This is a genomic window from Haloechinothrix aidingensis, assembly GCF_013450155.1.
GTDB classification, from domain to species: domain Bacteria; phylum Actinomycetota; class Actinomycetes; order Mycobacteriales; family Pseudonocardiaceae; genus Haloechinothrix; species Haloechinothrix aidingensis.
On the sequence record NZ_JACCKD010000001.1, the window covers coordinates 226921 to 282158 of the forward strand.

The following is a 55238-nucleotide window of genomic DNA, read 5'->3' on the forward strand; positions in this document are numbered from 1 at the left end:
TGCCTGGCGAGCAGGGGCAGGTCTTCCGCGTCGAACCATACGGCGAGCGCGATGTACTGGCGCTCCGCGTTGAACTCGTTGTGCACTTGCTCCTGTAGGAGCTCGTAGAACTTGGACCGCGGTTCACTGTCAGTGGTGTTCATATTTTCAATTCTACTTGCGAGCGGGGCCGATTCACCACGGAATGGCGCGGTAAGTGATTCGATTCAATTCCGGTTAGGATAGCCCAATCAAAATGTGGTTAGGTTTCCTTCAATCTCCCGGCAGTGATATCCCGGTCACGGTGTGCCGCTCACGTGCCGGGGTGCGGGGAAAGCGGGGCCGGGTTCACGGTAGCCACGAGAGGTGGTCACGCAGCATCGCGTAACCGACGAAAGCGACGACATCGAGCAACGTGTGCGCGATGACGAGGGGCCAGAGCCGGTTGGTCCGTTGCCAGATCCGCCCGAAAATCAACCCCATGACCAGGTTGCCGACGAATCCGCCGACTCCCTGATACAAGTGATATACCCCGCGCAGCACCGCCGATACGAGTAACGCGGAGTTCTCGCCGGAACCGAGTTGCCGGAGCCGGGTCAGCAGGTAGCCGACGACGAGGATCTCCTCCGCGGCGGCGTTGCCGAACGCGGACAGCGTCAACGTGATCGGGCGCCACCATGTCTCGTCCAGTGCCGAGGGTATGACCGCCACGTTGAGTCCGGCGGACCACGCGCCGAGGTACAGCGCCAGCCCCGGGATGCCGATCAGTGCGGTCAGGCCGAGGCCGAGCAGCAGGTCCCTGCCCCGCCTGCGCAGGTCGATGCCCACGGCCGATGCCGTAAAGCCCGCGCGCCACAGCAGGTAGAGCCCCAGGCAGGCCCAGCCGAGGAGCTGCACCGCGCCGAGCACCTGCTGCAGCATGTCCACCAGCGCGATGCTCGCCTGCGGCGAGTGCAGCGCGACCTCCTGCTCGGCGAGCGGTTCCGGGCGCAGCAGGGAATCGAGAAACGAGAGCAGGCTGCGCGCACCGGACAGTCCCAGGGTGATCGCGAACACGACGACGAGCTCGATGACGATCGCCCGGCGCTCGCGGCGGTCCGTGACGACCTGTGGCGACTGTGGGCGCGGTGACATACACCAACGACGAAGTGTCCGCAACACGTACTCACGTTAACCTGATCATCCGTGAGTTATTGGTGTGGCAGGCTCGACGCCTGTGGAGTACTTGAACCGGACTGGGGGTAACGCGCATACTCGATCAACTCCACTGCCCGTGATAGGGCTGTGAACTGGAAGTTTGTGAGCTGAACAACGACTCATGCCCCCGGGTCGCCTACCCGGCCTTGCGTCGATATCCGGATCAGTCGTTAGCGGATGGCGCTGCTGCGCTCAATCGGACTGTTATCCGGCTCGTATAACGTGCCAGCGGACGCATTGCGGGCTACCCGCTGTCACGAGGTTTCAGGGGGCACTCGTACGCGAACACGACGTTCGTACTTTCGCGAAGAAAGGAACCGTAAGGTGGCGACAACGTCAGATACGTCGCCGGATCCTGCGCAGAGCAGCGGTCCGGCCAATCAGGGTGCTTGGTATCACTCCGTCAAACCAGGGGTGTTCTGGCCGTCGGTGGTCATCATCGTCGCCTTCGCGCTCTGGGCGGTCTTCGCGCCCGAAACCGCCAACGAGTGGCTGGGTGAGGTGAGCGGCGGGATCACCCAGTACTTCAGCTGGTACTACAACTTCCTCGTCACCGCCTTCGTGGTCTTCGCCATCTGGGTCGGTGTCGGGCATTTCGGCGATATCAAGCTGTCCCCGCAGGACGAGGAACCCGAGTTCAGTGTCGGGTCCTGGCTGGCGATGCTGTTCGCGGCGGGCATGGGGATCGGCCTGGTCTTCTTCGGCGTCGCCGAGCCCCTCATGCATTTCAACAGCCCGAAGCCCGGGGTCGAGGGCTCGCCGAGCGAGCTGGCCGAGTTCTCGATGATCCAGACCTTCTTGCACTGGGGCCTGCATCCCTGGGCGATCTACGTGGTCGTCGGCCTGGCGATCGCGTACATGGTGCACCGCAAGGGCAAGCCGATCTCGATCCGGTGGGTGCTTCAGCCGCTGCTCGGCAACCGGGTCAAGGGAGTGGTCGGCGACGTCATCGACGTCGCGGCCGTGATCGGCACGGTGTTCGGTGTGGCCACCTCGCTCGGTCTCGGCGTCCTGCAGATCGCGGCGGGGCTGGAATGGATCAACATCGTCCAGGACCCGGGTGACCTCGTCTACGCGGTGCTCATCGGGATCATCACCCTGATCGCCATCGTCTCGGTGGTCACCGGGGTGAAGAGGGGCATCAAGTGGCTGTCGAACTTCAACATCAGCCTGGCCGCGCTGATCATGTTGTTCGTCCTCATCGCGGGGCCGACGATGTTCATTCTGCGCGAGTTCGTCCAGTCCATCGGTCTGTACCTGCAGAACCTGCTGCAGATGAGCTTCGACACCACCGCCATGCAGGGCGATGCCGGTATCGAGTGGCAGGGCTTCTGGCAGGCCTTCTACTGGGGCTGGTGGATCTCCTGGGCACCCTTCGTCGGCGTGTTCATCGCGCGCATCTCCAGGGGCCGTACGGTCCGTGAGTTCGTCGGTGGCGTGCTGCTGGTGCCCACGATCGTCACGTTCTTCTGGTTCAGCGTCCTCGGTGGCTCCGGCCTCTACCGGGAGATCTTCGGTGACGGTGGCATCATCGACGCGGAAGACGGCGTGACGCAGGAAGGTGCGCTGTTCGGTCTGCTGGAGACCCTTCCAGCCGGGACGATCCTCGTCGGGCTCGCGGTGCTGTTGATCGCGACGTTCTTCATCACCTCCTCCGACTCCGGGTCGCTCGTGGTGGACATGCTCTCCTCGGGCGGGCACACCGAACCTCCGAAGTGGAGCCGCATCTTCTGGGCGGCCGCCGAGGGGATCGTGGCGATCGCGCTGCTGCTTGCCGGAGGCCAGGCCGGTCTCGAAGGCTTGAGGTCCGCCGCGATCATCATCGCGTTGCCGTTCAGTGTGGTGATGATCCTGATGTGTATCTCCACGTGGCGGGCGTTCACGCTGGAGCGGCGGGCGTTCCTGCGCATGCAGCGACGGCAGCAACGCGAGGAGCTCACCGAGCACGTCTCGCAGAGCCTCATCGACGAGGGTCTCGTGGAGCCGAACGACGCGAATGGCAGTACCCCGGGTTCGGGATCCGGATCGGGTTCCGGGACCGAACGGACATAGCGTCGGCCGTTCGGCCGGAACGCGAGAAGGGGCTGTGTGCGACGTTCGCACACAGCCCCTTCGTCGTGCGGCTCCCGGCGAGCTCCGCCGGGGCCGGTCCGGAAGACCGTGGAGCGGTCCCTGTCACTGCGAGCGCCGGTACCAGCTCCTGTCGGGGTAGGGCAGGAGGATGCGGGCGATGATCGTGGTGACCAGCCAGCCGATGACGAGCCACAGTATGGCGGCGATCCCCTGGTTCAGGGCGATCTGTGCCTTCTCGTTGGGGGGAAGGAACAGGTTGCCCAGCCCGAGGGAGACCATCCGTGCCCAGTCGGACACGAACGCGGCGAACGGGTTGCCGAAGTTGGCCTCGAAGACGAACAGGAAGATGTGCACCGCGAGTACGGCAGCGAACAGTCCACATACGAGACTGATGATCCCGTTGATGCGCCGTATTACGGTGAATCGACTGGTCGACGGCTCGGAACGGTCCTCGTACGCTTCGCGACTTCGTGAGTGTTCGTATCCCTCACGGCCTCGCGAGTAGTCATATCCTTCGCGGCCTTGTGTGTAGTCGTATCCTTCACGACCCCACTGGCCTTCGTTCTCGTAGCGAGCCATTGCCGTAGTGTGCCACGCCACATGTCGGAATGGTGTGCTTCGTCCCTCACAAGGGTGTACTCCCGCGCGACCAGGTCCAGGCGTAACCGGGGTCCTCGCAGGCCTCCGCGGCCTCGCCGAGGTCGAGCGGGGCGAAGGTGTCGATCATGACGGCTGTCTCGTCGAAGTGTTCCGTGCCGATGGAGGCCTCCGCGGCGCCCGGCTGAGGCCCGTGCGTGAATCCGGACGGGTGTAGCGACATCGACCCGATCCCGATGCCGGATCCGGCGCGCGCCTCGTAGTTGCCCCGCACGTAGAACATCAGCTCGTCGGAATCCACATTGGCGTGGTTGTACGGGACAGGTATCGCGTCCGGGTGGTAGTCGACCTTACGCGGGCAGAACGAGCACACGACGAAGTTGGGGCCCTCGAAGGTCTGGTGCACCGGTGGCGGTTGGTGCACCCGCCCGGTGATGGGTTCGAAGTCGTCGATGTTGAACACCCACGGGTACAGGCAGCCGTCCCAGCCAACCACGTCGAACGGGTGGTGCGTGTAGGTGTAGCGGGTGAGGCCCGCCCGGTGCCGCACCAGGACATCGGTAGGGGCATCGCCTTCGGCGCCGTCGACGATCAGCGGCTCCACCGGTCCGCGGATGTCGCGTTCGCAGTACGGGGCATGCTCGAGGAACTGTCCCTTGGTGGAGAGGTAGCGCTTGGGCGGGGCGATGTGCCCGCGCGCCTCGACACACAGCGCGGTGAGCGGTTCGTGCGGCACGACCCGGTAGGTCGTCGACGTGGGTAGCACGACGTAGTCGCCGTCGCCGACCTCCAGCGCTCCGTACACCGTCTCCACCGTGCCCGCGCCGCCGTGGATGTAGAGCAGCTCGTCCCCGGTGGCGTTGCGGTAGAGGGGACTGGGCGCGTCCGCCACGGTGAAACCGATGGTGACGTCGTTGTTGCCGAACAGCCTGCGTCGCCCGGTGACGGCGTCGGTGCCGTCCGGGTACTTCAGCTCCGGGGTGCGGTAGGAGCGCGGCTTGAGCGGGTGGTTCGGGGCGATCGGTCCGCGGTCGTCGGACACGGCGACCGCGTCGGTGATGGCCGTGGGCAGGTTGCGGTGGTAGAGCAGCGCCGAGTCCGAGGAGAAGCCTTCCACGCCCATCAGCTCCTCGGCGTAGAGGCTCCCGCGGGACGAGCGGAACTGGGTGTGCCGCTTCGGCGGAACCTGCCCGACTTGGCGGTAGTACGGCATCGCTGACTCCCGAGATGTGTTCGATAGTCGAACCAGTTTGCGCGATTATAGTACGCTACTAGCGTGTCAGTCGTGTCAAGCGCAGTGGAACTCCCGCCGCCCAGCCCTGGTGGCATACCGCCCCTGTTCACCCGCCTCGTCGATGACTCGGCCCTCTTCCCGCCCGGTACGGCGAGCATGCCGGAGGCGTTGCGGGCATACCTCGACGCGCGTGCCGGGGACTACGCCGGACTGCTCGGCGTCTTCCTCTGCCCGGCGTCCCGGCTGCCAGAGATGATCACCGAGCTGGTCAAGATCCAGCCGAGCGAGCCGCTTCCGCTTTCGCTGATCATCGACACCGGCCTCGGCGGGGTGCCGAAGGCGATCTCGATCGTGGAGTCGCGTTCCGAGCTGCTCACCTTGCGCATGGTCGAGATGCCCGCGCCGTCGGACGTCGACGAGGTGTGGCTGGAGCGGGTCTCCGAGTTCGTACCGGAGGACGTGGTGCGTGTGGTCGAGCCGCGCCGCGGTGTCGGCTGGCTCGATGGCGTGCGCAAGGTCGTCGAGCACGGCAGCTGGCCCAAGGTCCGGTGTGGTGGCCAGTCCAGCGAGAACTTCCCGGGTGTCGACGAGCTCGCTGACTTCTTCTCGGTGGTCAGCACGGTCTCCGGGGCGTCGTTCAAGGCCACCAACAGCCTGCACCGGGCTGTCCGGCACACCGACGAGACCACCGGCTTTACCCACCACGGCTTCCTGAACCTGCTCGTGGCCTCGGCGCGCTGCCTGGCAGGCAAGGATGTGCACGAGGCGCTCGCCAGTACCGACGCCGAGGCTCTCGCGTCCGACGCGGCGGCACTGTCCGGGCCGGCGGCCAAGGCGGTGCGGCAGCTGTTCGCCTCGTACGGTTCGGCCACCTTCGACGACGCGGCACGGGAGCTGACCGAGCTCGGGCTGTTGTGAGCACGCGATGAGCAGTGAAGGGTCGCTGACCCTGGACAGGGGCCTCGCGCTGTTGCAGGCGGTCGCCGACGCGGAGGGCGAGGCCTGTACGGTCTCCGAGCTCGCCACCCGCATCGATGTCAGCCGCGCTGCGGTGTACCGGCTGCTCGGTCCGCTGACCGAGCGTGGCCTGGTCTGGCGGGACGGCTCGAAGGTGCGGCTGGGGATCGGGCTGCTGCGCCTGGCGGGGCGGGTCCTTCCCCAGCTGCGGGACGCCGCCGCACCCGTACTGCGGGACCTGGCCGAGGACACCGGCGCGACGGCACACCTGTCCCTCGCCGATGCCGACACCGTGCAGGCCGTCGCGGTGATCGAACCGTCGTGGACGAGCTTTCACGTGGCCTACCGGGTCGGTACGCGACATCCGGTCAGCCGTGGTGCGGCCGGTAAGGCGATCACGCTGCGGCAGGACGAGGGGGAGTGGGTTTCCACCGTGGGCGAGCTACAGCAGGGCGCGCAGGGTGTGGCCGCACCGGTGCGCGGCGTACCGGGCTTTCGCGCGAGCATCGGCGTGGTCTCCCTCGACACGCTGGACGCCGAGACCGTCGGGCCGCGCGTGGTGGCGGCCGCAGCGCACCTGGCGCGCATCCTGAGCTGACGTTCCCGGGACCGCGCCGGTGCGCTATGCGCCGAGCGCGCTTGCCAGGGCCAGCACGGCCAGGCAGGCGTAGGCCACTCCGGTGACGCGGTGCAGCAAGCGATGGTTGATGCGGGCCTGCAGCTTGCGTCCGAGCAGCGCCGCCACAGCGGCGACGAGCACCAGGGCGGCGAACGAGCCCAGGCCGACGGCCAGCGGAGCGCTGTAGCGGGCTGTGAGGCCCGCTGTGGCCAACTGTGATGCGTCGCCGAGCTCGGCGAGGAACAGGACCGCGCAGGACGTCAGCGCGGCCCGGGTGAAGGCCACCGGCCGCGGTCCCTGCATGCTCGCGTCCTGCGGCGCGGCGTCCTGTCGCCGGAGCCCTTCGCGCAGCAGCAGGAACGCGCCGGTACCGAAAACCGCGGCCACGGCCAGCGCCACGAGCTCGCTCGGCAGCAACGTCAGCGCGCTGCCGAAGGCCACGGCCAGCGCGGTGTGCACGGCGAACGCCACGGTGACGCCCGCCAGCACCGGTGCGGCCCTGTACCGCGTGGTGAGCACCAGCACCGCCGCCGACGTCTTGTCCGGCAGCTCGACGGCCAGCACGAGCGCGAGCGCGCTCGCGAACGCGACGGATCCGGCGGACATGAATACCCCATCCCCTTTTTCTCTCCGCACCGACGTTAATGGCGAAAACGGGGACTGTCGATATTCTTGGAATTGCGAATTACAATTTTCGGCTCGCCGCACGAATACTTTTCGTCGTGGCTGAATGACGATTTCAGTCCGCCATGCGGAGTGAAAGCGTCATTCAGCTTGCGGCCGAGGCGCGGGTCAGGTGGGTTTGACCATCGGGAACAGGATCGTCTCCCGGATGCCCTTTCCGGTGAAGCCCATGAGCAGCCGGTCGATGCCGATGCCCACGCCTGCCGACGGCGGCATCCCGTACTCGAGGGCGCGCAGGAAATCCTCGTCGAGCTGCATGGCCTCCGGGTCGCCACCGGCGGCAAGCAGGGACTGCTCGGTCAACCGGTTGCGCTGTTCCACCGGGTCGACCAGCTCCGAGTAGCCGGTGCCGAGCTCCATGCCGAAGCCGATCAGGTCCCACTTCTCGGTCAGCAGCGGGTCGTCGCGGTGCTGCCTGGTCAGCGGGCTGGTCTCCTTCGGGAAGTCGCGCACGAACGTCGGCTGGTGGAGGTCGCGTTCCACCAGCTCCTCGAAGAGTTGCTCGGTGAGCTTGCCCTGGCCCCACGCGGGATCCCACGAGATGTCCCGCGAGTCGGCGTGCTTGCGTAGCAGCTCCACCGGGCTGCGCGGGGTGATCTCCTCGCCGAGTGCCTCGGACACCGAGCCGTAGAGGGTTACCCAGGGCCACTCGCCACCGAGGTCCATCTCGCCGTGACTGGTGGGAACCACGGTGTCACCGAACACGGCCCGGGTGGCTTCCTGAATGAGCTCCCTGGTCAGCCTCGCACCGGTCGCGTAGTCCCCGTAGGCCTGGTAGAACTCCAGCATCGTGAACTCGGGGTTGTGCGTGGAGTCCGCCCCCTCGTTGCGGAAGTTCCGGTTGATCTCGAAGACCCGCTCGATCCCGCCGACCACGAGCCGCTTCAGGAACAGCTCCGGTGCGATGCGCAGGTACAGGTCCAGATCGTAGGCGTTGATGTGGGTGGTGAACGGCCGCGCGGCCGCGCCGCCGTGGATCTGCTGCAGCATCGGGGTCTCGACCTCCACGAACCCCCGCTGCACCAGCCCGTTCCGCAGTGCCTGCACCGCGTGGGAGCGGTGCGTGACCATCTGCCGTGCCTCGGGGTTGACGATCAGGTCGACATAGCGCTGCCGCACCCTGGCCTCGGGGTCGGTGAGCCCCTTGTGCTTCTCCGGCAGCGGCCGCAGGCACTTGGCGGTGAGCGTCCAGCTGTCGGCCAGCACCGACAGCTCGCCTCGCTTGGACGTGATGACCTCGCCCTCGACCCCCACGTGGTCGCCGAGATCGATGTCGGCCTTCCAGGACTCCAGTGACTCGGCACCGATCTTGTCCAGCGAGAGCATGATCTGGATGGACCCGGAAGCGTCCCGGATGGTGGCGAAGCAGAGCTTCCCGCTGGTGCGGTAGAGCATGATCCGCCCGGCTACGGCGACGCGCTGCCCGGTGCCCTTGTCGGGCTCGAGGTGCTCGTGGCCCTCGCGGACCTCGGCGATCGAGGTCGTGCGGTCGTAGCCCACCGGGTAGGGGTCGACACCCGCCTGGCGCAGCCGGTCCAGCTTCTCCCGCCGGATCCGCATCTGTTCGGGCAGGTCGTCGGCGAAGTCCTCATGCGCCTCAGTCACGTGCCGAGTGTATCGACCCGGCCCAGTACCGGATCCGGGTACCGCCTGCGACCAGCACCGAGCACGGTGCGTCCCCGGTGCCGGTCGCGGTGTCCGGCGTCCCGCCGGGGCAGGCCGTGTCGTCGCTGGTGCGCCTGCCCTCCCTGGTCAGCGGCGGTCCGGCAGGCTCGACCCGCGCGCGGCAGGCGGGGCGCTCAGTACCCCTCGCTCGCCAGCGTGTCGCTGATCCGTTCGGCGAGCGGGCGGAGCGCCTCGACCGCCTCGTCGATTCGGCCATCGGTGTGGGCGTCGTAGCCCAGCTCGAACACCACCGGGCCGAGGCGCACGATGAGATCGACACCACCCATCGCCGCGGACGACCTACCGGCGAACGCCTGGTCCCCGGGACCGTCCAGGGTGACGCTCTCCTGGTAGGTGCCGCCCGGGGCGGTGACCTCGCCGAAGAAGGCTTCGGCGCCGGCACCGGTCTCGAAGGTACGTGTGGACAGGTTGAACACGACCGAGTCGAAGATCGAGTCGATGTCGTCGGCGACGTCCTCCCCTGGCGGGACGACATCCGTGCGGCGGCAACCGTTGAACACGTAGTCGTGCCCTCCGGCGTCGGGACCCGATGCGGTCGTCGCCGAGGTGACCGGGATGGTCTCGGTGGCGAACGGGGCCGCGTCGTTGCCAGTGACCTCCCGGATGCCGGTGTTGTCCAGCAGCGGGCATGCCCGGACGACATCCCCGTCCCACGGGCCGTCCTGGTAGGTAGGCACGGCCGGGCCCTCCGGGTCGGCGAGCAGGTCGGCGAGGTTGGTGGACACGGTCTCTAGCACCGCGTCACGATCCGACTCCGTCAGGTCGAACGTGCGCAGCAGCACCATCGCCTTGTCGGTGACGAGTACATGGGTCAGGAAGTCGATGTCGTCGGATGCGTGTTCGTACAGGTCGGCCCCGTTGACCGGCCCGGCGGGCTCGTAACGGCGCTCGAGTTCTTCCTCGACCCTGTCCCGGCTCACGAGGAACGGTTGCAGCACCACGATGTCCAGCCCGGGAGACGTTCCTTCCCCCTCGGACGCGAAGCCGTACTCGCACGTGCCCGTGACCGAGCCCGCGGACGTCAGCCCGCGATCGGACTCGACGTCGGCCTCGCCCACGTAGTCGAACACGGTGCGACGGATGCCCTCCTCGCCTTCGCCGATCGTGTTCGCGTAGTCGTGCAACCGGTGCCCGATGGCGTGCACGTCGCCCGGTGGGAGTAAGCGGCATGCCGGGATGTGCGGTGTCCCGTCGGGTGCCTCGACGGCGTCCCGGTCCGGTTCCATGGACAGCGGGGCCAGGTGGCGCGTGCTCGCGTCGCCGGACCCGGCGACGTGCGGGGTCCCGGGTATCGATCCGCCACCCGGGGCGAGCACGAGCGTGACAGCGATGCCCGCCGCGAGCAGTACGCCGCCGATGGCGAGCGCTGCCGAGCGGCCACTCCCGGGTCGGGCGGGCTGGTGCGGTCCGTACGCCCCGGACATGGACGGTCCCCCTGTGTCGTGCGCGATGCCGTGTCCGGCGCGGTGTGGACGGCCGGACGAACGCATCCCAAAGTACCGCGCGGGCAGCCCACCCGGATCTCCCGGCGCGGCCCAGTACCCGTCACCGCGGGGCCGTGCAGCGCATCGGTGCGCAGGCCCTATTCGGCCGTCAGCCGGAGTCGCCTGTCCGGTTCCTCACCGGTCAGCGTCAACCGGTCGCCGTCGATCTCGTAGGAGGGCTCCCCGGAAAGCACATCCAGTACGGTGCGTTCGAACCGGTCGACGTGCTGCCCGCAGGACATGTTGGTCGTCACGACCTGCTCGATGTCCAGCCGCGAGCCGGTCGCGCTGTAGCGCGCGTCGAGGGAGTTGCAACCGGCGTTTCCCCGCACCTCGCCGCCTGCGGCGAAGGTCAGGTGTGCCTCGGCGTCGCGCGGTACCGAGGACGCGACGTCCCCGTCGAGCACCGTGTCCACGACCCATCGGGTCCCCTCGAGCGCGCGGTCCGGCTCGGCCGCGTCGCTGTCGGCGAGCACCATGGTGGTCTCGCCGCCGGTCAGGACGAGCGTCTCGTCGTCGAGCTCGACGGTGGGCCCGTCCGCGAGGAAGCCGGAGAGCCATTCGTCCTGTTCGGCCAGCTCCGGCGAACAGCCGATCTCGGTGCCGCCGAGCCTGTTCACGTCCAGCCGGCCGTCCTGCAGGCGGACGTTCCCGTGCAGGTGGTTGCAGCCTGCGTGCGCCCGGAGCTGGCCGTCGTCGAACGTCAACCGCACCCCGGTGTCGCCGGCCAGCGGGCGCGGCTCGCCTCCCTCGCTCACGGAGGTGGACACGAACGTCCGGTCCTCGGGCAGCTCGGCCGCCTGCTCGCCCGCGCCGTCCGTGCCGCAACCGGCGAGTGCCAGTATCGCCAGGGACGTGCCGATCGTTGCCGGTCTCATCATCCCTACCACGCGCGAGCCCCCGGTCATGGTTGCCCTGGCCACGGACCTCCCGGGACACGTCTCGGTCCGGCGGGCATGGGGAGAATCGGGTATGCACGCGGTGTCGTCCCGGACAAGCCCTGGCGCACTGCCGGACCGCCTGGCCGTCTACGGCACGCTCATGCGCGGCGCCGCCGCGTGGCACTTTCTCGCGCCGCTGGTCGCGGCGCATGAGGGCGAGTGCACGCTTCCCGGTGCGCTGTACGACACCGGGCGCGGCTATCCCGCCTATCGACCGGGCGACAGTCGGCCCGGCTGCGCGCCAGGCGTACCTGCCCAGTGCGTGCGGCTCCGTGACCCGGACTCGGCCTGGCCGGAGCTGGATCGTTACGAGGGGCCCGGCTACGAGCGCACCCGGACCACCCTGCACGGCGGCGTCGAGTGCTGGGTGTACGTCTGGATCCGCCCGGTCGACGGTATGCCTGCCCTGCCGCACGGCTGGCTCGCGCACGCGCACGGCTAGGGGGTCGCGGGTGGGATTGGGGGATCCTCCAAGATGCCCGGTTGCCCGTTCGGCCGTTCTTGTGGTCTCCACCGATGGATCCACCCCACGAATAGTGATCCAATTCACACCACGACACGTGCGGGCGCCGACCCGTGTGACTCGTTGAACCACTGGTCACCGACTTTTCCAGTGGGATCGACCGGCTGGCAAGCTAAATGATCAGCTGGTGCCACGCGCAAGGAGGCGAACGATGGCGACGGACAGGGCGGACACGACGGAGCAGCCGGACTCACCGGAGCAGGACGGGACGGAGCGAGGCCCCATAGACCGGTTCTTCCGGCTCACGAAGCTGGGCACGAACGTGCGGCGGGAGACGATCGCGGGGGTGACCACATTCCTGGCGATGGCGTACATCCTGTTCGTCAACCCCTCCGTGCTCGGCGAGACCGGGATGAACACCGACGCGGTATTCGTCGCGACAGCGCTCGCCGCCGCACTCGGTACGTTCATCATGGGGGTGTGGGCGCGTTACCCGATCGCGCTGGCACCGGGGATGGGGTTGAACGCGTTCTTCGCGTTCACCGTGGTGCTCGTGATGGGCATAGACTGGCAGGTCGCGCTCGTCGGGACGTTCGCGTCCGGTCTCCTGTTCTTCGTGCTCGCGATGACCGGGGTCCGCGAAGCGATCATCAACGCGATCCCGTTGCAGCTCAAGCTCGCGGTGGGAGCCGGGATCGGCATGTTCATCGCGTTCATCGGGCTGCAGAACGCCGAGATCGTGGTGCCGTCCGAGTCGACGTATGTGACCCTTGGAGACCTCACCCGGCCGCTTACGCTGCTGGCGATCTTCGGCATTGTCGTCACGGCGGCGCTCCTGCTGCGCGGGTTCAAGGGTGCGGTCTTTTACGGGATGATCCTCACCGGCGTTCTCGGGGTCGTCACCACCCTGATCGACCCGCCTGCCAGCGCGGTGTCCTCGGTGCCCAGCCTCGCGCCGACGTTCGGGGAGGCGCTCGTCAACCTGCCCGAGCTGCTGAGCTCGCAGATGATCATCGTGGTGTTCACGATGCTGTTCGTGGACTTCTTCGACACCTCGGGAACCCTGATCGCGATCGCCAGCCAGGCCGGGTTCCTGAAGGACGGCAAGCTTCCGAGGGCGAAGCGGGCACTGGGTGCCGACTCGATCGCGACGATGGGCGGCGCGATCCTGGGTACGTCGACGACCACCTCCTACATCGAGTCCTCGGCCGGTGTGGCCGCGGGCGGACGCACCGGGCTGGCGTCGGTGGTGACCTCGCTGCTCTTCCTGCTGTCCCTGTTCTTCTCGCCGCTGCTGGCCGTGGTGACTCCGGAGGTCACAGCGCCCGCCCTGATCATCGTCGGGGTGCTCATGGCCAAGGGCCTCGGCGACATCGAGTGGCACAAGCTGGAGTTCGCGATCCCGGCGTTCGTGACCGTGATCGCGATGCCGCTGACCTTCTCGATCGCCAACGGCATCGCGATGGGGCTGCTGCTCTTCCCGCTGCTGATGGTGGTCAAGGGCCGGTGGCGCGACGTGCACCCGATCGGCTACGTGCTGTTCGTGATCATCCTCGCCTACTTCATCTGGCTGGTCTAGCCCGGCGATTCACTCCGTCCAGGCGTCCACCTCGGCCAGCAGCGCGGACTTGCGCTCACGGTCCAGGAAGGATGCCTGGACGGAGTTCGCGGCGACCTGCCGGAGCTGTTCCCGCGTGAGGCCGAGGTGCTCGCGGACGGCGGAGAAGTTCTCCCCGGCGTAGCCACCGAAGTACGCGGGATCGTCGGAGTTGATCGTGACCATGAGCCCTTCGGCCATCAGCCGTGGCAGGGTGTGCTGGGAGAGGTGGCTGAACGAGCCGAGACGCACGTTGGACAACGGGCACACGGTGAGCGGGACCTGCTCGCGGCGCAGCCGGTCGACGAGCTCGGGGTCGTCCAGCGCCCGGATACCGTGGTCGACACGTTCCACGCGGAGCAGGTCGAGTGCCTCCCGCACGTACTCGGCGGGCCCCTCCTCGCCCGCGTGCGCGACCGCGCGCAGGCCCAGCTCGCGTGCCCGGTCGAAGACCTCGGTGAACTTCGACGGCGGGTGACCCACCTCCGCGGAGTCCAGGCCCACACCGATGATGCGGTCCAGGAACGGTTCGGCGAGGCGCAGGGTGTCCATGGCCGACTCGGCGCTCTGGTCACGCAGGAAACACAGGATGAGCTCGGCCGTGACGCCGCTGCCTGCCCCCTCCGTGATCCCCTCCGTGATCCCCTCCGAGAGCCCGTCCACGATGGCCGGCATCTCCACGCCCCGTGCGAGGTGCGCCTGCGGGTCGAAGAAGATCTCCGCGTGCCGTACGCCCTGCCGGGCGGACTCCCGCAGATACGCGGCGGTCAGCTCCCGGAAGTCCCGGCGCGTGCGCAGCACGGCCATGTTGGCGTAGTAGATGTCCAGGAAGGACTGGAGGTCGGAGAACTCGTACCGGGACCGGAGCTCGGCGACCGAGCTGTAGGGAAGCTCGACGTCGTTGCGGCGGGCCAGCTCGAAGACCATCTCGGGCTCCATGGTGCCCTCGATGTGTACGTGCAGTTCGGCTTTCGGGATGTCCAGCATGACCATCAGCCTGCCACCGGTAGCGGGGAGCAGGCCATGGGAGGGGCGATCGGGCGCACGTTGCCGGGCGTGCCGGAGCCGGTCACGTGCGCAGCAGCTCGTCAAGGCGGTCGAGGACGGCACGCTGGCCTTTGATGATCTTGTCGCGTGCTCGGTCGAGGTCGAACCACGCGACCCGGTCGAGCTCCGGGAACTCGCGGACCCGTCCGGAGCCGCGTGGCCATTCCAGTTCGAACATCCCGGGTACGACGGCGTTCGGGTCGATGTCGCCCTCGACGGCCCAGACCGTCACCACCTTGCCGCCGGACTGCCGCACGTCTCCCAGCGCCACCCGCGTGCCGTGGGGCGCGTCGAGACCGAGCTCCTCGCGGAACTCGCGCCGCGCCGCCGCCCAGGGATCCTCGTCCGGCCCGTACTCGCCTTTCGGCACGGTCCACGCACCCGCGTCGCGCCGGGCCCAGAACGGTCCCCCCATGTGCCCGAGCAGCACCTCCGTCCCGGCCGCGGCCCGCCGGAACAGGATGAGCCCCGCGCTGCGCTTGCCGGCCATGCCTGCCATGCCCGCCATTCTGCCGTCCAGGGAGGTTCCCGGAGCGGGCGCGTGTCCGCCAGCATGGAGGGATGGCGTCACCGGAGAGCCTGCGACGGGCCCGCGAGCTGGTCGATTCGGCCGACCGCGTCGTCGCGCTTACCGGAGCCGGGATCTCCACGGAGTCGGGAATCCCCGACTTCCGGGGCCCCAACGGGTTGTGGAGCACCGACCCCGGAACGCAGCGACTGTCGAACCTGCGGGCCTATGTCGACAGCGCGGAGGTGCGCGAGCGAAGCTGGCGGGCCCGCCTGCACCATCCGGCCTGGGATGCCCGGCCGAACGCGGCACACCGCGCGATCGTCGATCTGGAGCGCGCAGGCACCCTGGCCGCCGTCCTCACGCAGAACGTCGACGGGCTGCACCAGGAGGCGGGCAGCGCCGCGGAACTGGTGGTCGAGCTGCACGGCACGATGTTCGTCACCGTCTGCCTGAGCTGCTCCGACCGGCGCGACATGCGAGCTGTCCTCGACCGGGTGGTGGCAGGTGAGGCCGACCCGGGGTGCGAGGAGTGCGGCGGCATCCTCAAGTCGGCAACCATCTCGTTCGGGCAGAGCCTGGATCCGGGTGTGTTGCATCGGGCGCGGGTGGAGGCGCGGTCGTGCGACGTCATGCTGGCGGTCGGGAGCTCGCTGACCGTGCAGCCCGCAGCCGGGCTGGTCTCGACCGCTGCGCACGCCGGCGCCGCCGTGCTGGTGTGCAACGCTGCGGAAACCCCGTACGACGGCCTCGCCGACGTGGTCCTGCGTGGCGCGCTCAGCGAGGTGGTACCAGCCGTGGTGGGGAGCCGAAGGTGACATTCGGCTCCTTCTACTGCAACCGGCGCCACCTTCGGCTCGCCCTTCCGGGCTCCGGCCGCAGGGGTCAGGAGAAGTCCGACAGGGCGCGCGCGAGTTCGGCCGGTATCTCGGTGGGCACCACACCGTCGTCGGAGCGGCGCATGCAGGCGACCGTCTGCGTTCCCTGGGCGGTGAGCAGGGATGCGCGGTGGAAGTCGAAGTCCATCACGATCCGGTTCCCGCTCGCGGCTCGCAGGGCCATGGAGACCTCCACCTCGTCCAGCGCGAAACACTCCGCGTAGTAGTTCATCGAGCAGGACACGGTGACCATGACGAGCTCTCCAGCGCACAGGCTGCGCAGCACGCCCGGGGCGTGATCGGCGAGAAAGCGTTCCCTGCAGTGGCCCTGCCAGTGCAGGTAGTGCGCGAAGTAGACGTTGCCGACCATGTTGGTCTCGTCCAGGGTCACCACATGCCGGTACGCGTAGCGGCGCATGCTCACCCCCCGCTGGGAAGCGCGACGGCGATGACCGCGAGCGAGCCCGCCTCGCGCACCCGCACCTTCGCGGTCGCGACCTGCACGCCCCCTGCGCGAAGCACGGCGATTCCGTCCTCTGTGACCTGATCGACCCGCAACGCCTCGTCCTGCTCGACACCGAGCTTGCCGAGCGCCTCGCGGGCGGTCGACACCCTGGTCATCGTCAGTGCGGGCTCCTCGCCGAGCTTCTCGCACAATGCTTCGGCGGTGCGCAGGTCACCGGTATCGGGAAGCGGGGGACGGTTCGCGGGGAGCGTGTCCGCGAGCGCCTCCCAGCCCACACCGACCGGTCCCGGAGCCAGCGCGAGCAGCAGCCGCCCGGACGCGTGGCTCGTGCTGGCGTGGTACCCGGTCACGTGCAGCTCGCCTGTGGGGTCGTGGCATGCCCGCGCGCCGGTGATGCGTTCGGCCACGGTGGCTGCCGCGCCGTCCTGCGGCGTTCCGGGAACGGTCACGAGCTCGACCCCGTCCGCGATGTCGCACTCGATGAGCCTGCGGGTCAGCCACGGGCCGAGGAGTTGCCCGGGCAGCTCCTCCTGGTACTCCGGTGCCGTGACGGCACGCAGCCGCAGGCCCTGCCAGCGCGCGACCACGGCCCCGTCCGGATCGGCGAGGTCGGCGTCGAACACGTAGTCCGCTGCCGAGTGCGAGCGTTCGACGGCAGCCACCCGCAACGGCCCTTCCGGGACGCGCCAGATCGTGACCCGGTCCACGCCGACAGGGAGTGCGCGCCGGTGCGGGACGCACGCCAGCAACGCATGGAGCGTCGCGTCGTGCGTAGCGGGGTCACCGAGCAGTAGCTCGTTACCGTGGAACTCGGAGAACCACCGTTCCCGCTGCCCGGCACGGATCCACGCACTGACGCGGAACGCGGAGAGGGCGTCGTAGCGCAGCAACCGGCGGAACCTCCCGCCGTGGAACAAGACGCCCCCGTAGAGGTCGTGTTCCTGCCGTTCGGGGTCTTCCGGTGGGTCCGCCCGGGCGACGTGCGCGGGCTGGTCGGGGGCATCGGCCACCGAGCCGGTGAACCGGTCGGTGCCGAACCCGTCGGAGTCGTCCCGCACGGCCGTGTCGATTCCGTGCCGCTCGGCCAACGCGGCTACCTGGACGGCGCGACGGCCGGAGTCGTTCAGCGTGAGGGGGGAGTGGAACTCGAGACCGGTCATCGACCACGCCGTCCGGGGACCCGAGACGAGCACAGCGGTCTGTGCCATCGCTTCCATCGCGATGACCGCGGGCAGCACCGGAACGCCGTCGATGCGGTGGTCGTCGAGGTACGGGTCGGTGCCGGGGGAGAGCTCCGACTCGGTGATCGCCTCGATGCCGGGAACGTGGGCGCGCGCGTACTCCGCGAAACGCAGCGCGGGCGGGGCCGGACCTTCCACGCGCAGGGTCGCTGTGGCCGGGAACCGCGAGGTGACCAGCACCGTGGTCGGTGCGGCCCGGTCCGCGAGCAGGTCCAGCAGCACCCGCACTCCCTGCCGGGGTTCGATGGGCTCGACGCCCTGCCCGCGCAGGTTGTCCAGGACGCCCAGCCGCACACCCATCCCCATACCGGACCACACCGACCATTCCACGTGGTGCGCCCGGCAGCCGGGATGTGCTCGTGCCCAGTCCTCGATCTCGTTGCGCATCCAGTCGTTGGCGATGCAGTACTCGGCCTGCCCGGCGAGCCCTTGCCTGCCGATGATGGACCCGAAGCCGACAAGCAGCCGAAGCTCGTCGCCGAGGGCGTCGAGCAGTACCCGCAGTCCGTCGACCTTCGGCCGGAGCGTGCGCGCGAACGACTCCGGCGTGACGCCGCCGAGCGTGCGCGGCTCGTTGAGACCGGCGCCGTGTACGAGCCCGCGGATCGCCCCGTACTCGCGGGCCGCGGCCACCATCGCGGCGACCGAGGACTCGTCGGTCACGTCGCAGCTGATGTAGTGCGCGGGCACGCGCCCGCGGAGGTCGCGCAGGGCGTCGGTGACCTCGGGGTCGTCCTGCGGCGACCGGCCGAGGAACACCGGCGTGCAGCCGGTGTGCTCGGCGAGCCCCGCGGCGGCGTATGCGGTGATGCCCCGCACCCCTCCGGTCACCAGGCACACGCCGTCGAGCTCCACCGTGCTCGGCTCGACCTCGCCAACGGGCCGTGCCACGGCGGTGCGGCGCTCGATCGGCCCGTCGTCGCGCGCGCGCAGTTCCAGGTACCGGTCACCGTGGATCCCGGCGAGCTCGCCGGGCGGTATGCGGCGGGACAGGTCGGGCACGGCGAGGACGGTGACCCGGCACCGGTCCAGCTCGCTCGCGACACTACGCGCGAGTCCCGCTGCCGCGGGGTGCCCGTCATGCAGCACGAGCAGGTGCGCCGGATCGCGGCCGCTGATCTCGCCGAGCAGCTCGGCGATCTCCGTGCGCGTGGTCCGCGCAGGCAGGGCGACGGCGAACCCGTCGGCCTGCGCGTCGCCCTCGCCCGCGAGCTCGTGCGACCAGTGCCCGGCAGGTGCGTGCACGTGCCAGCGGACGGCGGGCGACTCCGTGCGCTCGTGCTGCGGCGCGGTGAACGGAACCCAGGGCGAGGCGAGCTGCCGGACCCACCCGCGTACGCCTGGCACGCCCGGCACGCCTTCCTCCCCGGCCGGGTGGGTCTCGGGCAGGTCGTCGATGACCGCGGCGGCCTCGGCGAGGGTGGCGTCGCTGAGCGACAGCGGTGCGCCCGGAGGTTGCTTGCCCTGCGCGCGCGCCACCGTGGCGACCGCTTCGACGACCTGGAGGGAGGTCATGTGCAGGTCCCTGAGCAACGAGCTCGACGGGGAGAGGGCGTGGGTGGGGAGCTCGAGCAGGGTCGCAAGGTGGCTGGTGAGCGCCGCGCGCGCGTCCTCGCCGGTAGCGGCGGGCTCCTCCTCCGTCAGCCGTTCCGTGGCCCGCGTGTCCGGCTCGGCTCCCCGTACCTCCCCTGCGTCGGCCCAGCCTTCCCTGTTCTCGCAGGGGCTGGCGACGAACTCGGGTACGGCGTCGACGTCCAGCGGGCGGTAGGGCCGGTCGGCGAACCACGGTTCGAGGTCGGCTCCCGCGCACGCCGCGAGCAGGGCTGTGACGAAGGCGTGCCGTCCGGTGGCGCCGCCGCAGTCCATGCTGACCGCGGGAACCGCGGTGTTCGACTCGGCCAACCCGGCGAGTGCGGTTCCGGGGCCGGCCTCGACGAGCAGGTCACAACGCCCGGCAAGGTTCGTGACCGCGTCCGCGAACAGTACGGGGCTGGTCAGCTGCGCGACGAGCCGCTCGCGGAGCTCGTCCGGCCACGCCTCGCACGGCCGGCCGGTGATCGTGGACACGACCGGCGCGCCGGGGCGGTGCAGCGGGACTTCGGCGAGCGCGTCCCGCATGGACCGTGTCACCGGGAGCATCGCCGCGCTGTGGAACCCGTGTGACACGGCGAGCTTGCTCGCCGGGACACCGGCGCCGGCTGCGCGCTCGACGATGCGGTCGATCTCGGTGACCGTGCCGGAGACGACGATCCGGTCCGGCGCGTTGTAGGCGGCGATCACCGCGCCGGTGTCCCGGATCAGCTCCTCGACGCGATCGGCCGTGGCGGCGACGCCGGCCATGGTCGTGTCGCCCGCGCCGAGCCTGGCCATCAGCCGCCCCCGTACGCGCGCCAGCTCGAGTGCCTGTGTGGCGGTGCACGACCCGGCCCAGTGCAGCGCGGTGATCTCGCCGAGGCTGTGCCCGGCGGCGGCTACTCCGGTGCATCCCAGCTCGCCGAGCCAGGCAAGGGCCGCGAGGGACTGGCGCAGGATGGCGGGCTGAGCGATCTCGGTGTCCGCCGATACCTGCCGTTCGACCAGGTCGGCGGGCGGATCCGGAACGTCGAGGTGGCGCGCCCACCACGGCAGCGCCCACCGGACCGGGGCAGCCTGCCCGGGAAAGAGCAGTCCGACCCGGGCGGGACCGGCCGAGCCGAGCGCGTAACCGACATTCCGGTCGAACCGGGGGCTGCCGTCCCATCCGTCGGTAGCGGCAGCTGCGGTGTGGGCCGCGGCCGCCAGCTCGTCCGGGGTGCGCGCCACCAGCGCCGCGCGCCACGGGCGGGACCCCCGGCGCTCGTGCCAGGCTGTCGCGGCGATGTCGGTGACCTCTGCGGTGCTGAGGTCCGTCGCGGAGCGGGCCAGCCGCGTGAGCTGGTCGGCGAGCTCTCCGGGGCCGTCGGCTCCGAGGTAGACGATCTCGTGTGGCCCGGCGCGGTCCGACCAGCGCCGGGTCGCGGAGGGAAGCACCCGCGGCGCGGGTCCGGTGCCTTCGAGGACGATGTGCACGTTGATGCCACCGAACCCCATGGACGAGACCCCGGCGCGGGGCGTTTCCTCGCGCCACGGCTCGGGGGCGTCGAGGACGCGCAGGGGAACGTCGTTCCCGCTGCCGTCTCGAAGCAGATCCACCGGCTGCTCGCAGCCGGTGATCGGTGGAAGCACCCGGTTGTGCGTGGCCATCGCCGCCTTGATCAGGCCCGCGACGCCCGCGGCGGCCTTGGTGTGGCCGATGTTGGCCTTGATCGACCCCACTGCCGCGGGCGATGCCGTGTGGCCGCGCGCCGAGATCAGCGCCTCCAGCTCGACCGCGTCGCCGATCGCCGTTCCGGTTCCGTGCCCCTCGATCAACTGGGCCTGACAGGGTTGCAGCCCTGCCGAGCGGTAGGCGCGGCGCAGGGCGAGTACCTGACCGCGCTGTTCCGGACGGGTCAGGCCTCCTGCACCGTCCGACGAGGACGCCCAGCCGACGATGTGCGCGTAGCTGCGCAGGCCGCGCCGTTCGGCGTCCTCGGCGCGCATGAGAGCGATCACGCCGCAGCCCTCGCCCGGCAGGAACCCGGTCGGCTGGGCGTCGTAGACCCGCATGTCGGCCCCGGCGAGCGCGCCGAGCCGGGAGAAGCCCACCAGTTCGAGCGGGTCGAGTGACATGTCGACGCCGCCCGCGAGTACGAAGTCGCACTCCCCCGAGACGAGAGCACGCGATGCCGTCATCACCGCGAGCAGGCTCGACGAGCAGGCACCGTCCACGGTGTAGCCGGTGCCGTTGAAGTCGAAGTAGTTGCAGATGCGGCCCGCGATGGTGTTGGCGAGGGACCCGGCGAGCGTCTCGTCCCCCGGTTCGGGGAAGGGCTGCTTGACCAGGCCTTCGAGCCTGCTCAACACATCATGGGACAGCTCCGTGGACGCTCCCGCTTCCTGCAACGCGGTCGCTGCCGCATCGGCGAGGAACGGCCAGCGCAGCCGGAGCATGCTCGCGCGGCTGAACTCGCCTGCGAGCGAGTTGCCGAGGACCACGCCTGCCGTACTCCGGTCGATGCCGTCGCCGCCCGCGAACCCGGCGTCGGCGAGGGCCGCGGCCGCCGTCTCCAGGGCGAGCCAGTGTGTCTGGTCGGCGGCCCGATACAGCGGACCGGGCACGCCGAACCGTGCCCGGTCGAAGGTCCAGTCGCGCAGCACGGCCGCGTGGGTCGCGTAGCTGTGGTCCGGCTCGCCGGGCCCGGCGCGGTAGGCGGCAGGCAACCGGCGTTCCGGGATGCGGCGGAATGCCCGCCGCTTTCCCAGCACCGTCTGCCAGAGCTCGTCCGGCGTCGTCGCGTCGGGATACCGGCATGCCATGCCCACGATGGCGATCCGGTTCGCGCTCACAGCCTGCCTCCCCGCGATCCCGGTGCTGCGGGGGCCGTGGCGCGCGCCGTAGCAGGGGTGAGGTGATGGGTCAGGCGCTCGCGGAACCCGGCGCCCAGCCGTCCCGACCTGGCTTCGGCGACGAGGACGACTCCGCGCAGCGCGCAGGTGATCACGAGAGCGAAGAACAGGCCGAAGACCACCCCGTAGACGACCAGGATGCCGTAGATCGCGGCTGTGACGAGGCCGAAGACGACCTGGTTGCGCGTCTTTACCGGAGTCGTCCCCGGATCGGTGATCATGTAGTTCGTGTACAGGATGAACGCCACACCGGTCACCGGTAGTAGCGCGGCCGCCAGCGAGTGGTCGAGGATCAGCCAGCGCAGCACGGCCTGCGCGACGAACCCACCGGCCCAGGCCAGGATCAGGGGCAGCTTGCCGGTGAGCTTCGCGTTCAGCATCGTCCCCAGCATCAGGATGCCCAGCGGGACCAGCCAGTCGATCGCGCCGGTCACGTCGTTGGTGAAGTGGTAGGGCGGGGCGATCCCTACCCAGGGGAACAGCACGAGCGTGATCGCGATCCCCGCGTTGGAGGGGTTGAGCACGTGTCGAAGCTTGCCGCGCAGCCTGACACGCACGGCGTACTTGGTGGTGTTGGCCACCACGACGGCGAAGATGTACGGCCACATCGACGAGTTGCCGTAGAGCAGCATCGCGCACGCCAGGGCGGTGATGTGCGGGGGCAGCAGGAACACCATCAGGGCACCGCGCCCTCCCGCGTACTCCGGAGTCGCCTCCCGCGCCCAGCTGTCCAGCCATTCGAACAGCAACGCGGTGGCGTAGCTGACCAGGAGGGCGACGATCGGCGTGATGGGGGACTGCTCGAAGCCGAGTACCAGGTGTCCCACGACCGTGAACGCGGTGATGGACAGGGCGAAGCGGCGCAGCGCCTTGACCCTGGTGTCCACAGCGGGCTTGCGGCGCTGCTGTCCGTCCTGTCCGGAACCGCTCCCGTGCGAGACTCCGGAGGCGTCGGTGTTCGGGGGTGTGGTCGTGGTGGTCATCGCATGTCCGCCGTTCCGTCGGTGCCGAGTACCACTGTGTGGTGACCGGGGTCGACGTCCACGGAGTCCGTGTGGACGCCGTCGCCATCGCGCCACGTGATCGTGGCCCGGCTCGATTCGCCTCCGGGCAGGGCGAGGTGCGCCTCGCTCGCGGATACCCCTGCGTGCCCGTTGGACGGGTAGAGCTGGGTTCGCTTGCGCTGCCCGTTCACTTCGTGCTCGATCTGGGCGCCGATGGCGTCACGAAGCCCGCCCGCCGAGCCCGGTCGCAGGATCCGGAGGAACGCCGCTTGCCCGTCGGGCTCGGTGCGGTTGCGCAGCAACACGGAGTCCTCCCACTGGTTGGCGACGAGCACGTCGAGTGAGCCGTCGCCGTCGACGTCGCCGAACGCGAACCCGCGCGACACGTGTGGGCTGCCGAGCCCGGCCTGCTCCGCGACGTCGAAGTAGCGTCCCTGCTCACCCCGTGCCCACAGCCGGTTGTGCTCGTGACCCGACACGTCGTCCCCCGGGCCGAAGTTGGGCCAGGCCTCGGGGTGGTGCAGCAGATCGTCGTTGCCCATCGCCAGCTCGTGCAGTTCCGGCCACCGGTTGCGCTCACCCTTGATGAAGCCCGTGGCCTGGAGGAACTCATCGGTTCCCGAGTTGTCGAAGTCGCCTGCCTTCACATCCCAGGACCACCCGCTGCGCGCGAGCCCGAGCTGTTCCGCCCGCTGCGTGTACGGCACATCCCCGTCGAGCAACCGGGAGCCGTCCCCGTCCGGCGCGAAGGCGAAGTTGCTCTCGTGCAACGCGAACGGGCTGGTGATGTTACTGACCATGATCATGGGAAGCTGCTCGCCCGGCTGGTAGCTGTAGGTGACTCCCATCCCCTTGAACGATCCGTGCCCGAGTACCTGCGAAGTGGGTGTTGTCAGATCCCGCTGGCCCTCGACCCGGGTGAACGCCGCCGCGCCCGGACTCGAGGTGTTCACCAGCATGCTGTCCGGGCCGAAGTCGTTGGCGGTGTACAGGTCCGGGAGGTTGTTGCCGGTCAGGTCCTGCCACCCGAACGCCAGGGTCCAGGCCTCGGCGGAGTCGGCAGGTAGTGCGGTGCTCGCGTCGGTGAACTCCGGCTTCTCGTTCGGCTCACCGGTCGGCGTGCTGAGGAACAGCCGGTTGGTTCCGGCGTTGCGCGCCTTGCCCATCGAGTGCTGCATCCCCATGCGGTCGTCCTCGGAGGCCTCGGGGTCGAGGACCTTCGCCCCGTCGGGGAAGTAGTTGCCTGCGATGATGTCGAGGTGGCCGCTGCCGTCCACATCGGCCACGGACAGCGCGGAGGTGTTCCATACCTCCATGGGCTCGACTACCTCGTGGGCACGGAAGTCATCGGCACCGGGCGTCGCGCCGGCTTCACCCTCGTTGAGGAACAGCACCGGCGAGCGGCCCCAGTAGTAGACGAGGAAGTCTTCGGTCCCGTCCTCGTCGAAATCGGCGGGCACGCACCCCATCGGCGCCATGGTGGAGTCGTACGGGAGACCGTCCGGCTCAAGGGTGAAGCGCTCGTAGTCCGGCCCCTCCCCGCCGGGAACCCCGAACACCGATACCGAGTCGTCGCGCGGGTCGACCAGGCAGGCGTCCGCGGGCCGGCCGAGGCCGCGCAGGTCGGTCAGGGCCGCCGCGGCGCCGACGGCGGAGATCCAGGCCTCGATGTGCTCGAGTGCGGGTTGCACGTCGCGCAGCTCGCGCGCGTCCGGTGGTGCGGAGTTGACCTGGATGGTGTCGAACGCGTACTCCCTCGAAAGGCCGGCGGACTCGGCCTCACCGAGGCTCGGCCGGATCGTGAAGACACCTGCTACGACGCACATCAGCAGGGCGACCGTCAACGGCACGGCACGACGTAACGCAGGGGGCATCGGAGGTTTCCTTCAGTGGTCGACGTTCTGTCACGGTGGTGCGGTGACCATGTCGCGCAATCGGGACTTCCACTCGCTGTAGGCCGATATGTCGGGCGAGCCGGTCAACCCCTCGGCGGCGATGTCCGTCCATTCGCGGGCGTTCTCGGGGGATATTCCGAACAGGTGCCGGCAGGCCGCAGCTGTGTGCTCGGGTACGAGCCCCGCTCGTGCCCGAGCCGATATCGCGAAGAGCGCGCCCTGGCCGAAGTGCGGCCAGTACGGACCGCACGACCGCACCAGCCGATCAAGCCGCGGGATATCGGCGCCCCCCGCGTAGCAGCAGGCGAGCGCGATTCCGGACCACAGATGCGGGCGCGCCTGGGGAGGGGCCTGGTCGATGACCCTCGTGACGCCGTCCACACTGGCCGACTCGACGAACCACAGCGCGCGGCCGAAACCGGCGGCCCTCGCCTGCCAACGCCGGGTCGGTTCGCGGTCCCATCGCCTGCGTAGCGCGCGCAGACCGCCGAAGTAGACCTCGGCGAACCCGGCCCCGTCCAGAGCCAGCCAGCGCAGCAGCGGTGTGGTCGGGATCGTGTCGGGGATGGGCATGCGCGGTACCGCCCCTGCCCAGCCGTACCCGACGTGTATCAGGTGTATGTAGTCGTCCCCCGTTCCCTCGCACAGTCGCCGCATGGCCTCGCCGCCGCGCGGGGATACGACATCGCGCAACGCCGCGTACATCGCCGCGCCCTCGTAGGCGAAACCGCGCTCGGACGGCTCGATACACGACAGCGCGGGATGCGGGTCGCGCCAGTGCTTCGCGGCCAGATTGAAGCCGGTCAGGAAGCTTTTCGCATGCGTCTCGAGCAGCACCCGCTCGTCCGGTCGGTCGAGCCGGAAGCCGCGTCGCTCGAAGTCGGCCAACGTCAGCGGCAGCCGCAGCAACCGGGCCCGGCTGGGAACCGGCGCCCCGTGTACCCGTGTCGCGCCCGCTGTGCCCATCTCCACCTCAGATCTCCGGAGGTTCGTCGAGTGTCACGCTCGGTACCGCCTTCGGCGATCGTTCGTGCACCCGGCCGGTCGCTGGAACAACCATCAATGCACTCTATGCGTGTTACGTCAGCGCTGCTGAACGACTGGGAACTGTGCCGGAAATGTTCACCGGATCGTGCGAGGTTCGCCATGGGGATCGGTGCGGGCGAGGTCGGATATCGGAGTGTGTGCTGGTTGGGAGCGGGTGCGTGAGTTCCCGGGGAGCGATTCCGGAATGTACTGTCGGGTAACGTGAGTGCGCGTTATCCGGGGGCGTATCCGGTGTTCCCGGATACCTTCCGTGGAAAGCCGCTACCCCGTCGGATCGGGTGCCCTTCCGGCGGTTCGGCCTGATGAGGGTGTAGACATGTGCGCAGGTCGTTCCCGGTCCGCTCGGCTGTGACGAGATCTGTCGCGGGATCCGTATTCGAGTCGAATAGTTCCAGAAAATTCTGGCGCTCCCCCTCGGGGGGGATTTATTTGTGTCGAACCGGTGACAATGGTGCCCCTGATCGGGTGTCGATGTGTGTTCTGGCTGGCGAGCCGACCGGATGCGACTAATGGTGAAGTGGTCCGATCCGCGACTTCATGTCCGGTTTAGACACCAAATCCAGAGTCTATAGGCCTTGGGAGTGTCAAAGTGTCCAGAACGATTCGTCGGGGAGCAATGCTTGCCCTGGCGGCGGGTCTAGCGATGGGGACTGCTCCGGCGTATGCGGTCGGTGATCACCCTGACGTGTTGTCGGGGTCGGTGGCCACGCTCGCCAGTAGCAGTGAGCGGTCCGATGCGGACGGCTCGGAGTGCGACGCCCGTCTCGCCCGTCAGGGAGAGTGCCTGATCGGTGGTGAGATGGACCCGGTCGAGGAACCGGATCCGTCGTCCGACTGTGCGGTGAATGGCGACGATTCCGACGGCGCCGGCTCACCCGAGTCGGGCAACTTGCTCGGTGGCGTGGGTGACCTCCTGGAGGGGATCCTCGGGTCGGCCAGCGTGGACGGGCTGCTCGGCTCGTCTGACTCCGGTTCAGCGGACTGCCCCGAGTCGGCGCCTGAGGAGGAACCGGCCCCTGAGGAGGAACCGGCACCGGAGCCCGCGCCTGAGCCCGCGCCGGAACCGGCACCGGAGCCGGAGGAGGAACCGGCACCGGAGCCCGAGCCTGAGCCCGCGCCGGAACCGGCACCGGAGCCGGAGGAGGAACCCGCGCCGGAGCCCGCGCCTGAGCCCGCGCCGGAACCGGCACCGGAGCCGGAGGAGGAACCCGCGCCGGAGCCCGCGCCTGAGCCCGCGCCCGAGCCGGCACCGGAGCCGGAGGAGGAACCGGCACCGGAGCCCGCGCCTGAGCCCGCGCCGGAACCGGCACCGGAGCCGGAGGAGGAACCGGCACCGGAGCCCGAGCCTGAGCCCGCGCCCGAGCCGGCACCCGAGCCGGCACCGGCACCGGAACCGGCACCCGAATCGCCGTCCGAGCCCGCGCCGGAATCCGACGAGGACTGCAATTGCTCGTCGCCATTGCTGTCCTCCCTGGGCATCGACCTCGGTCTGCGCATCTGAGCAAAGAAGGAGTGAACAAATGCCTGAGCTGAATGACGATACGTCAGGTACCGAAGGCTTCGACGAAGGTCGGCGCAGGTTCCTGAAACGTGCCGGGTTCACGGCTGCCGCGGCCGCTGCGGCAGCGGCGGGAGGTCAGTTCATCAACTCGGCCACCGCCGCTGCACAGGTACCGGGACCGAGTGGCCCGAGCCTGGACGGGATGCGTGTCGTGTGCCCGTGCTTCGGTGACCTCATCAACCTGGTCACCTCGGAGGGAACGTTCCCGTTCTCCGGGGCGGGTAATGTCGGCGTGCTCGTGAAGGGCGGCCCTGACCCGAACAAGTGGGGCCTTGTCGTCGAGCAACACGAGGTCACAGCGGAGGACACGCCGTTCGGAACGATCAGCATCAAGATGGCAGGCGACATCGAGATCAATCCGGAGAGCCTGCTGGAGTTCGACCCCGTCAACGGTGGTTTCACGCAGACGATGTTCCTGCCGATCATCGTGGAGCTGGAGCACTGCGGTGCCAACGGTGACCCCGTGACGCTGGGAACCCTTCCGGACCAACCGGTGTGTATGAAGGGATCCCAGTCCGAGTTCCCGCCGAAGTCCGCGCCGTACCAGTCCCTCAGGGATATCGGCCTGTACGCGCTGGGTTCGGACGGCCAGCCGGTCGGCAGCAGCCCGATCGCGACCCTGCCGTCATTCGACTGGACGGTGGGAACGGACGCCGTCCCGTCCTGAGGCTCGACGGCCGAAGGATTCCACAGTGGTCCGGTCCGCGCTCCCCGGAGCGCGGGCCGGACCACGTTCATGACCTCGCGCTGCGTTCCGTGGCCCGGGATGCCGACAGGGTTCGGGAGATCATCGCCCGTGCGAGGAACGGCAGTGCCTCGTCCTGGAAATCGATACGCGGCGCGAAGTCCCTGACCGCACCTTCCAGTACGAGTAGCGACAGGATCGGGAAGACGAACTGCGGGTCAGCGTACAGCCCGTAACGCCGCTGGATGTCGAACAGCTGGGTGGCGAAACGCACCAGGTCGAACTCCGCTGCCGACACCCCTGTGTTGGCGGCGACCAGCGCGCTGATGTCCCGGCGGAAGCCTTCGGTATCGGTATCCGGGCTCGACGTGGCTGTGGACAGCACGACGTCGGCGCAGGCGGTGCCCTTCCCGACACTCATGTAATAGAAGAACGAGCTGAACTTGTCCTGCGCGTCCTGGCTCAGCCGCACGGTGAACCCCGCGTCCACGATCACTGCGGAGCCGGGCCCCAGGTACAGGTTTCCCGGGTGCAGGTCGCAGTGGACCAGGCCGTCCAGGAACAGCATCTGGTACACGGCGTGCAGGGTGCGCATGACGGCCTGCGTTCGCTCGTCCTCCGGCATGTCCGCGGGACTGCGGCGACGGAGATCGTCGATGAACTCCATCACCAGCACTTCGTCGCCGCACAGCTCGTCTCGCACTCGGGGGATCCGCACGCTGTCGTGGTCGGCGAGGTTGGCGCGCAGCAAGGCCAGGTTGTGCCGTTCCTGCACGAAGTCGAGCTGCGCGTATACCGCGCCGGTGAGCTGGGCGATGATCTGGCCGACAGGGACCCCACGGAACGGCGGCAGGTGCGCGAGCAGGCGTGCCGCGTGGCGCATGATCGCCATGTCGACGCGGAGGGTGTCCTCGATCCCCGGCCTGCGCACCTTGACCGCTACGTCCGCGCCGTCCGGCAAAGTGGTCCGGTACACGCAGGCGATACTTCCCGAGGCCACCGGTTCTGCGGCCCGCGCCATGAGCTCGCGCGCGATCGGTGGATCGAACGCGCGCGCGAGAACCGGCTCCAGCTCCTCGGCGGGTATCGGGGGGCCACTGTCGTACAGTGTGGCCAGCGCGCGGCACCAGTGGGGCGGCAGGAGGTCGGCGCGAGTGCTGAGCATCTGGGCGACCTTGATGAACGCCGGGCCGAGCTCGATGATCGTGCCGACCAACCAGGAACGGGCACCGGCAGTCCTGCCCCGCCGTACCCGGGCACGGCAAGCCGACGACAGGCCGCTCGCGGTCCGCCGCGCCAGTACGCCTGCGATCTGGAGCAGCCGGCGGAGGACGACGAGGGTGGCTGCTCTCGGAGGGGGCGTGCCGCCTGCCGTCGCCGTTGTGCCCGTGGCTCCGGCATTCTCCCTGGGTTCGGCCATCTGCTGCCTCGCATCATCGCGGTCGGTGACGGGACCAGCGGTCCCGTGAGCTTTGTCGCGACAGAATACGGTCAGGGCGCGGCGCCCGCGCGGCGCGCGAGCCGGTGGTGGCCGGGCATTCACCGTGTCGGGCTACGGCTCCGGTTCCGGGCCGGATCAGGGAGGTCCGTACTGGACGCCCCTACTCGTGATCCTGCTGCCCGGACTCCTCGTCCGATACCCGTATGGTGCGGACGAACTGCTGGAAGTCACCGACCACGGTGTCGAACTGGGTGGTCCGCGCGGTCAGCGTCAGCTGAAGGACGGCGCGTTTGTGGGGCTCCTCTGCGTCGGCGACGGACAGGAATACCTGGGACAGGACGAGGTCCAGTTGGGACCCGTCGACGGTGGTGGACAGGATCAGCACCTGTGTGAGACCCGGCGCGTCGGAGGTGCCGACCTCCGTGCGGTTCTGGAGCTCGACCGAGCCCCCCTGCTCGAGGTGCGCGACTGCTTCGTCAGCGATGCTGGTCAGCAGTGCGTCGTCGGTCCGGATCTCCCCGCTGACCGTGATGTTGGCGGTGAACTCGTCCCGGGACTCCGGGTGCAGCGCGATGAACGCCACGCCGGGCGCTCCGACCTCATCGGGAGTCGCCGACTGCCACCCTTCGGGCAAGGTGAACTCGATCGGCACCGGCAATGTGGTCGCCATGATGGATGCTCCAAGTCTCGTCTGCGGTGCTGGAAGAGCGTGCCGGCGGTGTCCGTCCGGGCGGAACCGGCAGCGGTCCCTGCTGTCTCGGCGAGCGTGCCCGGATCGATGGTGCTCTCGCCGCCCACCGGCACGGTACCGAGCCGGTGGGCGATCCCTTCCAGGAGGCGTTCCCGCTCGCGGGGACGCCGTGCGGTGCGGGCCTTGCCTGTTTCATGGCCCGGTGCGGGTCCGAACGCCGACCATACGTGATCACTCTCAGTACCGATCCATTGTGGCTATCACACGTAAGATCCAATAGCCGGTGTGGTGGTGCCGGATTCCTTGGCCGGAATCGTTTCATTCCGTATGCTCTGGCGGGTTGATCCAGGGGTATGTCACTCGGTCGAGTGTTTAACGCTAGGCTTCCTCTAGCCTTGCCTGGGGTGCAGGAAACTCCGTATGCCGCATGACACGACCGACTCGAGGGAGTTTGTGCAGATGAGATGGGGACCGCTGGTGGCGTCCGGTCTGGCCGCGTGGACGCTCGCGAGCTGTGCCGCGATGGTGGGTCAGGGTGAGCTCGAGGAGGGCGTGGCGTCGGACCTGCAGGACTCCGGCGAGCCGGTCCAGTCCGTGTCCTGCGAGGATGGCCTGACTCGGGACGTCGGGTCCTCGACTGATTGCGCGGTGGACTACGGGGAACACGAGCGAGCGATAACGGTGTCGGTGACCGAGGTGGACGGCGGCGAAGTGCTCTACGAGCTCGTGTGGAACGACTGATCGGATCGTGATGCACCGACTCCGCAGGGGCGGCTGCTTGGCGCTCGGAGTGCTCGCGCTGGCCGGGTGTTCCGGGCTGGGCGAGGATACCGTTACCGCCGAGCACCTGGAGGCCAGCATCGTGGAGGCATTGGAACCGGTCGAGGACGACGCGGTCCGCGGTGCCGACTGCCCGGAGGGTCTCCGCGCGAGGTTCGCCGAGATGACCCGCTGCACGGCCCGGATCGGCGACGAGCGCTACGACGTGCGGGTACTGATCACCTCCGTCGAGGACGGCGAGGCCGAGTTCGACATCGACCGCGCCCGCACCCCGACGCCCTGACCCCGCCGGGATAGGAGCCGAATGTTGCACCCGGCTCCTTCTAAGGAACCGAGGTCACCTTCGGCTCCCGCGCAGCGTTCCGGGTGGAGTCGTAGAGCTCTACGCGGACGGGGTGCAGCCGGCGGCCGGCGAGCCGGTACGTGAGCCCCGGTACGTGAGCCACTGCAACGCCCGACCCCGAGTGTGGCATGCTGTGCCGCCACGTGGAGGTGACACGATGGATCACGACATCGAGCAGGCTTGTCACGATCTGTTACTGCGATTGGCGGGACGCCTGCCAGACGGGCTGCTGTGGCGTTACCGGGACTGGCTCGGTTCGGGTGCCGTGATCGCCATCGCCCGAATCTTGCCGAAATCCCTGCTCAAACAGGGTATCGATGTCGACAAGACGGAGTACGATCTGATGATGGCGGGCCTGGCACCCTACGGTGCCGACCACCATGCGGTGAGTTCGGCGCTCGGGGTGGACGGCGCTCGGCCAAGCAGGTACACCTTTTCAGGGAGTGCACCTGAAAGGATGAATAATGTCGACCCGGTGTCGGACGTGATACACGCTGCGTTGCGCGGTCGCCCGGACGTGGGCGAGGTGCGACAGAGCTGGCGGTACGGCGGCACAGGTGAGGATCCCGAGGCGAAGCGGGTCTTGCTCATCACGGCCTTGACGGGCTTGCCGAGGCTGGGCGCGGAGCTACAGCGCGTGCTGCGGGCACTGGGAGACGAGGAGCCCGGTGTCGAGGTGATCGCACCCGAGTCCGAGGTCGGTGAGTACCACCGTGCGGCGTTGGCGAACTCGACGCTGCTGTGTGCCGGAGCGGTGGAGGCACGGCACCGGGTCGTTGCCGCGTAGCGAATGCTCGCTCCACCAGCGGGCTGGAGGGAGAAGCGCACAGTGGAGGTCCGTGAGGGGCAACGTCGGGGCAGCACGGACATGGCGTTGCGACTGCACAACATGCTGCACACGTTCGCGGGGCGGCTCGACGACAGCGCGCTGTGCCACGCGCGTGAGCTGGTCGCCCGCTTCCGGCATGACGAAGCCGTGGAGCTGGTGGCCGGTGTACTGATCGCCGGGAAGCTGCCGGTTCGCGCGGCCGAACGGGACGAGCTGGCGTCCGTGCTGGAGCTGTGCTGTTCCGATAGCACGCTGGCCGACCTGGTCACCGTCGCGGATACCGCGGTCGAGGCCGCGTCGGTACACCACTTCACCGGTGACCAGCATCCCGGTCAGGGCGTTGCCTACGCGCTGGATGGCGTGCTGCGGGTGCTTCCCGACATCCGCGCGGTGCATGCCGTGTGGCGGACCACCCGGGCGGGTGCGGCGGCCGGGCCACTGCCGCAGCGGGTGGTGCTCGTCGAGGTCGGCCAGCACGGCAGCGCGCCCGCCACCGCTTACCGGGTGGATGACCAGCTGAGACGGGCGGGTATCCGTGCGGTCGTCGAGGTCGGAGGGGCGGCCGCGGGGTGGACCGCCTACCACCGCCAGGCGCTGGATGCTGCCGTGCCCGTGTGGCACGCGGCGCACGCGGCAGCGGGGACGCCGCCCCAGCAGCGTGCGGTGCCACCACCGGAACCCGCGCACGTACCCGTGACGGAGCCACCCGCCGAACCATCGCCGGTGGCCGAGGCTCCGAGCGAACAGCCGGAGCGTCCGCGGGAGCTCGCGGCGCGCCATGCCGCCGTCGAGCCACGGCAGGAGCGGGACTCCGCGGAGGAGGACAGTAGCGTCCCCCCGGACAACCTGCTGATGTTCAACTCTGAACGCACGCAGCGCAGGGAAGCCGTGGCGGCGCGACCCACCGAACCGATGGTGCCCCCCGAACCGTCCGAAGCGGTCGGGTACGGCGACGAGGAGACCCCCGCCGAACGCACCAACGAGTTGAGCTCGGCCGATGTGCGGCAGTTGCGGGCGGCGCTTGCCGGCGACGAGGCGGCGACGCCGGACGGCTGGCCGGCGGGTATCGACCCCGATGCCGTCGACGATCCGAGGCTCAACGAGCGTGACAGGGGCCTGCTGCGGCAGCTGCACGCGGAGCTGGCCAAACGTGAAGGACCTGGGCCCACCGATCCCGGTGGCAACCAGACGGCCGGCTAGTACGGGTGGCGCTGCCGCCGCAGACAGACTCGACGTTAAGTCGACTTATCGACTTGTGATGGCGGCGCGGTACCCGTTCGTTGCTGGACGAGCAGTCCGTGGATGTCCTCCAGGCGCTGTTCCAGGTCGGCGACCTTCTCCTCCAGCTGCGCCGAGGACTCTCGCTGGGCGCTGCCCTGCTCCTCCAGCGCCGAGCGGTTGTGGCCGAGGAACCAGGACGCCACCATGGCGGTAACGACACCGAGCAGGGAGATGCCGACCAGCATGAGCCCGGCCGCCACGACGCGGCCCATTCCTGTCACGGGCACGACGTCGCCGTAGCCCACCGTGGTGACGGTGACCAGGCTCCACCACAGCGCGTCGCCGAGATTCTCGACCGTGCTGCCGGGCGCGCCGCGCTCGGCGTCCAGGAGCGCGAGCGCTCCGATGAACACGAGCAACGACGTGGCCAGCGCGATCGCCTGCGTCGTACGCAGCAGCGACAGCTGGCCGCTGCGGGTGATCAGTACCTGGGCGGCCGTGAACGCACGCAGCACGCGAAGCATGCGCAATGCCGGCACCAGCACCACGAGCACGTCGACGGGGTGTTGGGCCAGGTACAGCAGGCGGTTGTCGGACAGGCTGGTGCGGATGATCAGATCGAGCGCGAAGGCGGCCCAGATGGCCCAGTTGGCGACCGCGAACGCGGTGCGCAGTGCCTCCGGGAGATCCGGCCGGATCACCGGGACGCCATAGACGACGATGAAGGCCAGCGCCAGGGCGAGCAGGACCGAGGTCGTGCGGGCTTCGTATCTGCTGAGCCGATCCGTCATGGGCGCGCTTCCTCCATGTGCCGTACGCGGGCGCACCCAAGGTATCGAACGGGCAGCTTACGTCCCCCGGCACGGCGACGCCCGGCATGCCGGGGGACGAGTGCGCGATACGGGCGAGGCGGGCGCCGGTTACTGCACCGCGCCGGTCCTCGCCAGGTACTCAGCCGACGGTCAGCACGACCTTGCCGCGGACGTGGCCGTCCTCCACCAGCCGGTGCGCATCGGCCGCCTGCTTGAGCGGGTAGCTTCGCTGGACCTCGACGGCGAGCTTGCCTTCGTCCATGAGCCGGCTCAACCAGGCGAGACCCGCGGAGTCCGGTCGCACGAAGACGTACTGGCCGCCCTGCTCACCGGCGGTCCGTGCGTCCACGACCGTGCCGTGCCGTGCGGTGTCCCGGACGAGGCCGGGGGAGTCCGCGAGTGCCTGCCCGCCGATGAAGTCCAGCGCCGCGTCGACCTTGCCGTCACCGCCGACGAGCTCGGCGACCCGGTCGGCCAACCCGTCCCCGTACGTGACCGGCTCGGCGCCGAGCTGCCGAAGGAAATCGTGGTTGCCCGGTGAGGCCGTGCCGATGACTCGGGACGCTCCGAGTGCGTGCGCGAGCTGAACGGCGAGATGCCCGACGCCACCGGCCGCGGCATGCACCAGGACGACGTCGCCCTCGCCGACCCGGACGGCACGGAGCAGCTGCAGCGCCGTGAGACCGGCCAGCGGGAGCCCCGCGGCCTCGGCGAACCCTCGGGTGGCCGGTTTGTGCGCCAGCGTGCGATCCGGGGCAGCCACCAGCTCGGCGTAGGTGCCGTTCTGCACGTGGTCCTTGCGGACGTACCCGACGACCTCGTCACCTTCCCGGTAGCCGGTCACGGCGGGTCCTGCCGCGCGTACGATCCCGGCGACATCCCACCCGGGGATGAGCGGGAAGTGATGCGGTAGCGCGCCCTGCAGGTAACCGCGGCGGATCTTCCAGTCCACCGGGTTCACCCCGGCGGCCCGCACCTCGACCAGCACCGCGTCCGGTCCCACCACGGGATCCTCGACCGTCTGTGGGGACAGTACGTCTGCTTCTCCGAACTCGTTGATCACGACAGCTTCCATGGCCGGTACAACGGTGTCGCGCCGGACGCCTATTCCCGTCAGCCGCACCGGTGCGTTGTGAGCCCCGGCACGAGAACCATGCCTGCCGCACCGGACGACGTGGTTAAACGTCCTGAATGGATTGTTCTCCTCGAGGGCTGGCCACTCAGGCGGTCGCCCGCGCGTGCTGTTCCCGCAGCGGTGCGCCCATCTCGTGCAGGTGCTCCAGGACGTGGCGGTAGGAGCGCAGCATTGTCGTCTGGCTGTAGGGGATCCCGTGCGCATCGCAGAAGCGCTGCACGATGGGTTGAGCGTGCCGCAGGTTCGGGCGCGGCATCCTGGGGAACAGGTGGTGCTCGATCTGGTAGTTGAGCCCGCCGAGCACGAAGTCGACGACCTTCCCGCCACGGATGTTGCGTGACGTCAGGACCTGCTTGCGCAGGAAGTCGACCTTGCCTTCGCCGTTCATGGTGGGCATGCCCTTGTGGTTGGGCGCGAAGGCGCAGCCCATATAGATACCCCACAGTCCCTGGTGGACGACGATGAACACGACCGCGATACCCGGGGACAGTACGAGGAAGACAGCGGCAAGGTAGAGAACCGTGTGGGTGAGCAGTAACGCCCCCTCCAGGCGGCGGGCCTTGACGTCGCCGCGGATCACGGCGCGGGCGCCGCCGGCATGCAGGTTGATCCCCTCGAGAACGAGCATCGGGAAGAAGAGCCATGCCTGGTTCCGGGCGACCCACCGGAGGATCCCGTTCTTCAGCCCGGCTTGCTTCTGGGTGAAGGCAAGTGCCGCGCTGTTGATGTCGGGATCGTGGTCCTCGTGGTTGGGATTGGCGTGATGGCGGTTGTGCGAGCTCATCCATGTCTCGTAGCTCATGCCGATCAGTCCGCCATGGACTGTCCCGAGGATGTCATTGGAACGACGCCCCTGGAGGATCTGCTTGTGTCCCGCGTCGTGGCCGACGAACGCGAGCTGTGCGAACGTGACCGCCAGCAGGGCGGCGATGAACAGCTGCCACCAGCTGTCGCCGACGAACGCGAACGCGACCCATGCGCCCGCGAACGCGAGCAGGTTTCCGATGATCTTGATGGTGTAGTACCCGTACCGGCGGCGGAGCAGTCCGGCTGCGCGGATTTCACGAGCCAGGGCCGCGAAGCCGCCACCGGTCGTGCCGCCGGTCTCGGGCGCGTGCATGGTAACGATATTGACCTACCCCTGATGTGTGAGTCGGTTCCGATGTGCTCGACGGGGCACCCCGCCGGCTCCCCCGCGCACCAGGCTCAGGGACGGTATGGAGACGATGCTCAGCGCGCGGGTGCCGCAAGCGGCGCGATGAACTGTGGTGAACGCAGTGCGCGGACGCTGGCCGCACCTGCTGGGAATCCGGCCTCTTCGCCGCTGATCAGGTGACTGAACTCTACGGGCTGTACACGGCTCGCGTAGCGCGTGTGGGCACGGGATTGATACGTCGGCAATGAAGAACCTTAGTGGTGGATGGCAAAGTGCGATGTATACCGCGAGGGAGGCGTGAGCCGCCTTCAGCGGCTGGTCGGTGGCCGTGCGGCCCCGTACGAGTTCCGCACCGGCTGAATCAGGTGCGGTAGCGATAGGGTCGATCTGCCCCGACATCACCCACGTTACTCCCAAGGCGCGGCTTCCGCTACCGGGCCCCGTCGGCAGGTCCCGGCGGGCGGGTCCGTTCGCCGGGTCGCTGTGGCCGGCCCGCGTGGCCGGCTTGACGGCGGGGGTGCTGGTGTGCTCCGCTGTAGGTGGTTCGATCGTTTTTGTGTTCGTGTTCATGCGCGCCCGCAAGAATGTGAGCGGGCGTAGTAGGAGTTCTCTCCGAGATTCCAAACCGCGCGCGGGACCCGAGGTAGTAAATGTCGTTACCTCGTCAGTTTTTTATATATTTTGGAGAGATTCTCATGACTCAGGGCACCGTGAAATGGTTCAACTCCGACAAGGGGTTCGGTTTCATCGCCCCCGATGACGGCGGCAGCGACGTCTTCGTGCACTACTCGGAAATTCAAGGCAGTGGCTTCCGTAGCTTGGACGACGACGCGCGCGTCGAGTTCGAGATCGGTCAGACCAGCAGGGGCCCGCAGGCTACCGGCGTGGCCGTCATCTGACGACCTCTAGCCCGGTCCGAGGGGCGCTCACCGCATGCGGTGAGCGCCCCTCGGCGTATTTGTAACCCTCGGCGTATTTCAACTTTCAGCCCGGTCGCACGTCCGGCTCACGAATAGGAGTTCCGGCCGGTGATGTATCGGGACGATCGCGCGGCGAGCTCGTGGCGATTGTCGACGGTACTGAACGCCGGTCGCGAGCCGCCCCAGTCACGCCCCTCGACGATCGCTCGTACGAAGGCGAGGACCTGTTCGGGTTCGGGGAGCGGTTCGTCGCCGAAGTAGGCGATGACTTCCGTCACGACGCCGGGCTCGGTCTCCACGGCGGCTTCCCAGCCGTGTTGCTCGCTCCACACCAGCATCAGGTCGTGTTCGGGGTAGCTCGCCAGCCGCGTCGCCAGGGCCAGGTATGCCGTCGCCGTATCGCTGACTTCGCAGGTCGTGCCCTCGACGGGGACGTCGAGTGCTGTGGCGACCGCGTGTACGTAGGCGGCGAGCCCGCGACTCAGATCATCGGTGGTGTCGGCGTCGGCATCCATACGTCTCACGATAAGCCACGTCTCCAGCCCGGCACGGCGGCGTTGGATCACCGCCCTCGCCGGTGACGAACCCGTACCCGGTTCACGGTGCGTTCCGGGCCAGCAGCATCACCAGCAGCGCGACGACGAACGCGGCGGTGACCGTGGCTACCCACGGCAGCACGCGCGCGGTGACCTTCCTCGTCGCCGGCATCGGCTCCGAGAGCGGCGCCTCGGTCCCCGCTACACGGTCGGTCGGCCATTCCATCCCGCTGAGCGTGCGCAAGTACGAACCGTTGTTCACAAGCACAGCGAGGTTGACGAACACCGCGAGTACCCCCCACCAGCCCAGGGTGAGCGTCTGCGCCTGCACATCGCGCCACAGCGCGGTCCCGCAGCCGCGGCACAGCACACCGGCGTACCGCTCGGACCGGTGGATGAGGAGCAGCCCGGTGAGGGAGCGGATGTCGATGCGGTTCGCCGGGATGTGGCCGCAGATCTCGCATCCGCGAGGTCGCGGTGGCTCCGCCCGGTCCGGTTCACGTGCCGGTTCATGATCGACCCTTGGCCGCGCGGGTGGCCCGAGCCGGATCGTGCGCCAGGCCTCGTTCAGCTCGGCCATGGCCCGCTGCGCCTCGCGCTGGGCCGGAGGCTCGGCGTGCGCGTACCGATCGGGGTGCACCATCTTGGCACGCTGCATGTAGGCCTTGCGCGCCTGCCGGAGCGAGGCGTGCGGGCCCACCCCGAGGATGCGGCGTGCGGTGCTGTCATCCATGATCGTCGTTTCACTCCCCACGCCGGGTGCCGGATCCCGGTGCCTTCCGGACCGGTGTAGCCGAACCGGCACGTGATGTCGAGGCTCACCCGGTGCCGTGTGCGGTCATGGCGCGATGGCCAGCAGCGCGTCGACCTTCCCCGGCGGGTCGCCGCGTTCCGCGGCGTTCGCCGCGAGGATCCCTGCGAATGCGGCGCACCACTGCCATAGCCGGTGACGATCCACCTGCAGAGCCGCGGCCAGCTCCCGGCACCGCGCGGGCCAGTCCTCCGGGGCAGCCTGCCACAGCACCCAGTCGACCGCGTCGAACGCGCGGTCACCCGCGCACGGACGCGGGTCGATCGCGACGGCACCGCGCGCGGCACCCCCGGGCAGGACGTTGCCGGGCTGCAGGTCCCCGTGCAGCAGGGCCGGGGGCTCGCTGCCCGCGGCCAGGTCCCGTGCCAGCTCCGCGCCGCGTTCCAGGCGCCCCGTGGGAACGGCATGCGCGCCCGCGGTACCGGGCCGGTGCCGCTCGATCCCCCGGTTGACGATGAACTCGACACGCTGGGCGAGCGGTACGACGCCGGACCCGACGATCGGGCGACCGGTGCTGTGCAGGGCCGTGATGAGGCAGGCGATCTCGCGAAGCGGCACGGCGTCCGCTGCCTCTGCCACCGGGGTCTCGGTCGGGATGGCCTCCAGGAGCAACGCGCCGTTCGCGGCGTCGTACTCCCAGACCTTCGGGACCCGGCCCGATGCCTGCCAGCTCCGCAGGGCGAACGCCTCGGCCCCGACGATGCCTACGTCCGGGGTCAGCTTGAGTATCGCCCGCCGGACGCCACCCCGCGAGCAGCGCACGACAAGCGACGTGTTCCCGCGTGCCACGGCACCGTCCAGCACCAGGTCCCAGCGCGTGGCCAGCTCGCCAAGCGTGCCGGGTAGCTGCCGCCACCACGGCAGTACCCGCTCGCCGAAGCGTGCGTACAGGCGCGAGCGTGTGGCGTCGAGCGCGTCCGAGGAGAAGTCCACGCGGTCACGATGCCACCCCGGGGACGTCCCGGGCGTCCCGCGCGACACCGCGTGCCGCGCGGGACGCTGGTAGGCTGCCGCCTCGCCATGACAGACGCCGCGTTGCCAGCTGCCGCTTTCGTCGTGGGCGCGGCGTTGCTGGTGGCTACGGTGCTCAGCGTGCTGTGGACGCTGGTCGTGCCGCGCGCGACCCCGTCGAGGCTGGCCGAGGGCGTGATCGCCGCCGTGCGTCTGCTGTTCGTCGCCGCGGCCTGGCCGTGGCGGACGTTCCGCGCCAAGGACCGCATCCTGGCCATGCAACCGCCGGTGAGCCTGCTGGCATTGCTCGTGGTGTGGCTGGCGCTGCTCGCGCTGGCGCACGCGCTGCTCGCCCAGCCGTGGACCGACGTCGCGGTGCCGGAGATGCTGTCCGCCATGACCGCGTCGGTACTCGGGCTGGACACCGCGGGGGACGGCGGCGCTGTCCGCCTCGCGTCGATGTCGGCCGTGCTGGCAGGCCTGATCGTCGTCGCGCTGCTCATCGGCTACCTCCCCACCCTCTACAGCGCCTTCAACCAGCGTGAGCAACTGGTCAGCCTGCTGGAAACCCGGGCGAGCAGCCCTGCCTGGGGTGTGGAGCTGCTGGCCAGGGCCGCGCGCGACGGAACGCTCGCGGACATGCCGGAGCTGTACGCGGCGTGGGAGTCCTGGGCCGCCGACGTCGGTGAGACGCACACCAGCTACCCGATCCTGGCCGCGTTCCGCTCCCCGCACCCGGACCGGTCGTGGCTGACGTCGCTGCTGGCCGTGCTGGACGCTGCCGCGCTCGAGCACGCGCTGCGCCCCGGCACCGCACCGGTATCGGCCCGGCTGACCCTGCGCACCGGTTTCATGGCGTTGCGTGCCGTCGCCGATGTGCTCGGGATCGACCACGACCCGGACCCCGACCCCGACGACGACATCCGGCTTACCCGCGCGGAGTTCGGCGAGGCGGTGCGGCGGTTGCGCGCCGTGGGGTTCCCGGCCGAACGCACCGCCGAGGAGGCGTGGCCGCACTTCCGTGGCTGGCGGGTCAACTACGAGGAGGTCGTCCACGGGCTCGCCGCGTGGTTGCACGCACCACCCGCCCCGTGGTCGGGACCGCGCCCACGGGTGCTGACCGGCTCCGTGCTGCCCGACCGGCCGGAGGATCGTAAGCCGCGCGGCCGTGACTGATCGCGCGCCGTTGTCCACACTGGTTGCATGACCGACGAGAGCGATACCTGCGCGGTGGCGCACGGAGAACGGGCGGCGCCGGGCACGGACCGGGCGCTGGTGGCGGTGTTCGCCTCACCCGTCGCGCGCTACCTGCTGCGTTACGCGCGCGACGTGGGTTTCCGGGTGGCGCTCCTGGAACCGGACGCGGAACGGGCCCGCGAGACGGACGGTGCCGCGCCGCCGGTCACGTCCACGGCCAGCGGCCTGGACGAGAACACCGACGTGGTGGTCACCGACCACCACCGTGGTGAGCTCGGCACGGTCCTGCGGGACGTGCTCGCGCAGCCCGTGCGGTGGGTCGGCGTACTGGGCAATCCCCGGCATGAGGGGCCGCACGTCGCTGCCCTGCGCGAGCTCGATGTGCCGCAGGCCGAGATCGACCGGGTACACCGGCCGATCGGGTTGAACATCGGTTCCCGGACCCCGCCGGAGATCGCTGTCGCCACGATCGCCGGGTTGCTGGCCGACCGCAACGGCACGGATGCGGGTTTTCTCGGGCGCCGGGAGGCTCACGCGTAGGTCGGTGTGTATCCCGTGCCCGTCCCCGGACGTCGCTGGTGACCTGCGGCGGGTGGCGGCGAACCCCTCAGGGGCAGGAGGCGCGCCGCGCGGGCGTGTGAACAACTCCACCGGCAATCAGCGCCCGGGTGTGACGTAGGTCGCAGCGTATGCGAGCGGAGTCGGAGACGCTGGACGGGCTATGACCGTACCCAGCCTGCGTCCGGCCGCGCCGTCCCTGGCTCCGTTCCCCGACTCCGACTACCCCGAGCACCCCTACCCGGGTGCCCGCCCCGACTGCTCGTTCGTGCATCTCGGGCGGACCGGGTACCCGCTGCGCCCGGACAGCACCGCGCCGTCCGGTTGGCGAGTGGGCACCGGGACCGCCGGGGAGCCCTGCCTGAACACGTGGTTGGCCGAGCGCGGGTCCGATCCGCTGGGCGCGCGCTACCCCGTGCTGGCGTACGGGTCGAACGTGTGTCCCGAGAAGATCACCTGGTTGCGTTCCCGGCTCGGGCTGACCGGACCGGCCGTTGTGCTGCGCGCGGAGTGCACAGGTGTGGCGGCGGCGTGGTCGGCGGGCCACCGCCCCCGGGACGGGCAGCGGCCTGCCGTGCTCATGGCCGCGCCGGGTGTGGTCGAGCAGCACGCCGTCTGGTTCGCCACGGCCGAGCAGCGCCGCGTGCTGGATCAGTGCGAGGGACGCGGTAACCGCTACCGCCTGGTACGCCTGAACGACGACGCCGCGCGTATCCGCCTGGATGACGGCACGGAACCGGGGCCGGTGCTCGCCTACACGGCCGCGACAGCCGGGATGACCCCGTTGCTCGTGGACGGTAGACCGGTGCGGTGCACCGAGCTGGACCAGCACGGGGCGGTGAACCTCGCCGGAACGCCCGCGGCAGCGGACGGGCTCTCCTGCACGGAGATCACGGGCGAGCCGTAGCCGCACCCGGAGTGTCCCCGACGGTGTGACCGATCCCGCGCGCGATAAGCGTTCGTGTCCCTTACTGTTAGCGTAGGCTAGCCTTATCTGATAGAAGTTAGGTTAGGCTCACCTGACTGAATGGGAACGACGTAGTGACACACGCGATCGAACAGCAACGCACCCGGCAGGTGCCGCGCTACCGGCTCTACCCGGTGGAGGTGGCGGCCCGAGCATCCGTCGGCCCCAGCTTCGTGCGCGTGACGCTGGCCGGGGACAGCTTGCGGAGCTTCGGCGCGACCGGTGCCGATCAGCGGGTGAAGCTGGTACTGCCGCGGCCCGGTCGCGAGCTTCCCGAGGTCCCCGAGGGCGTGGACTGGTACACGGCGTGGCGGGAGCTCGCCGAAGACGTCCGCCCCGTGCTGCGGACCTATACGGTGCGGGCCTTCCGCCCGGAGCGCGGCGAGCTGGATATCGACTTCGTGTTGCACGACTCCGGCCCGCGGCACGGCGGTCCGGCCTCGGCCTGGGCGGCAAGCGCGGGGGTCGGCGAACGCGTGGGCATACTGGGGCCGGACCGCCCGGGGTCCGGACGTATGTGGGGACGTGAGTGGGACCCGCCGGAGTGTGCGTGCCGGTTCATGCTCGCCGGTGACGAGACGGCGGTGCCCGCGATCGGCGCGATCGTCGAAGGTCTACCGGCGGACGCGCGCGGCATCGTGTGCCTCGAGGTCCCGACCGAGCGTGACCGGCAGTCCTGGCACGCGCCTGCCGGGATCCAGCTGCGATGGCTGGCTCGCAGGCGTGCGGCCGGTCCGGTCCCCCGCGGTTCGCTGCTCGCTCCCGAGGTGGCACGGGCCCTCGGGGAGATACGCGGGGCGGCGGGGTGCCCCGGCGCGTGCGAGCCCGCGCCGACGCGGGGCGAGGCAGCGGTGCTGTGGGACGTGCCGGAGCACGGCGACACCGAGGTGCCGGGCGAGGAGTTCTACGGCTGGTTCGCGGGGGAGGCCGGGCTGGTCAAACGGCTGCGCAGGCTCGTGCTCGCCGAGCACGGCGTGCCGAGGAAGTCGGTGGCGTTCATGGGGTACTGGAAGGACGAGCACCCGAGCGGGCAGCCCGCGTAACCGGCACGGATATCCGGAGCGGTGCCTGCTACGCGCCGTCCTCACTCGACCCGCGATCGCAGCAGGCAGCAGTCCTCGTACCTCGAGGCGGAGCCGCACCAGCAGTCGTCGTCGCGCTCCGGTGGCCATCTCGTGCCGCCTTCCTGCTCGGCGAGTAGCTCGCCGTACTCGTCGACCAGCTCCAGGTCGTCGGCCGCATCGCGCTCGGCGACGAACGCGAGCACGTCCGCGGCCGAACCGGCGACGAGATGGAGGTGCCGAACGCCCTGCTCCGCGTAGGCAGTCAGGGCGCGTTCGGTCCACATCCGGTGATCGTCCCAGCTCGGCCCCGTCACGGTCGCCAGCTCGGGCCACTCCTCGGTGAGCCGGTCGAACTCCGCCCTCGGCCAGTAGACGAGGGTGAACTCGTCGCTGTCCAGGGAGTCCAGCCCGTACAACTCCGGCTCCTCCACCTCGCCGGAGTCATCGGCATCGTCGGCGTCATCGGCGAGTTCCTCCGCCACCTCGTCGAGCTCGTCCGGTTCCAGGTCGAGCTCGCGCCGCAGGGCGTGGCGATGCCGGGCCAGCGCGGCGAGCACCGCGGCGTCCGCGGACTCCTCGCCCGCCTCGTCCGTGCCGTCGCCGTCCTGGCATCGTGCGAGCACGACCCACATCGCCTCGGTCAGCCACTGCTCGGCCAGCTCCGCGCGGTCGCAGGCCTCGAGGGTGTCGCTGAGGTAGTCGACCGCTGACGGGTCGGTGACCAGCAGTGGCCGCAGCGCGTCGAGTTCGGACATGCCCTCGTCCTCGCGGCCGAGCTGAACCAGGATCTCGGCGCGCAGCGCGCGGGGGTACCCCTGCTGCTCGCCGGAGGCCCGGGCGCCGGACAGCGCGCGCTCGACGAGCTCGAGCGCGGTGTCCAGGTCACCTTGCCACTGGCTGATCTCCGCCGCGAGCTCCAGCGCGTAGCCCTCGCTCGCGGGGTCGGCGAGCCGACCCCGCTCGATGATGTCCAGCAGCTCCGTCAGGATCGGTCCCGGGTCGTCCGCCCGGAGTGCCTCGGCACCCAGCGCGTCGAGTTCGTCCTCGCTGACGAGGTTCGTGGAAGGCATGCCGAGCATTATCGCGCGTGCTGACGAATGTTCGGGTGGCGGCTTCCCCGGAGGAGCTTCCTGCCTCATGATGGCCGGATGCGGAGATCGCTGAGCGCCGTCTCGCTGGTTCCCGCCGCCGTCGCCGGTCTCGTGCTGACGTCGCCGGCGGCACCGGCGGCCGCCGATGACTACAGCGACCCCGCCTACGCCGAGTTCGACGCGGACAACGTGGCTCGATCCAGCGTGCGGGGGACGCAACGGGCACAGCTGACCGACCCGGAGTACCACGCCGCGCTGGCGCCGCTCGCGGCGCGGACATGGCTGGAGAACCTGGGAGGGCAGGTCGAGGGCCTGCGGCACGGGCGCGTCTACACCGGGCTCGGGCGGCTCGTCCCCGGTGGGACGGTGGGCGACCCGCAGGACTATCACGACGTGCGGCCGGTCGACGTCAGCTTCGTGTCCCGGACCGGGGCCGAGCTGCACGGGCACCTGTTCTGGGACGGCGAGCAGGGGCCACATCCCGGCGTGGTGATCACGCCCGGTTCCATCCAGGGTATGCAGCAGAGTTACTGGTGGGCGGCGCGTACGCTCGCGCGCAACGGCTACCTGGTACTCACCTGGGACGCGCAGGGGCAGGGCGACAGCGAGGGGTTCGGGCACGACCCCGGATCCCCCGTCCCGGCTCCGGACGGCTTCCCGTCGCAGCAAGAGGCGAACTTCGACGAGGGAACGATCGACGCGTTGCGTTTCCTGCTGTCCGGGGAGGATGACCCCTACGTGCCGGGTGGCTGGGAGGACGACGACGCGGACGCGGTCCGCGCCCAGGGCCAGGGCACGCTCCACTGGTCGAACCCGCTCGCGGAGGTCCTCGACGCGACCGAGGTGGGGCTGGCCGGGCACTCGCTCGGTGCCCGGGCGGTGTCGAAGGTGCAGCAGTGCTCCGGCTCCGGTCAACGGTGGCGCAGTGTCGAGCTGTGTGGCGGGCGGCCGTACCCGATCCGTGCGGTGGTGGCGTGGGACGGGCTGGCCGCGAACGTCACGCCGGTCGTGCCTGCGATGAACCAGCAGGCGGACGGGTACTTCCTCACCCCGCGGCCCGCGCCACGAGCCCCGGACCCCGCCGGGCATCTCGACGCGTTCGACCGGTGGCGCCATGCGGGGGTGGACGTCTACGACATCACCGTGCGGGGTGGCACCCACGTGGAGTGGAACGAGATCCCGTACATCCTGCCCACCACCACCTACGGCACCCGGCAGGCCGACTACTACACGCTCGCCTGGTTCGAGCGTCACTTGCACCCCGACCCCGAACGTCGCGAGCCGGGGACCGAAGCGCTGCTGGACGGGCCGGTACCGGACGGCCGCAGCGGCGGTGCGGACGAGTACCCGTGGCGCGCGAACTTCTTCTCCGCGCGGTACCCGGGAGCGTTCGACTTCACCGGGCCGGACGGGAACCGGCACGCGGCCGAGGACCTGCGCGCCTACGCGGGGCTCTCCCCGGTGGGGGACTGGGCGGGCGCCAACGCCGACCGGCCCGACGAGCGAGCGCCGGGCTGACCTCCCCTGGCAGTGGAGGGTCCGTCCGGGCCGGAGCCGGGGCCGGCCGTGGTGGGGGCGCGCCCCCGGCTGCCGTCATTCGCCGGGTTTGACGGCAACCAGGGAGACGCTCTTGACCCCGAAGGTCTCCATGGCATTGCGGGCGCTGTCGGACAGGAACCGGTACGGGTTCCTGCGCTGTACCTCGACGCGCAGGTCCGCGCTCTCGATCGCGTCGCGGTAGGTGTCCTGCTGTGCCGCGCCGCCGATGCAGGAAGCCCACAGGTCCGCGTTACCCACGATCGTCTCGGTCAGCTGCCGCTCGGTGACGATATCGGCGATGGCCAGCTTCCCGCCCGGCCGCAGCACCCGGGCGCCCTCGGCGAACACGGCCGCCTTGTCCGGGCACAGGTTGATGACGCCGTTGGATATGACCCGGTCCACGGACTCGTCCTTGGCAGGGAGCCGCTCGATGCGCTCGTGCCGGAACTGGACGTGATCGATGCCCGCGGCCGTGGCCAGCCGGCGTGCCTTGGTCAGCTGCTGCGGGGTGAAGTCCACACCGAGCACCATGCCGGCCGTTCCGGTGAGCTCCGCGGCGAGGAAAGAGTCCATTCCGGACCCACTTCCGAGGTCGATCACCCGCTGTCCCGGCCGGATGTCGGCGAGGTCGAGAAAGTGGCCGACCCCGGCGAAGGACTCGACCGCCTCGGGCGGGATCCGGTCCAGCAACGCGGGTTCGTACCCCAGGTGTTCGGCGAGCCCGCGACCTGTCTCGAAGTGGTACGTACCGCGTGGTTCCTCGGCCACCAACCGGTACATCTCCTTGACCTTCGTTTCGAGCTCGTGCGTGTTGACTGTCGACGTCATCGTGACTCCTCGGGCCGGATGCGGTGGTCGTCGATGGTGCTGACGCCGTGTGTCCCTGCCGTATTGCACCGGCGCATCGCAATACGGCGGCCGTGCCGGGCGTCCAACCGGTATCGGTACTCACCAGGGAAGGACCCGAGGACATGACTGAGACAGTGACGACGCGCAATGGCATCGATGTCGACCAGCTGCTGGGGACGATCGGAGCCGTCAAGGCCGATCCGGCCGTTGCCGGGTTCACGTTCCGCGCATCCAGCCAGTGGCAAGGCGGCACGTGCAACACCGGTGCGATTGGACGGTTCACGCATGCCGGGAACGAGGACGGGTCCCGTGCGGAACCCTTCCACCTCACCGGCGACGAGCCCCCGGTGCTGCTCGGTGAGAACCGGGGACCGAACGCCGTGGAGCTGCTGCTGCAAGCGCTCGGCTTCTGCTACGCCGTCGGCTACGTAGCCAACGCGGCCGCGCGGGGCATCGAGATCGACTCGATGGAGTACGAGGTGGAAGGGGATATCGATCTCCGGTCGTTCCTCGGGCTCGAGGGGACTCGGGCAGGGTTCACCGAGATCCGTGCCAGGGCCAGGGTCTCCAGCCCCAACGCGACTCGGGACCAGCTGACCGAGCTGTGCCAGTACGTGCAGGACACCTCGCCGGTGCGGGACTGCCTTGCCAACGCGGTGCCGGTTACCACGACACTCGCCGTGGACTGAGCCGGCATAGAAATGAGGAACCGGACAAATCGTTATAATGATCTCCGGATCCGGGTGCAACAATCGGGCGTCACCTATCCGTCTCAAGGATGTGACTCAGGTGGGCGTGCTGTATACGGAAGCCGAGCAGGCGGAACGATTCCGCCTGCTCGCCCGCGAGCAGCTACCCCGCCTGTACGGCATCGCGCGCAAGCTGGTCGGCAGTGACGCCGAGGATGCCGTGCAGGACTGCCTGCTCAAGGCGTTCCGGAACCTGGGGCAGCTCAACGACGAGTCGGCGGCGCCTGCCTGGCTGGCCAGCATCCTGGTCAACTGCTGTCGCGATCGCGGGCGGACGAAGGGCAGGCGCCCGGAGGAGGTCAACTTCGAGGACGTCGAGGAGTTCTCGCTGTATCGCAAGATCGCCTACGAGGACCCGTTCCCGTACTCGGACTCGCTGCACCTGGACTTCCTCGAGGAGTTCACCGCCGAGGACGTGCGGTCGGTTCTGATGCGGCTCTCCGAGCTGTATCGTGTCCCGCTCGTCCTCGTCTACATGGAGGGATTCCTCGTCAGGGAGGTGGCCGAGATCCTCGAGGCGCCCACCGGCACGATCCTGGCCCGCCTGCATCGCGGACGCAAGCTCTTCGAGAAGCACATGTGGTCCTACGCCACGGACCACGGCCTGCTGAAGGAGGCCGCGCGATGATCAGTTGCTCGGAAGCGGTCAGGCAGCTCTGGGAGTACCTCGACGGCCTTGTCGGTGACCGGGAGCTCGAATCGATCGAGGCTCACCTGGCGCGCTGCCGCCGTTGCTGCGGCGAGCTCGAGTTCGCCAGGGAACTGCGCGGCACGCTCGAGCGCGCGAGCGAGGTGGATGTCCCGGACGCCGTGCTGCGACGGCTGACGCAGACGTTGGAGGACCTGGAGCCATGACACGTGACCTGATGAACTCCGCGGAGGTGAAGGAGCTCGTTCGCGAGGCATACCGGAACGTGCCGCCGACCACGGAGGCCGTGGCGCGCAAGCTGTACAGCGCGGAGGAGCTCGCCCGGATACCGCGGATCGCCGTGCAGCGCGCGCTCGGCGTGGCCAACCACATGCGGCACGCCGGTATCCGGTCCGGTGAGACCGTACTCGACCTCGGCAGCGGGGGTGGCATCGACACCGTCCTCGCCGCGCAGCACACCGGTCCGACCGGCGACGTCATCGCGCTGGACTTTCTGCCCGAGATGCTGGAACGCACGTCCGCTGCGGCGGCCGAGGCGGGCCTGCGCAACGTGCGCACCCTGGATGGTGAGCTGGAAGCGATCCCGCTGCCCGGGGACAGCGTCGACGTGATCATCTCCAACGGTGTGGTGAACCTTGCGTCGCGCAAGGCGCGGGTGATGGCCGAGTGCGCACGCGTGCTGCGCCCTGGCGGGCGGCTGTGTGTCTCCGACCTCACGGTGGCCCAGGATGAGCTTCCGGCGGAGATCCTCACCCAACCCGCCGCATGGGCCGGGTGCGTCGCGGGCGCGCTCGAGGAGGGCGACTTCGTGACCAAGCTCGAGCGGGCAGGCTTCTCCGGCATCGAGGTGCTGAGCAGGGAACCGATGGGCATCGACGACTGCGCGCTGTACCCGCTGTTCTCCGACGAGGTGATCCGCCTGATGCGCGAGCTGATTCCCGCCGAGCGGCACTCCTCGGTCGCCACCTCGATCGTGCTCACCGCAGGCTTGCCCGCGGACCGCTGACCGGTCGGCCCCACCCACCCCGGAGGTGGGAGCCCAATGTGCCACTGGGCTCCTTCTACAGCTCCAAGGTCACATTGGGCTCCTTCAACGGGTACGGGTGACCCAGTTCGGACAGCCACCGGCGGAACAAGCGGTGCAGCGCCACGGCGCCGACCGGCTCGCCGTGTTCACCGAACTCCTTGGGGTACAGCAGGAAACCGTGGTTCTGCTGCCCGCCGAGGCCGCCGTGCGATCCCACGTGCGGTTCGAACGGCGATGCGTTGTCGGTCTCCGGGTCGTATCGACTGTTGACCATGATGTCGGCGCAGTGCGGGAAGGTGTCCACGCGGCTCACCAGCTCGGCAGCGTGTGGGCCGTAGTCCGCCAGCGGGTCCGTACCGATGACCACACCGCTGGCCAGGCGGTGGACACCGTCCCTGCCGAGCACGACGGGGCCGAGCTCCGAGCTGTGCACCAGCAGGAACCCGATGCCCGGATGATCGACGAGGGTGGGAAGCAGCCGGGGGTAGTGTCGCTCGATGGTCTCCAGGTCCACACGCCCGTCGCGCCCGGTGAACGAGACGAGGGCAAGGTGCCCGGAAGCGAGGGTCAGCACGTCGTACGACCCCGTTGCCGCACCTTCGACGTCCACTCCGGACTCCAAGCGATCGACCCGGGAGCGCAGGCGGCGCGCGACGAAACCGTCGTGGCTCGCCGCCTCGGCGACAGCGGCACCGACCTGCCATCCCTCCGCACTGTCGCGCGAGTCCAGCTCCTGACCGCGTCCGCGGTCCTCGCTGTCGCACAGCCTCGCGACCAACGCGGCGATCGATTCGCCGAAGCGATCGGAGAAAGCCCAGCCCTGGGTCTGCCCGTGATCGGACAGCAGCACGATGCGGTAGTCCCGGGGCGCGAGCTCGGCCGCACGCCACAGCCTGCCGATCTGCTGGTCGATCGCGCGCAACGTGGCCAGGGTGTCGAAACGCTCGATCCCGGAATGGTGGGCGACCTCGTCGTAACCGACGAAGTCGGCGTACACGACCGACCTACCGGCGAGGATGTCCTCCAGAACCGCGAAGGCGACCACATCGCGCGAGAGCACGGTGACACCGGCGCGCTTGAACGGGTACAGCCCGCCCCTGTCCACCCGGGGCCGCACGTTCGCCCTGCGCTGCCCTGCCGCGGCCATGACCTCGCGGCAGACCTCGGCGGCGGCGGAAGCCACGGTACGTACCGCGTTGAGGGGATTGGCGAAGTAGGCGTAGTAGCCGGCACCGATCCGGTCGGTGCCCGCGCGGCGCAGACCTTTCGGCAGTAGCAGCGCCACCGAGCTGATCGTGAGGCTGGCGCGGGAGGCGTCACCGGTGAACATGTTTCCCCGGCTGGCGCCGTCCACGGACAGCAGGCCGCTGCCGTCGGAGTTGCGGCGTTCGATCTCGGTGGCGGCGCGGGGGCTCGAACAGGTCATCACCCGGCCGCGCTCCTTCTCGTACCAGCGGTAACCGGGAATGTCGTGATTGGACCCGTGCAGGATCCCGCACATGCTCGCGCCGGTCTGGGCGCTCCAGTCGGTGTGCCAGGAGGTCAACGTGTGGGTGCCCTCGTCCAGCCACTGCGCGAGAGTGGGCATGTTGCCGTCCCGGATGGCTCGCCGTGCCACCTGGTAGCTCAGCCCGTCGACCTGCAGGAACAGTATGCCGGGCGGCTCGTCGTCGCCGACGGGACGGGACCGCTTGCTGCGCCACGCCGCGCGGCGGAAGAAGATCTCGTCCTCGTCGATCGCCAGCAGGCTGCTGACCGCCCCTCCCACCGCGGATATGGCGATGACCACGATCATCGCGGTGTGCAGGTCGGCGATGTGCACGCCGGGCACGGCGTAGAAGGCGACGAGTGTCGCCGCGCCGAGCAGCAGGAAGCTGGCCAACCCGAGGGTATGGAACACCACGGGAAGCGCCACCCGCATCACGGCGGGCCACACCCCGGCCACGAGCACGCCGAGCAGCAATGCGCTCACCGTCGGCTGCCACCACTGGTCCATCGCGAACCCCGGCAGCAGTGCCTGGAGCACGTACAGCGCGCCGGTGACGGCCAGCCAGACAAGCAGCGCGCGGGTCAGCGAACGCCCGCCGCGGATGAGCCTGCCCCGTGCCCCGCGCGTGTTCATCCAGTACTTCCCGCCCCTCTCAGGAAACCGGTCGCGATACCGGCTGTGCCAGGTCGGCGACTCCGGTCGCGGCCGGCACCGGCCGCACGGCGGTGCGCGTGACCCGAGCCGTGCCAGAGACCCTCGCGCGCCCGGCTCATTCCTCGACGCCGGGAAGGTAGGAGTTCATCCGCCGTACCAGGTGTGCCAGCTCGGGCACCTCGATCACCTCGCGTCCCGCAGCGGCAAGCAGCTCGGCGCCCTCGCAGTCGACGAACACGTCCGGCTCCCGCCAGGCGAACACGACGCGGGGGATCCCGGCGTCGAGTATGAGCCGTGTGCAGCTGGCCGGGCGGGACGCTCGGGTGCTGCAGGGTTCGAGCGAGCTGTAGATGGTCGCCCCGCTCAGCCGGCTGTCGGTCGCCGGGACCTTGGCCAGCGCTGCCTCCTCCGCGTGATCGTGCGCGTCCCCTTCACGGGAATGGCCGGTGGCGAGTACCTCGCCTCCGGCGTCCGCGATGACGCTGCCCACCGAGAACGTCGTTCCGGGTGGGCAGTGCCGCGCCAGGTCGATGGCGCGGCGCAGTAGCACGAGGTCGGACTCGGTAGCGGTACGCGCGGTGTGCTCAGTCATCATCTCGCCCGATCACATAACGCAGGAGTACTGCGTCTCCCATTGTCCTCGTCTCGGCCAGCCGTAGCAGGCCCGTGGCCGTGGGGCCGGGTTCCGGCAGGCGCGGCGCTCCGGGATCGCCGAGGAACATCGGCGCGTACACCAGGTGCAGCTCGTCGGCGGCTCCGGTGTCGAGGAACTGGGTGAGTATCCGCGTGCCGCCCTCCACGAGTAGCCGCTCGATCCCCCGCGCGGACAGATCCGCGAGGACCAGGGACAGGTCGACGGGCTCACCGGCCTCGACAACGGTGGCCAGCCCACCGAGCGTGTCGCGCAGGCGGTCGGCCTCCGGTCCCGCGGCGGTGTAGACGAGCTTGTCGCAGGCGCCGGTGGTGAAGAACCGGGCTGTGGGGTCGAGGTCGCCGCTGCTGGTGACGGTCACCTTGGTGGGGTTCTCCTGGCGTCCCGCCTCGAGCCGCCGCTGCCTGCGCTGCGGGGAGCGCACCAGTAGCCGCGGGTCGTCGCTGCGGACGGTGTGCGCACCCACCAGGATCGCGTCGGCTTCCGCGCGGACGCCGTCGACCCGGTCGAGGTCCTCCTCATTGGACAGTACGAGGCGTGTGTCGCCGGTGTCGTCGATGTAGCCGTCCAGCGAGGATGCGGCCGAGAGCACGACGTACGGGCGGGGGCTCATGAGGCGTGGATTCTCCTTCCGGGGCAACCGCGAGCCCGAGCCTACGCCCCTTGGCCGTACGAGCCCGGCCACTGTTCCCGCGACCAGGCCATTTCCCAGAAGGCCAGCTCGTACCGGCTGCTGCTGAGGAAAACGTCCCGGACCCGGCTACGGCCGGACTCCGGCAGCTCAGCGCCGATGCCGTCGGTCAGTGTACGCAGCCAGTCCACCAGCTCGGTGAACTCGGAGGACGCGTACATCTCGATCCAGCGAGCGTAGTCGCCGTCGTCGGGAGCGCCCCGCTCGGCAAGGCCCCTGCCGATCTCGCTGAACCCCCACATGCACGGCAACAGTGCGGCCAGCAGCTCGGCGAAGTCGCCGATGGCTGCGGTACGCAGCATGAAGTCGGTGTAACCGCGCGTGGTGGGGGCCATCCGCTCGCGCTCAAGGTCGGCCGGGTCGATACCGATGTCGGTGCAGTACGAGCGGTGCAGCGACATCTCCTGGTGCAGCGTTTCGTGGACGAGGTTGGAGAACTGGCCCATCGTCTCCAGGTCAGGTGCGCGGGCTGTGGCCAGCGCGAGCACGCGGGAGAACTCGATGAGGAAGAGGTAGTCCTGGCGGATCCAGAAGCGGAACCGCTCCTTGTCGAGGGTCCCGTCGCCGATGCCTCGCACGAAGGGGTGGTTGTGCTGGGCCTGCCAGATCTCGTCGGCGCTCGCGCGTAGCTCCTCGCTCAGCCCAGTCATTGGCCGTCTCCCTTCGGTCGGTCGTTACAGGCGTCCCAGAACATCAGCTCGTAGGCCTGCAGCAGGCGGGCAGCCCTGCGTGCGCGCAGCGGGGAGTCGCCGCAGGCGAGGCCCTCATCGACAACGGCGAGCGCCTGTGACTCGAAGTCTGGCGGCGGGGTTGCGAAGAACTCGAAGAACCCGACGACGTCCTCGGGCGCGCTGTACGCGGAGCGCAGCGCGGCAGCGACCTGAGCGCAGTTCGCGCCCCAGGCGGCGAGGTTGGTGAGGAACGCGAGAGCGACTTCGGCCCGGCTCCCGTTCAACGCCAGCCACGAGACGTACGACGGGTATGCCTGTGCCTCGGGACGCGGTTCGTGCATGCGGAAGTCACCGCTGCTCATCCCGAGCCAGTCCGCGAACGTCCCGAGCTTGCCGAGCGCCGCGCCTTCCCCTTCTGCCATGGTCAGGAAGAACTCGCCTGCGAGCCCGCTGGAGAACCGGGTGGCCAGCTGCGCGAAGCTCCTGCGATCGCTGGAGACGATCACATGCTGTTCCCCGGCGAGGGCCCGGAGCTGGTGCCGGGAGATCTCCCCGGCGCGCAAGCGATCGAGGAAGGGGTGCTCGCGGATGGCGGCGTCGGACTCGGCGAGCTCACGTCGCGCCTCGTCGAACAGCTCGCGGGCAGTCGTACCAGACGGTTCGCTCATCGCTGCTCCATTCCTTCCGGTGCCTGTGTTCTGTCTACGCGACACAACGCGCCCCTCGCGACCCACCCATCGGCCCAGGGTGGGAGCCGAATGTCACGTTTGGCTCCTTCTATGGAACCAATGTCACCTTCGGCTCCCTCATTGCTTGGCCGTGACGGCGGCAGGGACCGGCTCAGGCCCCCGACCGTGCCCTCCCGGTGAACCGGCCCGATAGCCTCGAGGCGTGAACGCAGACCCTCCCGGTGCCACGCGAACCCCGGATCGGCAGGTCCTGCGACCGAGGCGGTACTGGTACATCGTCGCCGCAGGCCTCCTCGTCATAGGGCTCGTCGCCGGTGGCGCGCTCGGTTGGCGTGCCAACGCTACCTACCCGTCGATCGAGGGACAGGTCGCATCCGGCGAGACCGAGCCGGTGGAACTCGACCGCGCGGGCATGACGATCTACACCGATAAGGCGTTCCTGGATGGTGGTTGCGAGGTCGAGGACCCGGACGGCCAGGAAGTCCCGCTTGATCCTGTCGCCAGTACCGAGACGGTGACGTTCGACGACACGGCGTGGCAGGTCGTCCTGCGCAGCAGCACGAGCGTCCCGGCAGGGGAGTATGCGGTCTCGTGCTCCTCCGACAGCGATGCCGTGTTCGGTGTCGGGCCGGACGCCTCGGTGTTCACCGCCGAGGCGCTGGTGTTCGGGGCCGTCGGCTCGGCGGGCCTCGGTGCGTTCCTGGCGGGGATGACCACGTTGCTGGTGTTCCTCCGGCGACGGGCCGCTCGCAGGGCTTCGGAGGCG

53 protein-coding genes (2 of these 53 only partly in view) are annotated in these 55238 nt (G+C 69.4%); 23 read left to right on the forward strand and 30 right to left on the reverse strand.

All coding sequences use genetic code 11. From position 1 onward, the window contains the following. Positions 1-143, reverse strand: partial view of a ferritin gene (locus H0B56_RS01080; RefSeq protein WP_180891033.1) — the start only. Its footprint begins 406 nt before the window's first position; only the first 143 of its 549 coding nucleotides appear in the window; it begins with the start codon at positions 141-143; its stop codon lies beyond the left edge, outside the window. 184 nt (positions 144-327) lie between these two features. Beyond that, the gene (locus H0B56_RS01085) at positions 328-1113 is read right to left on the reverse strand and encodes a CPBP family intramembrane glutamic endopeptidase (RefSeq protein ID WP_180891034.1); all 786 of its coding nucleotides are present in this window, start codon (positions 1111-1113) and stop codon (positions 328-330) included. Positions 1114-1500: 387 nt separating this feature from the next. Between H0B56_RS01085 and H0B56_RS01090 the strand changes: the two genes are divergently transcribed. Next, on the forward strand, positions 1501-3228 hold the full coding sequence (locus tag H0B56_RS01090) for a BCCT family transporter (protein ID WP_343063706.1): 1728 nt from the start codon (positions 1501-1503) through the stop codon (positions 3226-3228). A 123-nt stretch (positions 3229-3351) separates the two neighbouring features. Here H0B56_RS01090 and H0B56_RS01095 read toward each other — a convergent pair whose 3' ends face one another. Further along, a complete protein-coding gene (locus H0B56_RS01095) occupies positions 3352-3828 on the reverse strand; it encodes a hypothetical protein (RefSeq protein ID WP_180891036.1) in 477 nt (158 codons plus the stop codon). 46 nt (positions 3829-3874) lie between these two features. After that, entirely contained in the window at positions 3875-5059 is a 1185-nt protein-coding gene (locus tag H0B56_RS01100; RefSeq protein ID WP_180891037.1) for a homogentisate 1,2-dioxygenase, read from the reverse strand. Between the two features lie 84 nt (positions 5060-5143). Here H0B56_RS01100 and H0B56_RS01105 point away from each other — a divergent pair, with 84 nt between their 5' ends. Both H0B56_RS01105 and H0B56_RS01110 read left to right on the forward strand, forming a co-directional pair. Continuing rightward, positions 5144-5998: a hypothetical protein gene (locus tag H0B56_RS01105; protein ID WP_343063749.1), complete on the forward strand. Its 855-nt coding sequence runs from the start codon at positions 5144-5146 to the stop codon at positions 5996-5998. 7 nt (positions 5999-6005) lie between these two features. Next, the gene (locus tag H0B56_RS01110) at positions 6006-6635 is read left to right on the forward strand and encodes an IclR family transcriptional regulator (protein WP_180891038.1); all 630 of its coding nucleotides are present in this window, start codon (positions 6006-6008) and stop codon (positions 6633-6635) included. Positions 6636-6659: 24 nt separating this feature from the next. On the opposite strand, the gene H0B56_RS01115 is transcribed toward H0B56_RS01110, so the two are convergent. The 4 genes from H0B56_RS01115 to H0B56_RS01130 form a co-directional block, all read right to left on the reverse strand. Continuing rightward, the gene (locus tag H0B56_RS01115) at positions 6660-7262 is read right to left on the reverse strand and encodes a TMEM165/GDT1 family protein (protein WP_180891039.1); all 603 of its coding nucleotides are present in this window, start codon (positions 7260-7262) and stop codon (positions 6660-6662) included. Between the two features lie 186 nt (positions 7263-7448). After that, positions 7449-8945 (reverse strand): bifunctional lysylphosphatidylglycerol synthetase/lysine--tRNA ligase LysX, encoded by a 1497-nt coding sequence (gene lysX, locus H0B56_RS01120; RefSeq protein WP_180891040.1) that lies wholly within the window; start codon positions 8943-8945, stop codon positions 7449-7451. Between the two features lie 194 nt (positions 8946-9139). Further along, positions 9140-10450: a hypothetical protein gene (locus H0B56_RS01125; RefSeq protein ID WP_180891041.1), complete on the reverse strand. Its 1311-nt coding sequence runs from the start codon at positions 10448-10450 to the stop codon at positions 9140-9142. Between the two features lie 158 nt (positions 10451-10608). Then, positions 10609-11388 (reverse strand): META domain-containing protein, encoded by a 780-nt coding sequence (locus H0B56_RS01130; protein WP_180891042.1) that lies wholly within the window; start codon positions 11386-11388, stop codon positions 10609-10611. A 94-nt stretch (positions 11389-11482) separates the two neighbouring features. Between H0B56_RS01130 and H0B56_RS01135 the strand changes: the two genes are divergently transcribed. Continuing rightward, positions 11483-11893: a gamma-glutamylcyclotransferase family protein gene (locus H0B56_RS01135; RefSeq protein ID WP_180891043.1), complete on the forward strand. Its 411-nt coding sequence runs from the start codon at positions 11483-11485 to the stop codon at positions 11891-11893. A gap of 232 nt (positions 11894-12125) precedes the next feature. Continuing rightward, on the forward strand, positions 12126-13493 hold the full coding sequence (locus tag H0B56_RS01140) for an NCS2 family permease (RefSeq protein ID WP_219632072.1): 1368 nt from the start codon (positions 12126-12128) through the stop codon (positions 13491-13493). Positions 13494-13502: 9 nt separating this feature from the next. Here the strand turns inward: H0B56_RS01140 and H0B56_RS01145 are convergent, their stop codons facing one another. Further along, positions 13503-14498 carry an adenosine deaminase gene (locus H0B56_RS01145; protein WP_219632073.1) on the reverse strand — a complete coding sequence of 332 codons (996 nt, stop codon included), beginning with the start codon at positions 14496-14498 and terminating at the stop codon, positions 13503-13505. Positions 14499-14580: 82 nt separating this feature from the next. Further along, positions 14581-15048 (reverse strand): NUDIX hydrolase, encoded by a 468-nt coding sequence (locus H0B56_RS01150; protein WP_180891635.1) that lies wholly within the window; start codon positions 15046-15048, stop codon positions 14581-14583. Positions 15049-15119: 71 nt separating this feature from the next. Between H0B56_RS01150 and H0B56_RS01155 the strand changes: the two genes are divergently transcribed. Next, positions 15120-15884 carry an SIR2 family NAD-dependent protein deacylase gene (locus H0B56_RS01155; protein WP_180891044.1) on the forward strand — a complete coding sequence of 255 codons (765 nt, stop codon included), beginning with the start codon at positions 15120-15122 and terminating at the stop codon, positions 15882-15884. 67 nt (positions 15885-15951) lie between these two features. On the opposite strand, the gene H0B56_RS01160 is transcribed toward H0B56_RS01155, so the two are convergent. Genes H0B56_RS01160 through H0B56_RS01180 form a run of 5 tightly spaced genes read right to left on the reverse strand, consistent with a single transcriptional unit; the run spans position 15952 to position 25983 of the window. Beyond that, entirely contained in the window at positions 15952-16362 is a 411-nt protein-coding gene (locus H0B56_RS01160; protein ID WP_180891045.1) for an acyl-CoA thioesterase, read from the reverse strand. Positions 16363-16364: 2 nt separating this feature from the next. Beyond that, positions 16365-22058 (reverse strand): type I polyketide synthase, encoded by a 5694-nt coding sequence (locus H0B56_RS01165; protein ID WP_180891046.1) that lies wholly within the window; start codon positions 22056-22058, stop codon positions 16365-16367. After that, positions 22055-23101: an enediyne biosynthesis protein UnbU gene (locus tag H0B56_RS01170; protein ID WP_219632074.1), complete on the reverse strand. Its 1047-nt coding sequence runs from the start codon at positions 23099-23101 to the stop codon at positions 22055-22057. Before H0B56_RS01170 ends, H0B56_RS01165 begins: the two co-directional genes overlap by 4 nt. Continuing rightward, positions 23098-24996 carry an FG-GAP repeat domain-containing protein gene (locus H0B56_RS01175; protein ID WP_180891047.1) on the reverse strand — a complete coding sequence of 633 codons (1899 nt, stop codon included), beginning with the start codon at positions 24994-24996 and terminating at the stop codon, positions 23098-23100. The genes H0B56_RS01170 and H0B56_RS01175 overlap by 4 nt, the downstream gene beginning before the upstream one ends. 30 nt (positions 24997-25026) lie before the next feature. Continuing rightward, entirely contained in the window at positions 25027-25983 is a 957-nt protein-coding gene (locus H0B56_RS01180) for a DUF1702 family protein (RefSeq protein WP_180891048.1), read from the reverse strand. A gap of 769 nt (positions 25984-26752) precedes the next feature. On the opposite strand from H0B56_RS01180, the gene H0B56_RS01185 reads away from it, so the two are divergent. Both H0B56_RS01185 and H0B56_RS01190 read left to right on the forward strand, forming a co-directional pair. After that, positions 26753-27565 (forward strand): hypothetical protein, encoded by an 813-nt coding sequence (locus H0B56_RS01185; RefSeq protein ID WP_180891049.1) that lies wholly within the window; start codon positions 26753-26755, stop codon positions 27563-27565. 19 nt (positions 27566-27584) lie between these two features. Next, entirely contained in the window at positions 27585-28292 is a 708-nt protein-coding gene (locus H0B56_RS01190) for a hypothetical protein (protein ID WP_180891050.1), read from the forward strand. A 67-nt stretch (positions 28293-28359) separates the two neighbouring features. Here the strand turns inward: H0B56_RS01190 and H0B56_RS01195 are convergent, their stop codons facing one another. After that, positions 28360-29730: an ABC1 kinase family protein gene (locus H0B56_RS01195; RefSeq protein WP_180891051.1), complete on the reverse strand. Its 1371-nt coding sequence runs from the start codon at positions 29728-29730 to the stop codon at positions 28360-28362. A gap of 181 nt (positions 29731-29911) precedes the next feature. Continuing rightward, on the reverse strand, positions 29912-30421 hold the full coding sequence (locus tag H0B56_RS01200; protein WP_180891052.1) for a hypothetical protein: 510 nt from the start codon (positions 30419-30421) through the stop codon (positions 29912-29914). Between the two features lie 480 nt (positions 30422-30901). On the opposite strand from H0B56_RS01200, the gene H0B56_RS01205 reads away from it, so the two are divergent. The 4 genes from H0B56_RS01205 (at position 30902) to H0B56_RS01220 (ending at position 33594) form a co-directional block, all read left to right on the forward strand. Beyond that, on the forward strand, positions 30902-31183 hold the full coding sequence (locus H0B56_RS01205) for a DUF4333 domain-containing protein (protein WP_180891053.1): 282 nt from the start codon (positions 30902-30904) through the stop codon (positions 31181-31183). 10 nt (positions 31184-31193) lie between these two features. Beyond that, positions 31194-31505, forward strand: coding sequence for a DUF4333 domain-containing protein (locus tag H0B56_RS01210; RefSeq protein WP_246360816.1), 312 nt, complete (start codon positions 31194-31196; stop codon positions 31503-31505). Positions 31506-31722: 217 nt separating this feature from the next. After that, complete coding sequence (locus H0B56_RS01215; RefSeq protein ID WP_180891055.1) at positions 31723-32352, forward strand: hypothetical protein; 630 nt, start codon at positions 31723-31725, stop codon at positions 32350-32352. Between the two features lie 81 nt (positions 32353-32433). Beyond that, entirely contained in the window at positions 32434-33594 is a 1161-nt protein-coding gene (locus tag H0B56_RS01220) for a hypothetical protein (protein ID WP_180891056.1), read from the forward strand. 35 nt (positions 33595-33629) lie between these two features. Here the strand turns inward: H0B56_RS01220 and H0B56_RS01225 are convergent, their stop codons facing one another. The 3 genes from H0B56_RS01225 to H0B56_RS01235 all read right to left on the reverse strand — a co-directional run bounded on the left by H0B56_RS01225 (position 33630) and on the right by H0B56_RS01235 (position 36682). After that, a complete protein-coding gene (locus H0B56_RS01225) occupies positions 33630-34406 on the reverse strand; it encodes a potassium channel family protein (RefSeq protein ID WP_180891057.1) in 777 nt (258 codons plus the stop codon). Positions 34407-34566: 160 nt separating this feature from the next. After that, positions 34567-35502, reverse strand: a complete 936-nt coding sequence (locus H0B56_RS01230) for an NADP-dependent oxidoreductase (RefSeq protein WP_180891058.1) — start codon at positions 35500-35502, stop codon at positions 34567-34569. A gap of 145 nt (positions 35503-35647) precedes the next feature. After that, positions 35648-36682, reverse strand: coding sequence for a fatty acid desaturase family protein (locus H0B56_RS01235; RefSeq protein WP_180891059.1), 1035 nt, complete (start codon positions 36680-36682; stop codon positions 35648-35650). A 731-nt stretch (positions 36683-37413) separates the two neighbouring features. On the opposite strand from H0B56_RS01235, the gene H0B56_RS01240 reads away from it, so the two are divergent. After that, positions 37414-37617 (forward strand): cold-shock protein, encoded by a 204-nt coding sequence (locus tag H0B56_RS01240; protein ID WP_180891060.1) that lies wholly within the window; start codon positions 37414-37416, stop codon positions 37615-37617. Between the two features lie 107 nt (positions 37618-37724). Here H0B56_RS01240 and H0B56_RS01245 read toward each other — a convergent pair whose 3' ends face one another. The 3 genes from H0B56_RS01245 to H0B56_RS01255 all read right to left on the reverse strand — a co-directional run bounded on the left by H0B56_RS01245 (position 37725) and on the right by H0B56_RS01255 (position 39918). Further along, a complete protein-coding gene (locus H0B56_RS01245; RefSeq protein ID WP_180891061.1) occupies positions 37725-38153 on the reverse strand; it encodes a DUF6292 family protein in 429 nt (142 codons plus the stop codon). Positions 38154-38235: 82 nt separating this feature from the next. Next, positions 38236-38907, reverse strand: a complete 672-nt coding sequence (locus H0B56_RS01250; RefSeq protein WP_180891062.1) for a J domain-containing protein — start codon at positions 38905-38907, stop codon at positions 38236-38238. A 105-nt stretch (positions 38908-39012) separates the two neighbouring features. Beyond that, positions 39013-39918, reverse strand: a complete 906-nt coding sequence (locus tag H0B56_RS01255; RefSeq protein WP_180891063.1) for an aminoglycoside phosphotransferase family protein — start codon at positions 39916-39918, stop codon at positions 39013-39015. A gap of 87 nt (positions 39919-40005) precedes the next feature. Between H0B56_RS01255 and H0B56_RS01260 the strand changes: the two genes are divergently transcribed. From H0B56_RS01260 to H0B56_RS01275, 4 genes are all read left to right on the forward strand, one after another. Beyond that, the gene (locus H0B56_RS01260; protein WP_180891064.1) at positions 40006-41112 is read left to right on the forward strand and encodes a hypothetical protein; all 1107 of its coding nucleotides are present in this window, start codon (positions 40006-40008) and stop codon (positions 41110-41112) included. Positions 41113-41139: 27 nt separating this feature from the next. Next, positions 41140-41673: an XdhC family protein gene (locus tag H0B56_RS01265; protein ID WP_180891065.1), complete on the forward strand. Its 534-nt coding sequence runs from the start codon at positions 41140-41142 to the stop codon at positions 41671-41673. A 181-nt stretch (positions 41674-41854) separates the two neighbouring features. Continuing rightward, positions 41855-42598 (forward strand): gamma-glutamylcyclotransferase family protein, encoded by a 744-nt coding sequence (locus H0B56_RS01270; RefSeq protein ID WP_180891066.1) that lies wholly within the window; start codon positions 41855-41857, stop codon positions 42596-42598. Between the two features lie 134 nt (positions 42599-42732). Beyond that, positions 42733-43701: a siderophore-interacting protein gene (locus tag H0B56_RS01275; protein WP_180891067.1), complete on the forward strand. Its 969-nt coding sequence runs from the start codon at positions 42733-42735 to the stop codon at positions 43699-43701. 41 nt (positions 43702-43742) lie between these two features. Here the strand turns inward: H0B56_RS01275 and H0B56_RS01280 are convergent, their stop codons facing one another. After that, complete coding sequence (locus tag H0B56_RS01280; protein WP_180891068.1) at positions 43743-44792, reverse strand: SEC-C domain-containing protein; 1050 nt, start codon at positions 44790-44792, stop codon at positions 43743-43745. A gap of 78 nt (positions 44793-44870) precedes the next feature. Between H0B56_RS01280 and H0B56_RS01285 the strand changes: the two genes are divergently transcribed. Further along, on the forward strand, positions 44871-46331 hold the full coding sequence (locus H0B56_RS01285) for an alpha/beta hydrolase family protein (protein ID WP_180891069.1): 1461 nt from the start codon (positions 44871-44873) through the stop codon (positions 46329-46331). Positions 46332-46406: 75 nt separating this feature from the next. On the opposite strand, the gene H0B56_RS01290 is transcribed toward H0B56_RS01285, so the two are convergent. Next, the gene (locus H0B56_RS01290; RefSeq protein WP_180891070.1) at positions 46407-47180 is read right to left on the reverse strand and encodes a methyltransferase domain-containing protein; all 774 of its coding nucleotides are present in this window, start codon (positions 47178-47180) and stop codon (positions 46407-46409) included. Positions 47181-47323: 143 nt separating this feature from the next. Here H0B56_RS01290 and H0B56_RS01295 point away from each other — a divergent pair, with 143 nt between their 5' ends. The 4 genes from H0B56_RS01295 (at position 47324) to H0B56_RS01310 (ending at position 49605) form a co-directional block, all read left to right on the forward strand. Then, a complete protein-coding gene (locus tag H0B56_RS01295) occupies positions 47324-47890 on the forward strand; it encodes an OsmC family protein (protein ID WP_180891071.1) in 567 nt (188 codons plus the stop codon). A gap of 100 nt (positions 47891-47990) precedes the next feature. Then, entirely contained in the window at positions 47991-48578 is a 588-nt protein-coding gene (locus H0B56_RS01300; RefSeq protein ID WP_219632077.1) for an RNA polymerase sigma factor, read from the forward strand. Further along, on the forward strand, positions 48575-48805 hold the full coding sequence (locus H0B56_RS01305; RefSeq protein WP_180891073.1) for an anti-sigma factor family protein: 231 nt from the start codon (positions 48575-48577) through the stop codon (positions 48803-48805). The genes H0B56_RS01300 and H0B56_RS01305 overlap by 4 nt, the downstream gene beginning before the upstream one ends. Continuing rightward, complete coding sequence (locus H0B56_RS01310) at positions 48802-49605, forward strand: methyltransferase domain-containing protein (RefSeq protein WP_180891074.1); 804 nt, start codon at positions 48802-48804, stop codon at positions 49603-49605. Before H0B56_RS01305 ends, H0B56_RS01310 begins: the two co-directional genes overlap by 4 nt. A gap of 55 nt (positions 49606-49660) precedes the next feature. On the opposite strand, the gene H0B56_RS01315 is transcribed toward H0B56_RS01310, so the two are convergent. The 5 genes from H0B56_RS01315 to H0B56_RS01335 form a co-directional block, all read right to left on the reverse strand. Further along, on the reverse strand, positions 49661-51748 hold the full coding sequence (locus tag H0B56_RS01315) for a phage holin family protein (RefSeq protein WP_180891075.1): 2088 nt from the start codon (positions 51746-51748) through the stop codon (positions 49661-49663). Positions 51749-51884: 136 nt separating this feature from the next. Then, positions 51885-52364 (reverse strand): deaminase, encoded by a 480-nt coding sequence (locus H0B56_RS01320; protein ID WP_246360768.1) that lies wholly within the window; start codon positions 52362-52364, stop codon positions 51885-51887. After that, a complete protein-coding gene (locus H0B56_RS01325; protein WP_180891076.1) occupies positions 52354-53034 on the reverse strand; it encodes a RibD family protein in 681 nt (226 codons plus the stop codon). Before H0B56_RS01325 ends, H0B56_RS01320 begins: the two co-directional genes overlap by 11 nt. A 41-nt stretch (positions 53035-53075) precedes the next feature. Continuing rightward, positions 53076-53762 (reverse strand): thiaminase II, encoded by a 687-nt coding sequence (gene tenA / locus H0B56_RS01330; RefSeq protein WP_180891077.1) that lies wholly within the window; start codon positions 53760-53762, stop codon positions 53076-53078. Continuing rightward, on the reverse strand, positions 53759-54451 hold the full coding sequence (locus tag H0B56_RS01335; protein ID WP_180891078.1) for a thiaminase II/PqqC family protein: 693 nt from the start codon (positions 54449-54451) through the stop codon (positions 53759-53761). Before H0B56_RS01335 ends, tenA begins: the two co-directional genes overlap by 4 nt. Before the next feature lie 223 nt (positions 54452-54674). Here H0B56_RS01335 and H0B56_RS01340 point away from each other — a divergent pair, with 223 nt between their 5' ends. Next, positions 54675-55238: the 5' portion of a hypothetical protein gene (locus tag H0B56_RS01340; protein WP_180891079.1), read on the forward strand. 84 nt of this gene lie beyond the right edge of the window; 564 of the gene's 648 nt are visible here — the first part of the coding sequence; the start codon lies at positions 54675-54677; the stop codon falls past the right edge of the window.

Excerpts from the sequence above, each read along its gene's own strand:
- H0B56_RS01085 (WP_180891034.1), bottom strand. The coding sequence starts at position 1,113 with ATGTCACCGCGCCCACAGTCGCCACAGGTCGTCACGGACCGCCGCGAG.
- H0B56_RS01095 (WP_180891036.1), bottom strand. The coding sequence starts at position 3,828 with ATGGCTCGCTACGAGAACGAAGGCCAGTGGGGTCGTGAAGGATACGAC.
- H0B56_RS01100 (WP_180891037.1), bottom strand. The coding sequence starts at position 5,059 with ATGCCGTACTACCGCCAAGTCGGGCAGGTTCCGCCGAAGCGGCACACC.
- H0B56_RS01110 (WP_180891038.1), top strand. The coding sequence starts at position 6,006 with ATGAGCAGTGAAGGGTCGCTGACCCTGGACAGGGGCCTCGCGCTGTTG.
- H0B56_RS01115 (WP_180891039.1), bottom strand. The coding sequence starts at position 7,262 with ATGTCCGCCGGATCCGTCGCGTTCGCGAGCGCGCTCGCGCTCGTGCTG.
- H0B56_RS01125 (WP_180891041.1), bottom strand. The coding sequence starts at position 10,450 with ATGTCCGGGGCGTACGGACCGCACCAGCCCGCCCGACCCGGGAGTGGC.
- H0B56_RS01130 (WP_180891042.1), bottom strand. The coding sequence starts at position 11,388 with ATGAGACCGGCAACGATCGGCACGTCCCTGGCGATACTGGCACTCGCC.
- H0B56_RS01135 (WP_180891043.1), top strand. The coding sequence starts at position 11,483 with ATGCACGCGGTGTCGTCCCGGACAAGCCCTGGCGCACTGCCGGACCGC.
- H0B56_RS01140 (WP_219632072.1), top strand. The coding sequence starts at position 12,126 with ATGGCGACGGACAGGGCGGACACGACGGAGCAGCCGGACTCACCGGAG.
- H0B56_RS01145 (WP_219632073.1), bottom strand. The coding sequence starts at position 14,498 with ATGCTGGACATCCCGAAAGCCGAACTGCACGTACACATCGAGGGCACC.
- H0B56_RS01150 (WP_180891635.1), bottom strand. The coding sequence starts at position 15,048 with ATGGCCGGCAAGCGCAGCGCGGGGCTCATCCTGTTCCGGCGGGCCGCG.
- H0B56_RS01155 (WP_180891044.1), top strand. The coding sequence starts at position 15,120 with ATGGCGTCACCGGAGAGCCTGCGACGGGCCCGCGAGCTGGTCGATTCG.
- H0B56_RS01160 (WP_180891045.1), bottom strand. The coding sequence starts at position 16,362 with ATGCGCCGCTACGCGTACCGGCATGTGGTGACCCTGGACGAGACCAAC.
- H0B56_RS01170 (WP_219632074.1), bottom strand. The coding sequence starts at position 23,101 with ATGACCACCACGACCACACCCCCGAACACCGACGCCTCCGGAGTCTCG.
- H0B56_RS01175 (WP_180891047.1), bottom strand. The coding sequence starts at position 24,996 with ATGCCCCCTGCGTTACGTCGTGCCGTGCCGTTGACGGTCGCCCTGCTG.
- H0B56_RS01180 (WP_180891048.1), bottom strand. The coding sequence starts at position 25,983 with ATGGGCACAGCGGGCGCGACACGGGTACACGGGGCGCCGGTTCCCAGC.
- H0B56_RS01190 (WP_180891050.1), top strand. The coding sequence starts at position 27,585 with ATGCCTGAGCTGAATGACGATACGTCAGGTACCGAAGGCTTCGACGAA.
- H0B56_RS01195 (WP_180891051.1), bottom strand. The coding sequence starts at position 29,730 with ATGGCCGAACCCAGGGAGAATGCCGGAGCCACGGGCACAACGGCGACG.
- H0B56_RS01200 (WP_180891052.1), bottom strand. The coding sequence starts at position 30,421 with ATGGCGACCACATTGCCGGTGCCGATCGAGTTCACCTTGCCCGAAGGG.
- H0B56_RS01205 (WP_180891053.1), top strand. The coding sequence starts at position 30,902 with ATGAGATGGGGACCGCTGGTGGCGTCCGGTCTGGCCGCGTGGACGCTC.
- H0B56_RS01210 (WP_246360816.1), top strand. The coding sequence starts at position 31,194 with ATGCACCGACTCCGCAGGGGCGGCTGCTTGGCGCTCGGAGTGCTCGCG.
- H0B56_RS01215 (WP_180891055.1), top strand. The coding sequence starts at position 31,723 with ATGGATCACGACATCGAGCAGGCTTGTCACGATCTGTTACTGCGATTG.
- H0B56_RS01220 (WP_180891056.1), top strand. The coding sequence starts at position 32,434 with ATGGCGTTGCGACTGCACAACATGCTGCACACGTTCGCGGGGCGGCTC.
- H0B56_RS01225 (WP_180891057.1), bottom strand. The coding sequence starts at position 34,406 with ATGACGGATCGGCTCAGCAGATACGAAGCCCGCACGACCTCGGTCCTG.
- H0B56_RS01230 (WP_180891058.1), bottom strand. The coding sequence starts at position 35,502 with ATGGAAGCTGTCGTGATCAACGAGTTCGGAGAAGCAGACGTACTGTCC.
- H0B56_RS01235 (WP_180891059.1), bottom strand. The coding sequence starts at position 36,682 with ATGCACGCGCCCGAGACCGGCGGCACGACCGGTGGCGGCTTCGCGGCC.
- H0B56_RS01240 (WP_180891060.1), top strand. The coding sequence starts at position 37,414 with ATGACTCAGGGCACCGTGAAATGGTTCAACTCCGACAAGGGGTTCGGT.
- H0B56_RS01245 (WP_180891061.1), bottom strand. The coding sequence starts at position 38,153 with ATGGATGCCGACGCCGACACCACCGATGATCTGAGTCGCGGGCTCGCC.
- H0B56_RS01250 (WP_180891062.1), bottom strand. The coding sequence starts at position 38,907 with ATGGATGACAGCACCGCACGCCGCATCCTCGGGGTGGGCCCGCACGCC.
- H0B56_RS01260 (WP_180891064.1), top strand. The coding sequence starts at position 40,006 with ATGACAGACGCCGCGTTGCCAGCTGCCGCTTTCGTCGTGGGCGCGGCG.
- H0B56_RS01265 (WP_180891065.1), top strand. The coding sequence starts at position 41,140 with ATGACCGACGAGAGCGATACCTGCGCGGTGGCGCACGGAGAACGGGCG.
- H0B56_RS01270 (WP_180891066.1), top strand. The coding sequence starts at position 41,855 with ATGACCGTACCCAGCCTGCGTCCGGCCGCGCCGTCCCTGGCTCCGTTC.
- H0B56_RS01280 (WP_180891068.1), bottom strand. The coding sequence starts at position 44,792 with ATGCCTTCCACGAACCTCGTCAGCGAGGACGAACTCGACGCGCTGGGT.
- H0B56_RS01285 (WP_180891069.1), top strand. The coding sequence starts at position 44,871 with ATGCGGAGATCGCTGAGCGCCGTCTCGCTGGTTCCCGCCGCCGTCGCC.
- H0B56_RS01290 (WP_180891070.1), bottom strand. The coding sequence starts at position 47,180 with ATGACGTCGACAGTCAACACGCACGAGCTCGAAACGAAGGTCAAGGAG.
- H0B56_RS01295 (WP_180891071.1), top strand. The coding sequence starts at position 47,324 with ATGACTGAGACAGTGACGACGCGCAATGGCATCGATGTCGACCAGCTG.
- H0B56_RS01305 (WP_180891073.1), top strand. The coding sequence starts at position 48,575 with ATGATCAGTTGCTCGGAAGCGGTCAGGCAGCTCTGGGAGTACCTCGAC.
- H0B56_RS01310 (WP_180891074.1), top strand. The coding sequence starts at position 48,802 with ATGACACGTGACCTGATGAACTCCGCGGAGGTGAAGGAGCTCGTTCGC.
- H0B56_RS01315 (WP_180891075.1), bottom strand. The coding sequence starts at position 51,748 with ATGAACACGCGCGGGGCACGGGGCAGGCTCATCCGCGGCGGGCGTTCG.
- H0B56_RS01320 (WP_246360768.1), bottom strand. The coding sequence starts at position 52,364 with ATGATGACTGAGCACACCGCGCGTACCGCTACCGAGTCCGACCTCGTG.
- H0B56_RS01325 (WP_180891076.1), bottom strand. The coding sequence starts at position 53,034 with ATGAGCCCCCGCCCGTACGTCGTGCTCTCGGCCGCATCCTCGCTGGAC.
- tenA (WP_180891077.1), bottom strand. The coding sequence starts at position 53,762 with ATGACTGGGCTGAGCGAGGAGCTACGCGCGAGCGCCGACGAGATCTGG.
- H0B56_RS01335 (WP_180891078.1), bottom strand. The coding sequence starts at position 54,451 with ATGAGCGAACCGTCTGGTACGACTGCCCGCGAGCTGTTCGACGAGGCG.